The sequence below is a fragment of the Pseudomonas sp. NPDC087804 genome (genome assembly GCF_044742965.1).
GTDB classification, from domain to species: Bacteria; Pseudomonadota; Gammaproteobacteria; order Pseudomonadales; family Pseudomonadaceae; genus Aquipseudomonas; species Aquipseudomonas rustica.
This window is the reverse complement of the sequence record NZ_JBIUVN010000001.1, coordinates 54599-111808: the sequence shown is the minus strand read 5'-3', so window position 1 is coordinate 111808 and position 57210 is coordinate 54599. Positions and strand designations below refer to the sequence as shown.

The window sequence follows — 57210 nt, the reverse complement described above, 5'->3', positions numbered from 1 at the left end:
ACAGTGTTTTTTCAAGCAATGGATCTATTGGGTGACGCAACGAGTGGTGGTGATGTGGCGAGTCACCTGCTCGTCGATGTACATGTCACCGACCACCTCGGTGCTTTCCTGAATCTGACAAGTGCGTTCCGGCGGCGGAGGCGGCGCCACGGGCGGAGGCGGCGGAGGACTGGCACAACCGGCCAACACACCAAAAATAACCAACGGCAACACGCGTTTCCCAAGACTGTTCATAGGACGACCCGCGAAAAATGAGCGACAAACTCCCGCGACCCAACCGACCACGAGAGACCTGACCACTCATTCTTTATAGCCGAGGTGAGTGCAAGCGCCAGTGAAATGGCTGGATTGGGGGAATGGGGCTGTCGATTTTGAGGTGGGGATCGCGATTGGATTGCCTGAGAGAGCGCCATCGCGAGCAGGCTCAGCTTCTACAACAGCAAAATCAAAAGATCGCAGCCTTCGGCAGCTCCTACACAGAATGAGCGCAAGGTTGGCTGCCGCGTATATTCTGAAAGCCCCTCACTGTAGAGACCGGTACATCCTTTACAAATTAGACCGGGGACATCGTTTACACCTTTACAGGCTTGAAACGCGTTTGGCGCCCCTTTCAAGCCTGCCTAAACAGTGGCTGCAAAGGTACAGTTCCCAAGCATCATCAGCCACCTCCTTCAGCGCGATGTCCTCTCCAATCAGAGCCTCTCCTAGAAAAATCAGCTGTCCTTTCCATTTAATTTCCCCATTTGACCGAACCTTGCGCACTTCAACATCGGAACCATATTCAAGCGCAGGCAAGTAACCGGGATAAGCGCGTATCGACGGGCTATAGACAGATGCCGGTGGTTTCATGCCCAGCGCGGTATGCGGTCGGTGGTGGTTGAAGTCTTGGATGAAATCCTGAAAAGCCAGCTGCTGGCGCACCAGGTTTTCCGCCGGTGGCACTGCTGCCTTTAACGTTCGATGCATCCGTTCATGTCGACCATTTTGGTCGGGACGGCCTGGCGTAATCGTTTCAACATGGATTCCAAGCCTGACAAACCAAACCGATAACTTCGAAAGTCGCGCCAGACCTGTCGATGCGAAAGGAGCGCCATTGTCAGTGCGGATAACATCCGGCAGCCCATATTCTCGAAAAGCCCACTCGAAGCCTTCCCGCGTCGGCGCTCCGTGCGTACTGGGCAAAGCGCGACAGACGAATAAAAAGCGGCTCATCTGATCGGTTATGGTCAGCGGATAGCACCAATTACCGTCCTGCATTTTGAACTGCCCTTTGTAATCAGCACACCAAGTCTGGTTGGGCGCGTCGACCGGACGCAAATGTGTTGGAGCACGGGGACGCGGGGGATAGGGCCGTCGCGCCACCACCAAACCAGCTTTCTTCAGCCACTCCCCGGCGGTACTCGCCGCCGGCCATTGGATATGCGAATCGGAAACGCGCAGGCGATCATTGATCTGTTTGGGTCCCCGATCGGGATGTTCGTTTTTCTTGGCCAGCAACTTGGCGATGATTTCGTCGGGCGTTTGATGAGGACAGTTCAACGGCTTGCGCGATTGCTCTTTCAAGCCATCTACGCCCAACGCTGCGTATCGTTCCAGCCACTTGTCGATGGTTGGACGGCTGACGCCATAGCGCCGGCTTAATTGGCTCTTGGTGTAACTGCCGCCAAGCCAGTCGCTGACTAACTTCACTCGTTGATCCATTGGGGACTCTTGATTCCAGGGCATGGTCAGCACCTCCTGACCATGATTGATACCTGTAAACCATGTCCCCGGTCTCAAACGTAAAGGATGTACCCGGTCTTTACCCACCCTAACCCTCTCCCGGAGGGAGAGGGGACTGACCGAGGTGTTTGGGCAAGTTACGCCGACGTGAAATACCGCGCCGAACACAGATCATGAAAACCAAAAAAATCGGCCCCCTCTCCCTCGGGAGAGGGCTGGGGTGAGGGGCAAAAACACCACAAATGCAAAGCCACATACGCCAGCTCTTCACCACTCAATAGGCCGAGTGTCAGCTCGCCTGCTTTTGATCTTAGAGCCCGTCGGGAGGCTGAGTGGAGGGATTCATACGGGGAAAGCATCGAGAGGAGGTGCAGCGAAGCAAACCGTAGGCGATGCCCCCGGATGAACCCGGAGCGAAGGAACCCGAGCCTTAGCGAGGGCCGGACGTCAGGGCACAGACCTTTGGTTCCTTTGGGGCGTTTGCCAAAGGGACTCGCCGTAAGGGCGAAACCATTAGCAGCCGTAACCGCAGCAACGGATATGTACCCCAAAGCCAAATAATCAAAAGATCGCAGCCTTCGGCAGCTCCTACACGGGCTCAGGCCAAGTCGGGATCTCGAGACGAGCGCAAAGAATTACTCTCCAACTCATAACGCAATTCTTCAATCAACCCCGCCACCGACTCCGCCGTGCGCAACACATCCAGTTTCAACCCACTGACAACCAGATCCACCTGCCCAGACACCGGGTGATAAAGCTTCACCGTAAGCGAATGATCACCATCCACCAGACACTCACACGCCAGCGGCGAAAAACTCTGCTCAAGCTGAGCGCGCAACTGCGCAAGATTCATCATTGAGGCTGTTCCTTTAGCTACTTCGAAGGGACACGGTCACGCCAAAAAAGACACGCACCGCACCCCACCAGACTAAGAACCACCCGCCCCCACCAGAACCTCAATTTGCACCGGATCAACTAGTGCATTTGCACCCTAACGCTGCCCGCGCCATTCCCCCGAAAACAACCCGCGCTCGCGCGCCCAGACAATCGCCTCACTGCGACTATGAACATCCAGCTTCGAATACACCGTCGCCACATGATTGCGCACGGTATTCGGCGCCAGCTTCAGCCGCGCGGCGATCTCCTTGTCCGCCAAACCCTCACAAATCAGCCCCAACACATCCCGCTCCCGCGCGGTCAGATCGGTAAACGACACACTCGGCAATTGCGGCGAATTAACCTTCTTCACATTCGCCAGCTTCTCGATCAGCGTACGACTGAACCACGAAGCATCCTTCATCACCTCTTCAATCGCCGCCACCAGCTCAAGCTCGGTGCGCTTGCGCTCGGTGATGTCCATCAGCACCAGCAAATAGCACGGCACATCATGAATATTCACCGTGTCGGCCGACAGCGCACACTCGAGCAAATCGGCATCCTTGGTGCGCACTCGTACGTCCACCCGATCCACCCGGCCGTTGTTCTCAAGCGCCGCGAGCAGACGAGACCGCGCACCGTTGTCATCGATAAAACCAATCTGCGTCACGGTTTTACCGAGCACATCGTCCCCGTCAAAAGCCAGGGTATCGAGAAACGCCTGATTGACGTCGAGCACCCGCTGCTCCTCCGCTGTGCAGATCAGAATCGGCACCGGCGTCAGGCGAAACGCCTTGGCAAACCGCTCCTCACTCTGACGCAGCGCCACCTCGGCCTTGTGCCGCAGCTCCATGTCGACAAAGGAAAACAGCATGCAATCTTCGTCGTTGAGCACCAGCGGTTGCCCGGCGACGATCACCTGCTTGCTGCTGCCATCGGGCAAGCGCAATTCAGCCTGCATCTGCGGAATGGTCTCGACATCGCGCAGGCGTTGAATGGCCAGATCGCGCTTTTCTGCCTGCTCGAAGATGTCGATTTCATAAGCTGAGGTGCCGATGACTTGCTCGCGGGTATAGCCGGTCATCTCCAGAAACCCCGGATTGACCTTGATATAGCGCAAGTCGCTGATTCGGCAGATCACCGCCGGCGCCGGGTTGGCATTGAAGGTTTTTTCGAAACGCTGCTCGGCGTTGGCCCAGTCGGTGACGTCGCTCATGATCAACACCAGCGACTCGGGCTGCCCCTCGCGATCGGTAAGGATCATGCTGCGCACGCTGTGTACCCAGACGCGTTCCGGGTCATCCGCCGCATTCACTTCAATCAGCACATCATTGAACGCCTCGCAGCGCGCCACGCGGCTGATCGGATAATTCTCGGGCGCCAGCGTGTGGTTGTTGCGATAACGCAGGTTGAAACGCTGCGCGTACTCGGCGGCGTTGTGGCCCAGCTCACCGATCCGGCTGACGCCATGCATGGCCAGCGCGGCCTCGTTGGCCCAGAGGATGCTCTGATCCCGCTCCAGCAGAATCACCCCGTCGGACAAACCGGCGATGATTTGCTGCAACTGGCGGCGATTGGTTTCGGTGGTCAGGACTTCCTGGCTCATTGGATCTCCACAAGTGATGCGCCATGTGAAGAGTACGACCGCAGCCACACGTGATCGTGCACCTCTATTCACACACGACACATCCCCCTGTAGGAGCTGCCGAAGGCTGCGATCTTTTGATCCTGTTTTTTAAAAGCAAGATCAAAAGATCGCAGCCTTCGGCAGCTCCTACAGGGGTTGGGGGTTGCCGTTGAGTTCGCGGAGGGTATCGAGGAAGAGTTTCAGGACGGGGGAGGCATCATCCGCGCGGTACGTCGCGTACAACGGCACTTCCGGCAATGCCGGGGTCAGGCGTCGAAACACCAGCCCCGCCGGCGCCAACTGTTCAATCGACGCCGGCAACAGCGCCACGCCAAACCCGGCTCGCACGAGACTCAATAGCGTCTGCACCTCAATCACCTGCTGGCGTATCTGCGGGGTAAACCCGGCCTGAATGCAGCACTGATAGAGAAAATTAGCGAACCGCGACTGCTTCAACTCCAGCGCCACAAACGGCTCTTGCGCCAGATCCGCCGGGGCCAGCACCTCGCGCTGCGCCAGCGGATGATCCGCCGGCATCACCACATGAATCGGTTCATAAATCAGCAGTTCATTGCGCAACAACGGATCGTCATAACCCACGCGAAACACGCAGGCATCAATGCGTTTCTCCTTCAACGCCTTGACCTGCGCCGCCGGGGTCATTTCGTGCAGGCGCCAGTTGACCTGCGGATAACGCTCGCGAAACAGGTGCAAAGCCTTGGGCAGCACGCCGACCATCACCGAACTGATCATGCCTATTTCCAGTTCACCGAGCTGGCCGCGTCCGGTCTGCCGGGTCAGATCCAGCGCCCGCTCAAGCTGCTCGAACACCAGCGGTGCCTGCTCCTTGAGCATCTGCCCCGCCGCCGTCAGTTCGACCCGATGATGGCTGCGCTCGAACAGCGGCGTGCCCAGTTCCTCTTCCAGCAAACGAATCTGCTGACTCAGTGGCGGCTGGCAGATGTGCAGGCGTTCGGCGGCGCGACCGAAATGCAACTCATCGGCCAACGCCATGAAGTACCGCAGCAAGCGCAAGTCCATGGCGATTTATCCCAGGCTCAGTGGCGTCGAACGCTGGCGCACGCCGGTCAGCGCGAACAACGCATTGGCGATGGCCGGCACCACCGAAGGACTGCCCAACTCGCCGACGCCACCGGGTTTGTTCGGCTCACCGTCGAGCACGAGGATGTCGGTGGCCGGCATGTCGGACATGCGCGTGACGCGATAGTCGTGGAAGTTGCTCTGCACCACCCTGCCCTGTTTGATGTCGAGCCGATCGAACAAGGCGTGACCGAAGCCCCACATCAGGCCGCCGTAGATTTGCTCTTCAACACCGCCCGGCGACACTGCCAAACCGCAATCGACCACGCAGGTGAGCTTCTCGACTTTTGGCTTGCCATCGACCGTCGCCACCCTTGCGACCACCGCGATGAAACTGGTGTAACCCTGATTGGTCGCGATGCCCAGCGCGGTTCCCGGTGGCAACGGCTGCCCCCAACCGGCGCGCTCGGCTGCCTGCTTGAGCACGGTCACATGCCGAGGTCGTTCCTGCATATTGGCCAGGCGGAACGCCAGTGGATCTGCACCGGCCGCGTGGGCCAGTTCATCCATGAAACTTTCCACAGCAAACACGTTGGGAATAAAACTTACCGAGCGATACCAGCCGCTCGGCACGTCGCTTTCGTGCTTGACCCAGTTCAATTCCAGATGCGGTGGACGGTAGGCGAAGTCCCACGCGGTGATCGCTTCGGTGGTGCTGTAATCCATCTTGTCCGGGCGTTCGAAATAACCCGGTTCCCACTGTTCCGGCGAGGCTGGCGACACCGCGTGCAGTTGCAGCGCACTGAGTCTGCCTTGAGCATCCAGCGCACCTTTGACCCGATGCAAGGTTGCCGGATGATTGAACAGCGCGTGCAGTTCATCTTCACGGCTGTTGAGCAGTTTCACCGGCACGCCGGTTTTCTGCGCCAGATACGCGACTTCAAACAACCAGTATTTGGCTTCCCGCGCACCGAAGCTGCCGCCCGAGACCAACTCATGAATGGTGACGTTGGCCTTGTCGATCCCGCACACAGTTTGCGCCGCTTCCAGTGCCGACGACGGCACCTGCACGCCGCCCCAATAGGTGATTGCCTTGTCCTTGACCTGCGCGGTGATGCAGATCGGTTCCAGCGGGTTTTGCACCTTGTAGGGCATGGTGTAATCGGCTTCGATCAGCTTCGCCGCGCCCGCCCATTGCCCGGCGACATCACCTTGGGTCATGGCTCTGACGGTTTGCGCTTGCGGATCGCCGATGGCTTTGGCTTGAGCGCTGAACAACTGCTCGCTGTCGAACCCGGCCAGCGCTGAATCGCTCCACTTGATCTCCAGTACTTTGCGGCCCTGCTGCGCGGCCCAGAACGTATCCGCCAACACGGCGACGCCTTCCAGATTGCCGCCGAGCACATCCGGACGCCCCGGAATCGCCAGCACCTTGCGCACGCCCGGCACTTGCAGAGCCGCCGCTGAATCGACGCTGACGACCTTCGCGCCGACCACCGGCGCACGCTGAATCACCGCCACCAGCATGTCCGGCAATTGCACGTCGATGCTGTACTTGAACCGCCCGCACACCTTGGCTGCGGCATCGCGTTTGTGCCGCAGCTTGCCGATGTATTTGAACTGCGCCGGGTCTTTCAGCGTGACGTGGGTCGGCGCTGACAGATTCGCCGCGACCCCGACCAGTTCGCCATAACCGAGGCTACGCTTACTCGACGTGTGAACGACGCGACCTTCCTCGGTGGTGCAACTGTCGGGGCTGACTTTCCACTGTTTCGCCGCTGCTGTAATCAACAGCGCCCGCGCCGTGGCACCGGCCATGCGCAAGCGATCGTATTCGAGGGAAACACTGGTGCTGCCGCCCGTGGAGAAGACTTTCCAGACCGGATGAATGTAGGTTTCGAAAAACGGATCTTCCGGGGTAATCACCTGCACGGTCATCGGGTTGACGTCCAGCTCTTCCGCCACACACGCGGCCAATGCCGTTTGCGTACCGGTGCCTGAGTCATGCTTGTGCACCACCAGTTTCACCGTGCCGTCGGGAAAGATCCGCACCCAGGCATTCGGCTCAAATTCGTTGGCCGGCGCCATGGCTTTTGGATCGGTGGCTGCGATGCCGCCGGGCATATACAGGGCAATCGCCAGTCCGGAAGCGACGGTCGCCGCTTGCTTGAGAAAAACCCGGCGCGGCAGTTCGATGCGGGTGTCGTCGATAAGGCTCATCAGGCCTCCTTCGGCGCATTCGCCGCACGTTTGATCGCTTTGTTGATGCGCCCGTAAGTGCCGCAGCGGCAGATATTTCCGGACATGGCGTTGCGGATCGAATCGTCGGTCACCGCCGCACCGGTGTTGAGCAGCGCGGCGGCGGACATGATCTGCCCGGATTGACAGTAGCCGCATTGCGGCACATCTTCGGCGACCCAGGCCAGTTGCAGCGGATGGTTTTCCGTCGGCGACAAACCTTCGATGGTGGTGATGCTGTGGCCCGCGACGGCGGCCGCCGGCAATTGGCAGGAACGCACCGCGACGCCGTCCAGGTGCACGGTGCAGGCACCGCACAGACCCATGCCGCAGCCGAACTTGGTGCCGGTGAGTTCCAGTTGATCACGCAAGACCCATAACAAGGGCATGGAAGAGGACGCTTCATCCAGCTCGCGTCGTTCGCCGTTCACCGTGAATGCAATCATTGTCAGGCTCCAAAAGAGCGGCCCGTCTTTGTGCAGGCCTGGTCACCGATTATTGGAACCCTGAGCAACACGCGGCCAGCGACGATTTCTGCCAACCGCTGTAAGCAGGACTAACAACATGTACAAGCGATACCCGTCGGTGCAGTCCATGAGCGCGTTTATCCACGCCGCGCGCAGCGGCAGTTTCTCCAGTGCTGCGCGCAAACTGGATCTGACCCACAGTGCGATCAGCCAGCAGATTCGTGCGCTGGAGGATTTCATCGGCCAGCCGCTGTTCGTGCGTGAAGGCGGCGGCAGCAACCTGACCGACGCCGGGCAGTTGTTTGCCAGTGTGTTGTCGGACGGTCTGGCGCAGATTGACCGGGCGATCTCGTCGGTGAAAAACCGCAGCGTCGCGCAACGGTTGACGCTTGATGTCGACAGCGAACTGGCGCAGAGCTGGCTCAATCCGCGCCTGCCGCAGTTGCTCGATGGGCTGCCGGATTACGAGGTGACGTTGCTGTCGATGCCGCGCAGTGATCGCAGCACGTTTGAGCGGGTCGATCTGGCGTTGCGCTATGGCTATGGCGATTGGGACGACTGCGAGATGACGCAGATTTGTGGCGATCGGGTGTTGGCGGTGGCTTCGCCAGATTTGCTGGAACGGTATGGGTTGCAGGTGCCGTTGACCCCGGCGCAGATTTTGGAGTTGCCGTTGTTGGGCTATACGCGAAGGTCGTGGATTCCGTGGCTGGATGCGGCGGGAATGACGCCGACTGAACCGCCGGCACGGGTGATTTTTGATAATGCGGCCAACCTGATCGCCGCTGCCGAAGCGGGCGTTGGTGCGGGGTTGGTGCGTGGATTGCTCGCGGCTGATGCGTTGCGCAGTGGGCGGTTGGTGGCGTTGAACGAGGCGCAGATTGCGGCGCATTACAACCTTTACGCGGTGTGGCCGCATGGGCAGGCGGAGCGTGTGGCGCCGGTGGTTGAGGCGATCAAACTGTTGGCTTTGCGTACACAATTTTGACGCTATCGCGAGCAGGCTCACTCCTACAATTGGAATGCGCTCCCCTGTGGGAGCGAGCCTGCTCGCGAAGAGGCGAGCACAATTACCGAAGATCAAAAGATCGCAGCCTGCGGCAGCTCCTACACCGATCCCCGTAGGAGCTGCCGAAGGCTGCGATCTTTTGATTTTGCTACAAGGCCCATATCGAACGCATATCACCACCCCGCCCAATTAATATTGTACGAACCCCTCCCCCCTTTCCAATACTCGCCCTCAGCAGCCACCCACCCGGGCCGGATGCGAACAGGCGAGGGAATGCGCGAGTCTTGCGCATAGAAACGGCCGATTGCCCGGGACGTGGATGCCGAGAGCCGCAAGGCTCCCTTCCCCGCTATCAGGAGATCGACTGCAATGATCATCGATATCAGCTGCTATCCCACCGATCTGGTGGACCTCGCCTGGAGGCATGACGGTGACCCGTTCACCGGCGAGCGTCTGCTGGAGATGATGGATGGCCCGTACATGGTCAACGGCAAGCCTCGCCGCATTGACAAAGCCTTCATCCAGCCGCCGCAAGGCAACACGATTTACACCTGGACCGACGGCGACCTGACCGGCCGCGAATCCATCGACGCCTACATGGCCTACACCCTGAAAATGGTGCAGACCTACCCGGATCGTTTCATCGGTTGCTTCGTCTATAACCCGCGCTGCGGCGTTGAAAACGGCGTCGAAGCGATCGAGCGCTACGTCAAGGAACACGGTTTCGGCATGGTGCAGATGCAGGCCAACATGCACGCCTACCGTCCTGACCGCGCACTCGACTGGGTGCGCCCATGCTTCGAGAAGTGCGCCGAGCTGGGCATTCCGGTCAAGCTGCACACCGGCGACGGCCCTTACAGCATCCCGTCGGAATGGGTGCCGATGATCAAGGAATTCCCCAACGTCAATTTCATCATGGCCCACTTCGGTGTGCAGACCGGTGGCGTCTACGTGTTTGAACCGATGCAATGGGCGATGGAATTGCCCAACGTCTACTGCGAATCCGGCTGGTGCCTGCAATCGCGGATCGTCGAATTCGCCAAGGTCTTGCCGACGCACAAGATCCTCTTCGGCACCGACACGCCACCGAACGAACCGGGCATGTGGCTGCGCCTGCTCGAAGTGCTCTGCCACGAACCGCCGCAAGGCCTGAACCTCGACGAGGACACTCTCGAAGACTACTTGGGCAACAACACCGCGCGGATGATCGGCCTTGAGCCAACCCCGCCACCCCGTTCCGTTTCCGAAGCAGAGGCGCAACTCAAGCGCCCCGTCACCACTCAACTGGCCAGGAGCTGAACCGATGATCATCGACACCCATCTGCACCCCACCAACCTGGTCGACGAGGCCTGGCGCCACACCGGCGAACCGTTCACCGGCGAGCGCATGCTCAAACTGATGGACGGCCCGTACATGATCAACGGCAAACCACGCCGCATCGACATGGGTTTCATCCAGCCGCCACCGGGCAACACCGGTTATCGCGACGGCAACCGCCGGGGCCGCGAAGGCGTGCGCGACTACATGTCGTACATCGCCGAACTGTGCATGAAGTACCCGGATCGCTTCATCGGCAACTTCAACTTCAACCCGCGCTGGGGACCGGAAAACGGTGCAGCGGAGCTGGAATTCCACATCAAGGAATACGGCTTCAAGATGCTCAAGCTGCACGCCAACATGCACGGCTATCGCCCGGATCGCGCACTCGACTGGCTGCGTCCGGCGATGAAGGTCTGCGCCAAGTACAACATCGTCGTGCTGATCCACACCGGCGACGGCCCGTACACGATTCCGACGATGTTCTACCCGATCATCCGCGAGTTCCCGATGGTCAATTTCATCATCGGCCACTTCGGTATCCAGACCGGCGGCAACTACTCGTTCGAAGCGTTCTGGATGGCGATGGACACGCCAAATGTGTACTGCGAATCGGGCTGGTGCTTCCAGTCGCGGATCGTCGAATTCGCCAAGGAACTGCCGCGCAACAAGATCGTGTTCGGCACCGATTCGCCTCCGAATGAGCCGGGGATGTGGCTGCGGGAACTGGAAGTGTTGTGCTCGCCGGCACCGCAAGGCTTGGGGATTGATGAGGATCATCTCGAAGACTACCTGGGCAACAACATCGCAAGGTTGTGCGGGATCGAACCGACGCCACCGCCGAAGGATCTGGCCGAGGCCGACATTCGCCTGACCACCACGTACCTCTAGATAACGCAGATCCTTGGGGTAACAAGGAAACCCTGTGGCGAGGGGATTTATCCCCGCTCGGCTGCGCAGCAGTCGCAAAACCTGTGAATGAGGTTTTCCTGACACAGCGCAATTGCGGGATTTGGGGCCGCTTCGCAGCCCAACGGGGATGAATCCCCTCGCCACAAAGGCCCTCGCCACAAGGGATCTGTACACAGAGCACACAGCGACTTTACAGGCACGAAGATGACCCGGCGTTCGTTCGACCGGCAGGCCAACGGCTGGCCGCGCGAACGCCCTCTCACCCCTGCGTGCCTGCTTTTTACGAGGTGACACCATGACCTGTTCGACGCTCGGCGATTCTCAGGACTTTCACGTGTTCATCGACGCCTATCGCCGTGAGTACCCGGACGATGTGCTGACCGTCACTCAACCGATTTCTGCCGATCAGGACGTCACCGCCCTGGTCGATGCCCTCGCCGCCCAAGGCCGCGATCCACTGCTGATCTGCGAAAACGTCGGCCACCTCGGCGTGCCGGTGGCGACTAATTTGTTCGCCTCCCGAACCCGCATCGCCCGGCTGTTCGGCGTAACGCCTGCGCAACTGCACGAAACTTTTCAAACCCGCGCCAACCAAGCCATCGCCCCGCGTTACGTAGAAAACGGCGCGATTCTCGATGAAGTCTTCGAAGGCGAAGCGCTGGATCTGGCGCTGCTGCCGATGCTCAAGCATTTCGACAGCGATCGCGGCCCGTACGTCACCAACGCCATCATCGTTGCCGAAGACCCGCTGACCGGCATCGCCAACATGAGCTATCACCGCTCGATGCGCCACGCCCGCCAGGCCCTCGCCACCAGCCTGCACTCACGTGGCCACCTGTGGCGGATGCTGCAAACCGCGCGCGAACGTGGTGAAGAATTGCGCGTAGCGATGGTGGTCGGAGCGCACCCACTGTTCATGCTCGCCGCCGCTGCGCGTTTGCCGTATGGCACCGATGAACGCGCCGTCGCCGGCGGGCTGTTTGGTGCGCCGCTGGAACTGGTGAAAACTCCACGCTACGGCATCGGTGTGCCAGCGTACGCCGAGTTTGTTCTGGAAGGCGCGATCGACCCGGCGGCCTATGCCGAGGAAGGCCCGTTCGGTGAATTCAGCGGTTATTCCTCGGATCGCTCGACCAACAATGTGCTGCGCGTCGACACCCTGTTAAAGCGCAAAGATGCCTGGCTGGTCGATGTGATGGGCGGCCGCTACGCCGAGCATTTGACCCTCGCACGCCTGCCGCGCGAAGCGGAGATGAGCGAAAAACTCAAGGCACGTTTCCCCGCTGTCACCGCTGTGCATTACCCGAATTCCGGCACGCATTTTCACTGCTACGTCGCGCTGGATCAGAGCCGCGACGGCGAGGCGCGGCAGATCATGCTGGCGTTGCTCGGCTGGGATCCGTACCTGAAAACCGTGATCGCGGTGGACAGCGATATCGACATCAGCGATGACAGCCAGGTGCTGTGGGCGCTGGCCACGCACTTCCAGCCGCATCTGGATATTTTCACCATCGATGGTTTGCCCGGTAGTCCGCTCGATCCATCGTCGTCGGTCAACGGCACCACTTCGCGGATGGGCCTGGATGCGACTCGCGGTTCCGGGTTTGACGGGATCAAGGCGCAGCTGGATCAGGATGTACTCGAACGCGCGCGGGTTTTGCTCAAAGGACTGGAATCGTGAACCGGCAACGGATGGTCGTCGGCATCAGCGGCGCGTCCGGCTTCATCTACGGCGTGCGCTTGCTGCAATTGCTCGCTGAACTGGACATCGAAAGCCACCTGATCATCAGCCGCGCGGCGCTGCTGACCATGGCTCACGAAACCGATTACAAACTCGCCGACGTCACTGCATTGGCCAGTCATTACCACCGCGCCGATGACGTCGCCGCCGGGATTGCCAGCGGTTCGTTTCGCTGCCTCGGCATGGTGGTGGCGCCGTGCTCGATGAGGACGCTGGCCGAGATTGCCACCGGCACTTCATCGGGGCTGATCGGTCGCGCCGCCGACGTCACGCTCAAGGAGCGCCGCACGCTGGTGTTGATTGCCCGCGAAACCCCGCTGACCCTCGCCCACCTGCGCAACATGACCGCCGTCACCGAGATGGGCGGAATCATCGCTCCACCGGTGCCCGCGTTCTACGCCCGCCCGGAAAACCTCGCACAAATGGTCGACCACAGCCTCGGCCGCGTGCTCGACCTTTTCGGCCTCGATGCCGGCGTTGCACGACGCTGGCAAGAACACCCGGATCCAACTGTGGAAATCAATAACTGTGGCGAGGGGATTTATCCCCGCTCGGCTGCGAAGCAGTCGTAAAACCGGCAACCGCGGTCTGCCTGATACAGCGCGGTGGCAGGATTTGGGGCCGCTTCGCGACCCATCGGGGATAAATCCCCTCACCACAAGGGTTAAACATCAAAAATTTCATCACCCCGAATTCAGTGTGCACCGGTCAATCAAAGGAGCCTCACCATGAACACCCCATTCAACGCCCCAACCCGCAACACCAAAATCCCCGTGACCATCCTCACCGGTTTCCTCGGTGCCGGTAAAACCACCCTGCTCAATTACATCCTCAAAGAAAACCACGGTCGCAAAATCGCCGTGATCGAAAACGAATTCGGTGAAGTCGGCATCGACGGCGACCTCGTCCTCAGTTCCGAGACCGAAGAAATCTACGAGATGGTCAACGGCTGCGTGTGCTGCACCGCCGAAGTTCGCGAGGACTTGGTGCGCATTGTCCGCGAACTGGTCGCGCGGCCGGTGCGGCTTGACCACATCCTTATCGAGACCAGCGGCCTGGCCGATCCGTACCCGGTGGCGCAGAGCTTTTTCATCAATGACCCGATCGCCGATGAAGTCGAACTCGACGCCATCGTGACCATGGTCGACGCCAAGCACATCGCCCAGCACCTGGAGGATCTGCAACTCGACGGCGTCGACAATCAGGCAGTGGATCAGATCGTTTGCGCCGACCGGATCGTCATCAACAAGGTCGATCTGGTCAGCGCTGAAGAAGTGGAAACCTTGCGCGGCAAGATCCGTGGCTTGAATGCCACGGCAGATCTGGTGACCTCGACCCACGCGCAAATCGATCTGACGAAGATCCTCGGCATCGGCGCGTTTGAATGCACGCAGAAGCTCATGGAAATCGGCGCGGATCAGCACGATCACGATCATCACGACCATGAGCATCACGCTGAGCAGTCTATTGAAGAGCAGGATCACCAGCACGACCCAAGCGTGTCATCGGTGGGCATCGCTGTGGACGGCGCGGTCAACCTGATGGCGTTCCACCGCTGGATCAGCGAGCTGCGCTCCTCCCAGGCCGACAACCTCTATCGCATGAAAGGCGTGCTCGCCGTGGCCAATGAAGACCAGCGCTACGTGCTGCAAGGCGTGCACAGCCTGGTGGAATTCCGCGCCTCGACCGCGTGGGGCACGGAGCCCCGCTCGAGCAAGATCGTGTTCATCGGCCGCGACCTGGATCGCGCGGCCCTGAACCAAGGCTTCGCCGCCTGCCTGGCAGGCTGAAACAAGGCATCGGAGCCGGTGGATGGCGGCTTCGGGCACATGTGTACGAATGACTGATGCCACAAAACCTGTAGGAGTGAGCCTGCTCGCGATAGCGGTGTGTCATTGAGCAATGATGGTGACTGATTCACCGCTATCGCGAGCAGGCTCACTCCTACAGGGGACCTGCAGCAGGCATCAGACGAATACCCCTCTCTACCGCATAAAAACAGCCAGAGGTGTTTCCCCATGTCGTCAGCCACATCCCCATCAAAAACCGCATCCACCGTGCACCCCGTCGACCGCGTTTTGCCGGTACGACAGATGCTCACCCTCGGCCTGCAACACATGGCCGTCTCGTACATCGGCGCCATCGCCGTGCCGTTGATTGTCGCCAGTGCCCTAAAAATGTCCCACGCCGACACGGTGGTGCTGATCAGTACCACGCTGTTCTGTTCCGGCATTGCCACCCTCCTGCAAACCGTCGGCTTCTGGAAATTCGGCGTGCGCCTGCCGATTCTACAAGGCGTGGCGTTCAGCAGCGTTGGCCCGGTGATCGCCATCGGCAGCAACCCGGAGGTGGGGTTCGCCGGGGTCTGCGGGGCGGTGATCGGCGCGGGGATTTTCACCATGCTGATGGCGCCCTTCGTCGGTCGATTACGGCGGTTTTTTCCGCCCGTGGTCACCGGTTGCATCGTCACCGTGATCGGTTTGCAGCTGTTCCCGATTGCCTATGAATGGGTTGGCGGCGGGCGCAACGCGAGCAACTTCGGCGCGCCGGCGTTCCTCGGTGTGGCCGTGGTGGTGTTGCTGACGATTCTACTGGTCAACCGCTATGGCAGCCCGATGCTGCGCAACATGGCGGTGTTGATCGGGATGCTGGTTGGCGCCGGTCTGGCCTACGGTCTGGGCATGGGCAGTTTTCACAGCGTCGAAGAAGCGCCGTGGCTGACCGTGCCCTACCCGTTCTACTTCGGCCTGCCAACCTTCAGCCTGATCCCCATCGCGACCATGGTGGTGGTGATGATCGTGCAGATGGTCGAGTCGATGGGGCTGTTCGTGGCCATCGGCGACATTGTCGAAAAACCGGTCGAGGACAAACAGGTCATCAACGGTCTGCGCGCCAATGGCCTGGCCAGCACCATCGCCGGGATGTTCGCCGCGTTTCCCTTTATCGCCTTCATGGAAAACGTCGGCCTGGTGATCCTCACCGGCGTGCGCAGCCGTTGGGTGGTCGCGGTCAGCGGTTTGCTGATGTGCTCGATTGCCTTGGTGCCAAAGGCCGGCGCGATCATCGCTTCGATGCCGACCGCCGCTCTCGGTGGCGCTGGCATTGCAATGTTCGGCGTGGTTGCGGCGGCGGGCATTCAGACCCTCGCCAAAGTCGATTACGAGCGCAATCGCTACAACGTCTTGATCGTCGGTTTCACCATCGCCGCCGCGCTGGTGCCGGTGCTCGCACCCACCTTGTTCAAACAACTCCCCGAGTGGTCGCAGCCGTTCCTGCACAGCAGCGTGGTTATCGCTTGCCTGGTGTCGGTGCTGCTCAACGCTGCGCTGAATGGCGTCAGCGTGCCGGAAACCACCGCCAGCAAATCCGCCTCGCACATCCTTTAGTTTGGAGCTGCCCATGACTCAACTTCAGAACATCCTGATCAAAAACCCGGTCGCGGTGATGACCGGCCTGCGCGGCCCTCGCGCGCGGGCCGGCGCCGTGGACATCCGCGTGGTCAACGGTCGCATCGCCGAAATGGCCGCGAACCTCGAAGCGCAACCCGGCGAACGGCTGATCGACGCGCGCAACTGCGTGGTCTATCCCGGCTGGATCAACACCCACCATCACCTGTTCCAGAACCTGCTCAAAGCCGTGCCCGCAGGGCTGAATCAGGATCTGCAAGGCTGGCTGGCGAGCGTGCCCTACCCGCGCCTCAACCGCTTTACCCCGCAACTGGCGCGGATTGCTGCACGACTGGGCATGGTCGAATTGCTGCTGTCCGGCGTCACCACCTGCGCCGATCACCATTACCTCTACCACGCTCACGGCAGCACCGAGACCGGCGACTTGCTGTTCGACATGGCCGATGAGTTTGGCCTGCGCTTTGTGCTGTGCCGTGGCGGCGCGCTGGAATCGGCGAGCGCACATCCGGGCTTCTCGAAAACCGCGCTGCAACCGGAAAGCCTTGAGCAAATGGTCGGCGACATCGAACGGCTGAAATCGTTGTATCACCAGGACACTCCAGACGCGATGCGCCGCGTGGTTGTCGCGCCAACCACGCCAACGTTCTCGCTGCCGCCGACGCTGCTGCGTGAACTCGCCCACACCGCACGCGGCCTTGGTTTGCGTCTGCATACGCACCTGTCGGAAACGCAGAACTACGTGAATTTCTGCCGCGAAAAATACAACTGCCTGCCAGTGGAATTCGTCGCCGAACACGAATGGCTCGGCCCCGACGTCTGGTTCGCCCACGCCGTACACCTGCAACCGGGCGAAATCAGCATGCTCGCGCAGACCGGCACCGGCATCTCCCACTGCCCGGTGAGCAATGCGCGACTGGGCAGCGGCGTCGCGCCAGTGCCGCAGATGTACGAGGCAGGTGTGCCGATTTCCCTGGGCGTGGATGGCGTAGCGTCGAATGAATCCGGAAGCATGGTCGGTGAGGCCAACACCGCGTGGCTGATCCACCGCGCCGAACAAGGCGCCTCGGCGACCACCGCTGAAGACGTCATTCACTGGGGCACGGCGGGTGGCGCACAGGTGTTGGGGCTCGGCGCGGTTGGCGCTTTGGAAGTCGGGCAAGCGGCGGATTTGGTGGTCTACAGCCTCGATCACCCACGGTTCTACGGCTTCCACGACAGCGCCGTCGCGCCGGTGGTTGCGGGCGAACCGATCACGGTGAAATACAGCCTGGTCGGCGGCCGGATTGTGGTCGACAACGGCGTAATCCCCGGCCTGGACATCGAACGCATGCGCGCCGAAGCGTGGGAAGGCGTGCAACAACTGATGAACGTAGAAGACTGACCCTCGAACCCGTGTAGGAGCTGCCGAAGGCTGCGATCTTTTGATCTTGTCTTTTAAAAAACCAAGTCAAAAGATCGCAGCCTTCGGCAGCTCCTACACGGGATCGTCGTATTCGCGACTTCCGGGTTTGTCGTCTAACGTTACTCCCTCATCGGACTGAGCCCCTGGGCTCTTGATCAAGGAGAGACTGATGACGTCGCGTCGCACGATCGAACAGACCTACCGCACCTGGTCCAGCCCCATTCTGCTGGAGCTGAAAAAGCGCGAACACCAAATGGCGCCGTTCGAGCGTCAGGCGCTGGAGAATGTGTTGGTGGAGAGGCGGTTGCTGGATATCGGTAATCCGCAGGGCAATGACCGCCGAACAAAAAACCTCACCCTGGATTAATCGCGTAACCCAACTGCACGCATGAATGACTTGTAGGAGTGAGCCTGCTCGCGATGGCGGTACATCAGACAATATTGCAGTGTCTGACAGCCCGTTATCGCGAGCAGGCTCACTCCTACAAATTCCATATGCGTTTTCAGGATTTGCTACAGGGGGCCACTGAAAGGCTCAGCTTCAGAAGTTCTTTGCGTAACATCGATGGCTCGACAACAGCCATTCCAGAGCACCATCCAAACTGCATCAGCCTATTCAGCTTTTGTTGACTGAGTTCGGGTTCGACCAGCAAGCAACTTTTCCGGTCGCGGATGCTGATGACATTCAGCATCCAGTCATCGCCCTGCTCCGCCATCCATTGGCTGATCGCTGGCCGATGCTTTTGCAGCAACGCATCGGCATCCCACACGGTCATTTGTGCGAAGACTTGCGGCAGATTACTTTCGGGTTTCAGCCGTTTCAGGTCGGCTGCCAAGGCATTGGCAAGGTCTGATTCGATGCTGGCCTGGCATTCGAGGAAGTATTTCTCGGGCCAGTCGGTCGCGAGTTTCGCCCGAAACGCGAGTTCGGCGTAGGCGTCGATGTCCGCTGCGGTGGTCATCTGGCTGGTGAAGTTCAGGGTGTTGTCGAGGATCGCGGTGGCCAACAGTGCGGCACTTTGTTCGCTGATTTTTGCTAGCAAGTCTGAGGTCTGCCAACGCTGAAAGACTTGAGTTGCCGCAGCGCCGATCGGGCGGATGTCGGCGGCTGAACCGAGTTTCTTTGCCCAGTAATCTTCGTAACCTGGATGATGGTCGATGACTTCCACGACCTGATCGAGCACGACCAGTGGATCGAAATGGTGATAGTCGGATACGTCAACCAAGATGAATTCGTCAGTCAGCAATGGTTCATGCGTTTGAAAGGCGCGACCCCAATCAAGCACGGTTTTCGAGACGCTGGCGTTGGGTTTTGCGCTGCTGACGGCGCGGGCGGGAATGCCTTGCAGATTGAGTAATTCGGCGTAGGCGATGCAGCAGGCGTAGGCGTCGATGTCCAGATAGGACGCGCCGGAGGTGATGATTTTCATGGGCGGCAACGTCGCACATTTTCATGACATTTGCGTGTCAGCAAAAGATCGCAGCCTGCGGCAGCTCCTACACAGGGCTGCGATCTGTTGATGTTTATGCGGCGGCTTTACCGGCTGCCACCGCCGCCGAAGCCGCGAGCATCGCCCGCAACAACACCGCGCACCCGGCCGCCAGATCATCCGGCGCGGCGTTTTCGATTTCGTTGTGGCTGATCCCGCCTTCGCATGGCACAAAAATCATCCCCGCAGGCCCAAGTTCGGCGAGGAAGATTGCGTCGTGGCCGGCGCCGCTGACGATGTCCATGTGCGACAGGCCCAAGCCCTTGGCCGCGCCGCGTACCGCTTCCACGCAACCTTTTTCGAAGTACAGCGGCGGGAAGTCGGCGGTCGGGGTCAGTTCATAAGTCAGGCCATGTTCCTCACAAGTCGCTTCGATGACCTGCTTCACCTCAGCAATCATCGAATTCAGTCGCGCCGGTTCCAGATGACGGAAATCGAGGGTCATGCGCACTTCGCCGGGAATGACGTTGCGCGAGCCGGGATAGGCTTGCAGGCAGCCGACCGTGCCGCAGGCGTGCGGTTGATGGCCGAGGGCGGCGCGGTTGACGGCGCCGACGATGACCGAGGCGCCGACCAGTGCATCTTTGCGCAGGTGCATCGGTGTTGGGCCGGCGTGGGCCTCGACGCCGCGCAGTTTCAGATCGAACCACTTCTGCCCCAGCGCACCGAGCACCACGCCGATGGTTTTCTGTTCGTCTTCAAGGATCGGGCCTTGTTCGATGTGTGCTTCAAAATAGGCGCCGACTTTATGGCCGCTGACTTTGCGCGGGCCGGCGTAACCGATCGCATTGAGTGCTTCGCCGACCGTGATGCCCTCGGCATCGACCTTGGCCAGCGTTTCTTCGAGGGTGAATTTTTCGGCGAACACGCCGGAGCCCATCATGCATGGCGCGAAGCGTGAGCCTTCTTCGTTGGTCCAGACCACCACTTCCAGCGGCGCTTCGGTTTCCACGCCGAGGTCGTTGAGTGTGCGCAGAACCTCGACGCCAGCGAGCACACCGAAGCAGCCGTCGAACTTGCCACCGGTGGGTTGCGTGTCGATGTGGCTGCCGGTCATCACTGGCGGCAGGTCGGGATTGCGCCCCGGCCGGCGGGCAAAGATGTTGCCGACGGCATCGACCGTGACGCTGCACCCGGCGTCCTTGCACCATTGCACGAACAGGTCGCGGGCCTGGCGGTCGAGGTCGGTCAGGGCCAGGCGACAGACCCCACCCTTGACCGTGGCGCCGAGCTTGGCCAGCTCCATGAGCGAGGCCCAGAGGCGATCGCGGTTGATGTGCTGATGGGTCGATTGCAGAACGTCTACGGCTGCGTTCATGGGGATCTCCTCAGTGTTGATGCCGATAGTTCCCACGCTCTGCGTGGGAACTCATCCATGGACGCTCTGCGTCCGCTGTTGGGACGCAGAGCGTCCCGGGCTGCATTCCCACGCAGAGCGTGGGAATGATCATGACTTACACCGCTGTTTTCACGGCAGAAGGCTGCGCCCGCATCACGCACAACCCGTAATAAATAATCCCGCCCAACGCCGAGCCGGTGAACCAGCCATAGCTGTAAAACCAGCTGAACGCATCGCTACCCAGCGACAACAAGGTCAGCACCACCGGCACACCAAACGCGAGAAACCCGGCCCGGTTCCACGCCGGATACACGTCATCGCGGTACAACCCGGCCAGGTCCAGTTGCTGTTTCTTGATCAGGAAATAGTCCACCACCATGATCCCGGCAATCGGCCCGAGCAGGCTCGAATAACCCAGCAACCAGTTGGAATACACGGTCTCCAGGCTCACATCGGAAACGATCAAACCGAGCTTTTTCAGCAGCTCATGTCCCATCAGCAACAGGCCGACCAACCCGGTCAGCAACACCGCTTTGGTGCGGTTGATCACCTTGGGCGCGATGTTCTGAAAATCATTGGTCGGCGAGACAATGTTCGCGGCGGTGTTGGTCGACAGCGTGGCGATGATGATCAGCGCCATGGCCACCGCGACCCACACCGGGCTCTGGATATGGCCGATCAAAGTCACCGGATCAGACACCGTCACGCCGACCAGTTTCACCGACGCCGCGGTCATGATCACGCCCAGCGAGGCGAACAAAAACATGGTCAGCGGCAGGCCGAAAATCTGCCCGAGGATTTGATCTTTCTGGCTCTTGGCGTAACGACTGAAGTCCGGAATGTTCAACGACAACGTCGCCCAGAAACCCACCATTGCCGTCAGCCCGGCGGCGAAGTAACTCACCACACTGGCGCCTTCCGGACGCTTCGGCGGGATCGCCAGCAGTTCCGTCATCGAGACATTGGGCATCGCCCATACCAGCAAGCCGATGCCGACCGCCACCAGCAACGGCGCGGACAAGGTTTCCAGCCACTTGATCGACTCGGCGCCGCGAATCACCACCCACAGGTTCAGCGCCCAGAACACCATGAAGCCGATCACCTCCCCCGTTCCGCCAAGGGATTTCCAGCCGTCGAAAATCGAGCCAAGAAACAGGTGAATCGCCAAACCGCCAAACATTGTCTGAATGCCGAACCAGCCGCACGCCACCAGCGCGCGAATCAAACAGGGCACGTTGGAGCCGAGAATGCCGAACGACGAGCGCAGTAACACGGGAAACGGAATGCCGTATTTGGTCCCGGGAAAGGCGTTCAGCGTCAGCGGAATCAACACGATGATATTGGCGAACAGAATCGCCAGCAGCGCTTCGCCCACACTCAAGCCGAAGTACGCCGTCAGCACGCCGCCGAGGGTGTAGGTCGGCACGCAGATCGACATGCCGACCCACAGCGCGGTGATGTGCCATTTGTTCCAGGTTCGTTCGCGCACCTTGGTCGGTGCCATATCGTGGTTGTAACGGGGACTGTCGAGGACGTCGCTGCCGGCTTCGAGTTCGAACAAGCCGTCGCGTTCGGTCACTTGCGATCTGTTCTGTTGCATGGCCGCTCCACTGTTCTTCTGATTATTTTTTTGCTCATCAGGCGGCTTGCACACAAGGCGCGAGCCGGACGATGGCCGGAGGAACTGACAACTTTCGTGCACCGGCCATGGTGTCAGCGGCGGCATCAATAAACGTGCCGGGTGAACCGCTTGGCGCTAGGGCCGTGCTTCAAACGCATTGCAACTTTCTGATATTTATCAGTTTTAATTATTCACCTGATGAGTTCGCGGAAACTTGTCTGGGTGCTCAGGCTAAACACTTGGCAAGTTGTCCGAACAGACAGGACTCAAACTGGTGCACTGCATTTATTTTCATTGTGAACGTGCAACCGCAGCTCAACTTCAAGCGGCTGATTTCACATAGGAAATCTTGCTCATATTTCCATCCTGTCAAGTGCGTCAAAATGGGGAGCCGCCTCACCATTTTGGTGATTTGTACTTTTTATCGTTATTTTTCATAGAGTTAAAACATACATAAGCTTATAAAAAATATTCTTGCTCTATTGCAAATTCACGACTAGTTTCTATTCCTGACAGCGCTGACAGGAATACACCCTGAACTGCTGTACATCAATAAAACATTTAGAACCGGCACAAGTCGGTCATGCCTGCGAGGAACTCGGAATGTCTCTGTTGATCCGTGGCGCCACCGTTGTTACCCATGATGAAAGTTATCGCGCCGACGTCTATTGCGCCGACGGCGTGATCAAAGCCATCGGTGAAAACCTTGATATTCCCGCCGGCGCCGAAGTGCTCGACGGCAGCGGCCAATACCTGATGCCCGGCGGCATCGATCCGCATACGCACATGCAACTGCCGTTTATGGGCACCGTGGCCAGCGAGGATTTCTACAGCGGCACGGCGGCGGGTCTGGCCGGTGGCACCACGTCGATCATCGACTTCGTCATTCCCAATCCGCAGCAATCATTGATGGAAGCGTTTCATCAGTGGCGCGGCTGGGCGGAGAAGTCCGCCTCCGACTATGGCTTCCACGTCGCGATCACTTGGTGGAGCGAGCAGGTGCGTGAGGAAATGGCCGAGCTGGTCAGCCATCACGGCATCAACAGCTTCAAGCATTTCATGGCCTACAAGAACGCGATCATGGCTGCCGACGACACGCTGGTGGCGAGTTTCGAGCGTTGTCTGGAGCTCGGTGCGGTACCAACCGTGCACGCGGAAAACGGCGAGCTGGTCTATCACCTGCAACGCAAGTTGATGGCCCAAGGCATCACCGGGCCGGAAGCGCATCCGCTGTCGCGGCCTTCGCAGGTTGAAGGGGAAGCGGCGAGCCGGGCGATTCGTATCGCTGAAACCATTGGCACGCCGTTGTATCTGGTGCACGTCTCGACCAAGGAAGCCCTCGACGAAATCACCTATGCACGGAGCAAAGGCCAGCCCGTGTACGGCGAAGTGCTCGCTGGGCATTTGCTGCTCGACGACAGCGTCTACCAACACCCGGACTGGCAGACTGCTGCGGGTTACGTGATGAGCCCGCCGTTCCGTCCGCGCGGTCATCAAGAGGCGCTGTGGCACGGACTGCAGAACGGTAATCTGCACACCACTGCGACGGATCATTGCTGCTTCTGCGCCGAGCAAAAAGCGGCGGGTCGTGATGACTTCAGCAAGATCCCCAACGGCACGGCGGGTATCGAAGATCGCATGGCGGTGCTTTGGGATGAGGGCGTTAATTCCGGTCGTTTATCGATGCAGGATTTCGTTGCGCTCACCTCAACCAACACCGCGAAAATCTTCAATCTTTATCCGCGTAAAGGTGCGATTCGCGTCGGTGCCGATGCCGACCTGGTGCTGTGGGATCCGCAAGGCACGCGCACCATTTCCGCCAAGACCCACCATCAGCAGGTGGATTTCAACATCTTCGAAGGCAAGACCGTGCGCGGCGTGCCGAGCCATACCGTCAGCCAGGGCCGATTGGTCTGGGCCGATGGCGACCTGCGCGCCGAGCGCGGCGCCGGACGGTACATCGAACGGCCGGCGTATCCGGCGGTGTTTGATTTGCTGAGTAAGCGGGCTGAGCAACATAAGCCAGTTGCTGTGAAACGCTGATATCGAGGCCTTCGGCCTTCGCGAGCAAGCCCGCTCCCACATTTGAAATGCATTCCCCTGTAGGAGCTGCCGAAGGCTGCGATCTTTTGATCTTGTTTTTTAAGATCAAGATCAACAAATCGCAGCCTTCGGCAGCGCCTACACGGGGATTTGGCCAATGCCCGATAGAGGCAGTTACCGTGAGGCACACAACCGTGATCGAGACCCTGAACCATCTCCCCCACCCGCACGAAAGCGCGGCCGCCCTCGCCGGGCATTTCACTGATCTGGCGCCGCCGCTCAACGCTCGGCAGGCACATCTGGAAGCCTCGCGCTGCCTGTATTGCTACGACGCGCCGTGCGTGAATGCGTGCCCGAGCGAGATCGATATCCCCTCGTTCATCCGCAATATCCATCAAGACAACGTCCCCGGTGCCGCGCAGAAAATTCTCTCGGCGAACATCCTCGGCGGCAGTTGCGCACGCGTTTGCCCGACTGAAATCCTCTGCCAGCAAGCCTGCGTGCGCAACAACGCCCACGAATGCGCGCCGGTGCTGATCGGCCTGCTGCAACGCTACGCCGTCGACAACGCACACTTTACTGAGCACCCGTTCCAGCGCGCGGCAGCCACCGGTAAACGCATCGCCGTGGTGGGTGCCGGGCCGGCCGGTTTGTCCTGCGCGCATCGCAGCGCCATGCACGGTCATGACGTGGTGATTTTCGAAGCGCGGGAGAAGGCTGGCGGGCTCAACGAGTACGGTATCGCCAAGTACAAACTGGTCGACGATTACGCGCAAAAGGAGCTGGATTTCCTCCTGCAAATCGGCGGCATCGAAATTCGCCACGGGCAGAAACTCGGTGAGAATCTGACCCTCAGCGAACTGCATCACCAATTCGACGCGGTGTTCCTCGGCCTCGGTCTCAACGCCAGCAAGCAGCTCGGCCTGGCCCACGAAGACGCCCCGGGCCTGCTCGCCGCCACCGATTACATCCGCGAACTGCGTCAGGCCGATGACCTCACGCAACTGCCACTGGCCGAACGCTGCATCGTCCTCGGCGCCGGTAATACCGCGATCGACATGGCCGTGCAAATGGCTCGCCTCGGCGCTCGCGATGTCAATCTGGTGTATCGCCGTGGCGCGGCGGACATGGGCGCCACTGGCCATGAACAAGACATCGCCAAGGCCAATCAGGTGCGTCTGCTGACTTGGGCACAACCGGAAGAAGTGCTGCTCGACGATCAAGGCAACGTGCGCGGCATGCGTTTCGCTCGCACCGATCTGGTCGAAGGACGCCTGCAAACCACCGGTGAAACCTTCGAACTGGCCGCCGACGCAATCTTCAAAGCCATCGGCCAGTCCTTCGACAGCAGCGCCCTCGCCGACCCGCTCGCCCGTGAACTCAAGCGCCAGGGTGAACGCATTCAGGTCGATGCAAACCTGCGCACCAGCATTCCCGGCGTGTATGCCGGCGGCGACTGCACCAGCCTCGATCAAGACCTCACCGTGCAAGCCGTGCAGCACGGCAAACTCGCCGCCGAGGCGATCAACGCTCAACTGATGCTCAACGTGGAGGCTGCGTAAATGGCCGATCTCTCGATAGTCTTCGCCGGCATCAAAGCACCGAACCCGTTCTGGCTGGCCTCCGCGCCACCGACCGACAAAGCCTACAACGTGGTGCGCGCGTTTGAAGCAGGCTGGGGTGGCGTGGTCTGGAAAACCCTTGGCGAGGATCCGGCGGCGGTCAACGTTTCGTCGCGTTACTCGGCGCACTACGGCAACAACCGTGAAGTGCTCGGTATCAACAACATCGAGCTGATCACCGACCGCTCGCTGGAAATCAACCTGCGCGAAATCACTCAGGTGAAGAAGGACTGGCCGGATCGCGCAATCATCGTCTCGCTGATGGTGCCGTGCGTTGAAGAGTCGTGGAAACACATTCTGCCGCTGGTTGAGGCCACGGGCGCTGACGGCATCGAACTGAATTTCGGTTGCCCGCACGGCATGCCAGAGCGCGGTATGGGCGCAGCGGTCGGTCAGGTGCCGGAGTACGTCGAGCAGGTGACGCGCTGGTGCAAGACTTATTGCTCGCTGCCGGTGATCGTCAAACTGACGCCGAACATCACCGACATCCGCGTCGCCGCCCGCGCCGCCCATCGCGGTGGCGCCGATGCGGTGTCGCTGATCAATACGATCAACTCGATCACCAGCGTCGATCTGGAGCACATGGTCGCCCTGCCCACCGTCGGCAGCAAAAGCACCCACGGCGGTTATTGCGGTTCGGCGGTGAAGCCGATCGCGCTGAACATGGTCGCGGAAATTGCCCGTGATCCTGAGACGCAGGGCTTGCCGATCTGCGGGATTGGCGGCATCGGCAGTTGGCGTGATGCCGCAGAATTCATGGCGCTGGGCAGCGGCGCGGTGCAGGTGTGCACGGCGGCGATGCTGCATGGTTTCCGCATTGTTGAGGAGATGAAGGACGGCTTGTCGCGGTGGATGGACAGTCAGGGCTACGCCAGCATTTCCGAGTTTTCCGGGCGCGCGGTGGGCAATATCACGGACTGGAAATACCTCGATATCAACTATCAGGTGATCGCCAGGATTGACCAGGAAGCGTGCATTGGTTGCGGGCGTTGCCACATTGCCTGCGAGGACACTTCACATCAGGCGATTGGCAGCCTGCGCCAGGCGGACGGGACGCATAAATATGAAGTGATTGATGATGAGTGTGTGGGCTGCAATTTGTGCCAGATCACTTGTCCGGTGGCGGGTTGCATCGAGATGGTGCCGATGGATTCAGGCAAGCCGTTTCTGGACTGGAATCATGATCCGCGCAATCCGTATCACGTTGCGGTTTGACTGATCGTTCCCACGCTCTGCGTGGGAATGCAGCCCGGGACGCTCTGCGTCCCATTGGAACGCGGAGCGTCCCTAGAGGCATTCCCACGCAGAGCGTGGGAACGATCATGTAGGAGCTGCCGAAGGCTGCGATCTTTTGACTTATGGTTCCAACCCAATCCCGCGCAAGATCACACTCGTCACCGTCTGCACCGCCCGCTCAAACTGCATGTCCGACAACGGCTGGTGATCATTCAAAATATTCACCTGATGATCAAAGTCGGCATAGTGCTGCGTCGACGCCCAGATCATGTACAACAACCCCGACGGCTCCACCGGCAAAATCCGCTTGTCCTCGACCCACTGCCGAATCTTCGCTTCCTTCATTTTCGCCCAGTCATACAGGCTGACATCCAGCGCCTCGCCCAGCGTCGGCGCGCCATGGATGATTTCATTCGCCCAAACCTTCGAACCGTACGGCCGGCTGCGCGAGTGGTTCATCTTCGCGCGAATATAACTGCTGAGCACCACGCGCGGATCGTCGAACATCTCGAAGCACAGCGCGTCCTGCTTCCACACTTCCAGCAGATCAAACAGCACCGCGCTGTACAGCTCGCTCTTGGTGCTGAAGTAATAATGCAGATTGGAACGCGGCAGTTGCACTTCGGCGGCGATGTCCGCCATCGCGGTGCTGCCGAAACCTTTTTCGGCGAAGACTTTTTCCGCCGCCAGCAGGATTTTCTCGACGTTATTGCGGCGAATTTCGATCTTGTGATTGCCCATGTGGGCTCCCTGACAACAGCGTTGTTGAAGACTAGCATCCGCTCAGGCACGCGGGCGACAGATGAAAACGAAACTTCGTACAGACGCGCCCGGACGCGGTTGAGTAAACTGGCCGTTCTTCGATTCTGCCTCAGAGGTATCCGCGATGCTGTTCAAGAATGTCCTGACCACCACTGCCCTGCTCGCCTCGCTGTTCGCTGCGTCTTCGGTATTTGCCCACGCCCATTTGAAAAGCCAGACCCCGGCCGCTGACAGCACCGTCGCTGCCCCTGCCGATCTGCGCCTGACCTTTTCCGAAGGTGTCGAAGCCACGTTCACCAAAGTCACCGTGACCAAGGACGGCACACCGGTTGCGGTCAAACCGCTGACCACCGAAGGCGACAAGAAAACCCTGATCATCACCCCGGCTGCGCCGCTGACCGCCGGTGAATACAAAGTCGAATGGCACGCAGTGTCGGTCGACACGCACAAAAGCGAAGGCGCCTATCAGTTCAAGGTTGGCCAGTAATTCATGAGCGAAGCGCTGGTGCTGTGCCGCTTTCTGCATTTCACCGTGGTGTTGATGCTGTTCGGCGCCTGGCTATTCCGGCCGTTGCTGCTCAAGGGTGAAGCGCTGGAACTGGATCGGCACCTGACGCGACTCGCCCGTTGGCTGGCCGCGGTTGCGCTGGTCAGCGGGATTGCCTGGGCGTTGCTGATTACCGCGAGCATGGCCGGTTCGGCTGCGGCGGCGTTTGATCCAGACACGATTGCGCTGGTGCTGGGCAATACGTTTTTTGGTCAGGTGTGGCGCTGGCACCTGCTGATCAACGCGGTGCTGCTGGCGTTGCTGTTCACTCCGTGGCGTTCAAGCATGCCGTTGCGCTTAGGTTTGAGCGGGTTGTTGCTGGCGACGCTGGCACCGGTCGGACACGGCGCGATGCTCGATGGTCTGAGCGGGCAGCTGCTGATTCTCAATCAGATCGTTCATCTGACCTGTGTGGCCGCGTGGCTGGGTGGGTTGTTGCTGCTGGTGATGATCCTGCGTCAGCCGAGTGAGCTTCGTGGTGTTTTGCAGCGTTTCAGCGGCGTCGGTTATTGGCTGGTGGCGGGGTTGCTGATCACCGGATTGATCAACGTCCGCGTGCTGACCGGCCAGTGGTGGCCGACGCCATTGTTCAGCGGGTTTGCGCTGATTCTGTTGATCAAGGCGATGATTGTGCTGGGCATGCTCGGGTTGGCGTTGTTTAACCGCTTGCGCATCGATGACTGCGAACAACGAATGGGCACCCTGCGACGCAGCGTGATGCTCGAATGGCTGCTCGGCATTGGCGCGGTCGCCGCCGTCTCGCTACTCGGCACCCTGCCCCCGATGATCACGGCTTGAAACACGATCTCTGTAGGAGCCGAGCTTGCTCGCGAAGGCGTCATCACAGTCGCCATCTCAATTGTCTGAACCACCGCTTTCGCGAGCAAGCTCAGCTCCTACAAGGGTTGTGTCAATGGGGTTGGGTGTTGCCGGCGGCGGTATCGATACTAACCACCACCGACATCCCCGGCCTTAGCCGTTCCTCTTCCTGCTGATCCGGATCAATCGTGATCCGCACCGGCACCCGCTGGGCAATCTTCACAAAATTACCCGTCGCATTGTCCGCTTGCAGCAAGGCGAATTCAGACCCCGTGCCCGGCGAAATATGCTGCACATGCCCGGTGAATTTACGGTGGTTCAGCGCATCGACGGTGAAACGCACCGGTTGCCCGACCCGCACGTTGTCCATCTGGGTTTCTTTCATGTTGGCGATCACCCATTTCTGGTTCGGCACCAACGCCATCAATTGCGCCCCGGAGTTGACGTAAGCGCCGAGACGCACGCCAATCTGCCCCAACTGCCCGTCACGCGGCGCGACGATGCGCGTGTTCGACAAATCGATCCGCGCCAGTTGCACCGCCGCTTCCGCGCTGGCCACCGACGCCTCCAACGAACCACGATTGACGATCACCGTCTGCAAATCTTGACGAGCGATTTCGACATTGGCCTTGGCCTGCGCCACCGCGGCAATGCTTTGCGCATTGGCTGCGAGCGCCACGTCCATCTCACGTTTCGACACCGAACCGTCGCTCACCAGTTCCTTGTTACGCCGCAGATCCGCCTCGCTTTTGCGCAACTGCGCTTCGCTGTCGGCCTGCACCGCTTGGCGCAACTTGATCGTCGCCTCGGCGCTGTTGCGTTGCTGCACGACGTTGGCCAACGCGGCTTTCTGCACCGCCAGTTGCGCCAGCGATTGATCGAGACGCTGCTGATAGATGCGATCATCCAGACGCACCAGCAAATCACCGGCCTTCACATACTGAAAATCCTGCACCGGCACTTCATAGACATAACCGGCGAGCTGCGGGCCGATGATCGTCACCTGCCCGCGAATCAGCGCATTTTCAGTGGTCTCGACCGCGCTGCTGAACGGCGGCAATTGCCAGGCATACAACACGATCAACACGCCGACGATGGCGATCGCGGCAAAGCCCATTGAAGAGATGATCCGCACCCGCAACGAACGTGGCTCAGTATTTGGCGATGACGGCGGCGCCACGCCTTCGGGCGTGGCGGCAATGGCGTTAGTGGTTGTGGTGGTCGGTTCGGTCATGAAGAAATGGCACCGCTCGAAGGTGTGGATGGCGCAGGGGCGACGGCTTTGGTGGTGCTCATCAGCCACAGCGCACGAATGGACAGCCAGATCATGGTCAGCACCGCGATCACGGCGATCAGCATGAACACGTCGTTGTAGGCCAGCACGTTGGCCTCTCGGGTCGCGGCGTTGGCCAGGCTACGAATACCCGCAAGGTTGCGCAGGCTCGGGTCGGCCAATAGCGAGCCATACGCCGAGCCGCCACTCTGCACGCGCGCGGCCACCAAAGGGTCAGACAGCGTCAGGTGCTCAACGATGTGACTGGAATGAAATTTTTCCCGGACGATCTGAAAGGTGCCCAGAAGCGCCGCGCCGATTAAACCGCCGAGGTTATTACAGATCCCGAACAGCACGGAAAAACTCACCAGGTTGCGCGGATTGGTCAACACGTTGCGCGTGCCGAGCACCATGGTCGGGCCGAGGAAAAACGTGCTGCCGAAGGCCAACAGGAACTGGCTGAAATAGAGGTTTTCCGGGCGGGTCAGGTTGTTGGAAGAACTGTCCATCACCGCTCCGGTGGCCATCAGACCCAGCGAGATGATCAGCGGCATCAGCAGGTGTTTGGGGTCGATCGTCAGTGCGCTGGTCAACAACCCCGCGACGCTGCCAATCAGCATTACCACGTACAGGCTGTGCAACTGCTCATAGCCCATGTTCAGGTTCTGCATGAAACCCACCGCACCGGTGGACTGCTCGGAGGTGACCATACGAATTAGGGTCACCGCCAGCGCGAGACGAATCATCGTCCCGCTGCCGAGCCAACGGGTCATCAGCATCGGGTTGCTGCGGTTATGTTCGATGGCCAGACCGGTGATGATCAGCGCAATCGACGACGCGAGAGCGACGCCGATCCAGTCGGCCTCCAGCCACCAGTCGATCCGCCCCAACGACAGCACCGCGCACAACAATGCCACGCCACTGGCGAGAATGGCGAAGGTCAGGAAATCGAGTTTTTCGAAAGTTTTGAAGCGGTCGCCGGGCGGCAACTTGAGCATCAATACGCAGCCCAGCGACAGCAACGCCATGCCCAATTCGAATAGGTACAAGCCGCGCCATTCGGCAATTTGCAGCAAGTCTTCAGAGAATAATCGTGCCAGCGGCAAGGCTAACTGCGACGTGCCGAGGCCGAGCACCAACGCCTTCATCCGCCACTTCGCCGGGAACGCCTGCACCATGTAATACAGGCCCAGAGAGCTCAGCGCCGCGCCGACCATGCCGTGCGCCGCCCGCACCGCGACTGCGGAATTGAGATCGTTGACGAACAAGTGGCCGAAGGTCACCAGCGCGTACAACACGAGGAATACTTCGGTGAACGCGCGCAAACCGAACTGCTGGCGAAACTTCACCAGCAACAGGTTCATCGACACGTTGGTCATTACATACGCGGCCGGCAGCCAGGCCATTTCCGCCGTGGTGGCGCCAAGTGCGCCTTGCAGATAAGGCAGGTTGGCAACCACCAGCGAGTTGCCCAAACCACCGGTCAGCGCCACCAGCAAACCGACCAGCGCATAGGCCAGGCGCTTGGGGTTGGAGTGCAGCGGCGTCGAAGGGGAACCGGGCAGACTGGGCTTCTCGTGCGGCTGCCAGTGGCGCGGGGCGTATTGATCCATTGAAAAGCCTTGTGCTGAAGGTGGATGAAGTTTGCCGCAAATTCACCGGCAACACACATCTCATGGACAACACAGATCCCTGTAGGAGCTGTCGAGTGAAACGAGGCTGCGATCTTTTGATTCTTTTTTCCAAAGCCAGATAAAAAGATCGCAGCGTGCCGCAGCTCCTACAAGTGATCAGAGTGCTGCCGATAGTCATCGTATAACTTGCTGTTGACATTCCCGCAAAACATAGGAAATATCCGCAACAATGTTGTACGACGACGTATGACTAATAATAAAAACAACAATGAAACAGGGAGCGTCACAGTGAGCACACTTGTCCGCAATTCCGTCCGCCCTTCCCGCTTTTCCGTTATTCGCCCGCGATCTACTCTGAGCCTGATAGGTTGCAGCAGCCTCGCCTTCGCCATGCCCATGAGCGCCGACGCTGAAGGCTTTCTGGAAGACAGCAAAGCCACGCTGAACCTGCGTAACGCCTACTTCAACCGCAATTTCGTTAACCCGGCCAACCCACAAGGCAAGGCTGAAGAGTGGACGCAAAGCTTCATCCTCGACGCCAAATCCGGTTTCACCCAAGGCACCGTCGGTTTCGGCCTCGACGTGCTCGGGTTGTACTCTCAGAAGCTTGATGGCGGCAAAGGCACCGGTGGCACGCAACTGTTGCCGATCCACGATGACGGGCGTCCGGCGGACAACTTCGGCCGGCTCGGCGTGGCGATGAAAGCCAAGGTGTCGAAGACCGAATTGAAGGTCGGTGAATGGATGCCGGTCCTGCCGATCCTGCGCTCCGACGATGGCCGCTCCCTGCCGCAAACGTTTCGTGGCGGGCAGATCACGTCCACCGAGATCAACGGCCTGACCGTCTACGGCGGCCAGTTCCGCGGCAACAGCCCACGCAACGACGCAAGCATGGAAGACATGTCGATGAACGGCCGGGGCGCTTTCACCTCCGATCGTTTCAACTTCGGCGGTGGCGAATACAGCTTCAATGACAAGCGAACCCTGGTCGGCGTGTGGTACGCCGAACTCAGCGACATCTACCAGCAGCAGTACTTCAACCTCAGCCACAGCCAGCCCGTGGGCGACTGGACGCTCGGCGCCAACCTCGGCTTCTTCACGGGCAAGGAAGACGGCAGCGCCCAGGCGGGCGAACTCGACAACAAGACCGCGTTCGCCATGCTCTCGGCCAGATACGGCGGCAGCACCTTTTATGTCGGCCTGCAGAAACTCGGCGGCGACGATGCGTGGATGCGGGTCAACGGCACCAGCGGCGGCACCCTGGCCAACGACAGTTACAACGCCAGTTACGACAATGCCAAGGAACGCTCGTGGCAGTTGCGCCATGACTACAACTTTGTCGTTCTGGGCATCCCCGGCCTGACCATGATGAACCGCTATATCAGCGGCGATAACGTCCACACCGGCTTGATCACTGACGGCAAGGAATGGGGCCGCGAGTCGGAACTGGCCTACACCGTACAGAGCGGCCCGCTGAAAAACCTCAACGTGAGATGGCGCAACGCGACCATTCGCAGGGACTTCAGCACCAATGAGTTCGATGAGAACCGGGTGTTTATCAGTTATCCGATTTCGTTGTTGTAAGCCAGTCGCCACACCGAGTCTCCCTGTGGGAGCGAGCCTGCTCGCGAAGGCGTTCTGTCAGTCGATGCAAAAGTGCGGCACCGGCCCCATCGCTGGCAAGTCAGCGATGGCCGCGGCAGATCCAACATTGATGTTGATTGACACACCGCTATCGCGAGCAGGCTCACTCCTACAGGGGAATGCATTGCAGAGCAGCCATTGGGCGATCGAAATGCCAATTGGCCCATCCGTCATCTACACCAAAAGTCGCGTTGACAAGATCCGGAAACCCTACCGATACTCCAACGCAGTCATACGACAACCTACAACAAACCAATAACAATTTGTAAGGGAATGCCATGACGACTACCACCCCTTCCCGCGCCCCGTTCAACCGGCTGCTGCTGACTGGTGCTGCCGGTGGCCTGGGCAAAGTCCTGCGCGAACGCTTGCGCCCCTACGCCAACGTGCTGCGACTGTCCGACATCGCCGCGCTCACGCCCGCTGTCGATGATCGCGAAGAAATCGTGCTCTGCGATCTCGCCGACAAACAGGCCGTGCATCAACTGGTCGAAGGCGTCGACGCGATCCTGCATTTCGGCGGTGTGTCCGTGGAGCGGCCGTTTGAGGAAATCCTCGGCGCCAACATTTGCGGGGTCTTTCACATTTACGAAGCGGCGCGCCGGCATGGCGTCAAACGAGTGATTTTCGCCAGTTCCAATCACGTCATCGGTTTCTATAAACAGGACGAGCAACTCGACGCCAGCTCTGCGCGCCGCCCTGATGGCTACTACGGTTTGTCCAAGTCCTACGGCGAAGACATGGCCAGTTTCTACTTCGACCGCTATGGCATCGAGACCGTCAGCATCCGCATCGGCTCCTCGTTCCCCGAGCCGCAAAACCGTCGAATGATGCACACCTGGCTGAGCTTCGACGACCTCACGCAACTGCTCGAGCACTCGCTGTACACGGCCAATGTCGGTCACACCGTGGTCTACGGCATGTCCGATAACAAAGACGTCTGGTGGGACAACCGATTCGCCAGCCACCTCGGTTTCGAAGCCCGGGACAGCTCCGAAGTATTCCGCGAGAAAGTCGAGGCGCAACCGATGCCGGCCGCCGATGACCCGGCGCGGATTTATCAGGGTGGCGCCTTCGTCGCGGCGGGCCCCTTCGGCGACTGACCGACTCACTTGATCCCCCCCAATCAAAACCAAGGGAATGAGAATGCAAGCCGAATTGATCGTCGACGCCCGCAACGCCGTGGGCGAAAGCCCGGTCTGGGTGGCGCAGGAAAATGCGCTGTACTGGGTCGATATCCCCAACGGCGCGCTGCAACGCTGGAGCGCCGATACCGGCCAGGTGCGTGCCTGGAAAGCCCCGGAAATGCTCGCCTGCATCGCGCGGCACCAGCGTGGCGGCTGGATCGCCGGCATGGAGAGCGGCTTCTTTCATTTGCACCCGCACACCGACGGCAGCCTCGACGCCGAGCGGCTCGCCAGCGTTGAACACGCACGCCCGGACATGCGCCTCAACGATGGTCGCTGCGACCGTCAGGGGCGTTTCTGGGCGGGCAGCATGGTGTTGAACATGGGCCTGAATGCGCCCGAAGGACGGCTCTATCGCTACGGCGCCGGCGCAACCGGGACGATCGAAGCGCAACTTGATGGCTTCGTCGTCCCCAATGGCCTCGGCTTCAGTCCCGACGGTAAAACTCTGTACTTGTCCGACTCACACCCGAATGTGCAGTTGATCTGGGCTTTCGACTACGACACCGACAGCGGCACGCCATCGAATCGCCGTGTCTTCGTCGACATGAACAACCACTGCGGACGCCCCGACGGCGCGGCAGTGGACGCCGATGGCTGCTACTGGATCTGCGCCAACGACGCCGGTCTCGTGCATCGCTTCACACCCGACGGGCGCCTCGATTACTCACTGCCTGTACCGGTGAAGAAACCGACCATGTGTGCGTTCGGCGGCAGCCAGATGGACACCTTGTTCGTCGCCTCGATCCGCCCCGGTGACGACCACGATCCGCAATCTCTGGCCGGCGGCGTGTTCGCCCTGAACCCCGGCGTCAAGGGCCTGCCGGAACCACTGTTCAACGACTTGCTGTAACCCGCCTCTGCTGCACCGCTGTGCCTTGAACACAAAAATAACAAGACTGGAGACACCCCTCATGGACTTCAAACGCACGTTGCTCGTCGCTGCACTCCCTTTCGCGTTCACCCTCAGCAGCGCCGTTCAGGCACTGGAAATCAAATTCGCCGACATCCATCCGGCCGGCTATCCGACGGTGGTGGCTGAAGAGCAACTGGGCAAAACACTGGTCGCCGACAGCGACGGCAAACTGACTTTCAAGATGTTTGCCGGCGGCGTGCTGGGCTCGGAAAAAGAAGTGGTCGAACAGGCGCAAGTCGGCGCGATTCAAATGGCTCGCGTCAGCCTCGGCATCGTCGGCCCGGTGGTGCCTGACGTGAACGTGTTCAACATGCCTTTCGTGTTTCGCGACCAAGCGCACATGCGTAAAGTCATCGACGGCGAAATCGGCGATGAAATCCTCGACAAGATCACCCAGTCGGAATTCAACCTCGTAGCCCTCGCCTGGATGGACGGCGGCACAAGGAATATCTACACCAAGAAACCGGTGCGCACACTCGAAGATCTCAAAGGCATGAAGATCCGCGTGCAAGGCAACCCGATGTTCATCGAAACCATCAACGCAATGGGCGGCAACGGCATCGCCATGGACACCGGCGAGATCTTCAGCGCCCTGCAGACCGGAGTGATCGACGGCGCGGAAAACAACCCGCCAACCCTGCTCGAACATAATCACTACCAGAACGCGAAGTTCTACAGCCTGACCGGACACCTGATCCTGCCAGAGCCCATCGTGATGTCGAAAATCACTTGGGAAAAACTCACCCCCGATCAGCAGACCCTGGTGAAAAAAGCCGCGAAAGCCGCCCAAGCACAAGAGCGCACTTTGTGGGATGCCAAGTCGGCCAGCAGCGAAGAAAAACTCAAAGCGGCCGGCGTCGAGTTCATCACCGTCGACAAGAAACCGTTCTATGAGGCCACCGCATCGATACGCGAGAAGTACGGCGCACCTTACGTCGATCTGATCAAACGCATCGAAGCCGTGCAGTAACCCTCCCAGCCCTCAACGAAAGGCCCGGCTACGCTGACCTCGCCGAAGGTCAGCGGCTGCCCGGTTACGGTGGAACCCGATGAAGAATTTGCTGCTGCGCATCAACGACCGGATCTACATGACCTGCATCTGGGTCGCCGGTCTGTCGGTGCTGACCATTTCCCTGATCATCCCTTGGGGCGTCTTCGCCCGTTACGTCCTCGGCACCGGCTCCAGCTGGCCGGAACCCACCGCCATTCTGCTGATGATGGTCTTCACCTTCATCGGCGCCGCCGCCAGTTATCGCGCCGGCGCACACATGGCCGTCGCGATGATTACCGATCGCCTGGCGCCCGACATGCGCAGAACCATGAGCATTGTCTCGCAGGTATTGATGGCGACCATTTGCCTGTTCATGACCATCTGGGGCAGCAAACTCTGCCTGTCGACCTGGAACCAGTTCATGAGCGCCCTGCCCACTCTGCGGGTGGGCATTACCTACATGCCGATCCCGGTCGGCGGCGCGTTGACGCTGATTTTTGTGCTGGAAAAACTCTTTCTCGGCGACCAGAGCAATCGCCGCGTGGTGCGCTTTGACCTGGTTGAAGAAAACGAAGGGGCTGCCTGATGGACGCATTGATTCTGCTGGGCAGTTTTATCGCCTTGATCCTGATCGGCATGCCGGTCGCTTACGCCCTAGGGCTGTCGGCGTTGATCGGCGCGTGGTGGATCGATATTCCGTTTCAGGCGCTGATGATTCAGGTCGCTGGCGGCGTAAACAAATTTTCCCTGCTGGCGATTCCGTTCTTTGTGCTCGCCGGGGCGATCATGGCCGAGGGCGGCATGTCGCGCAGGCTGGTGGCGTTCGCCGGGGTGCTGGTGGGGTTCGTCCGTGGCGGTCTGTCGCTGGTCAACATCATGGCCTCGACATTCTTCGGCGCGATCTCCGGCTCCTCAGTGGCGGACACCGCGTCGGTGGGCTCGGTACTGATTCCGGAAATGGAGCGCAAAGGCTATCCGCGCGATTTCTCCACGGCGGTGACGGTCAGCGGTTCGGTGCAAGCCTTGCTGACACCCCCGAGCCACAATTCGGTGCTTTATTCGTTGGCGGCCGGCGGCACGGTGTCCATCGCTTCGCTGTTCATGGCCGGCGTGGTGCCGGGCCTGTTGATGAGCGCGTGCCTGATGGTGCTGTGCCTGATTTTCGCGCGTAAACGCAACTACCCGAAAGGCGAAGTCATTCCGCTGCGCCAGGCGCTGAAAATCTGCGGTGAAGCGCTGTGGGGCCTGATGGCGATGGTGATCATTCTCGGCGGGATTCTATCCGGGATTTTCACCGCAACCGAATCAGCGGCCATCGCTGTGCTCTGGTCATTTTTCGTGACCATGTTCATCTACCGCGACTACAAATGGAGTGAGTTGCCGAAGCTGATGCACCGCACAGTGCGGACGATTTCGATCGTGATGATCCTGATCGGTTTCGCGGCGAGCTTCGGCTACATCATGACCCTGATGCAGATCCCGGCGAAGATCACCACGATGTTCCTGACCCTGTCAGACAACCGCTACGTGATCCTGATGTGCATCAACGTCATGCTGCTGTTGCTCGGCACCGTGATGGACATGGCCCCGCTGATTCTGATCCTCACACCGATTCTGATGCCGGTGATTCTGGGCATTGGCGTAGATCCGGTGCAGTTCGGCATGATCATGCTGGTGAACCTGGGGATCGGATTGATAACACCGCCGGTAGGTGCGGTGCTGTTTGTCGGGTCGGCGGTGGGCAAGGTCAGTATCGAAAGCACGGTAAAAGCACTGCTGCCGTTCTACGCGGTGCTGTTTCTGGTGTTGATGCTGGTCACCTACATTCCCGCCATTTCCCTGTGGCTACCGCACTTGGTGTTGTAACAACCTGAAAGATCGCAGCCTTCGGCAGCTCCTACAGAAATCGCATTCCATGTAGGAGCTGGCGAGTGAAACGAGGCTGCGATCTTTTGATCTTCAAATACTCAAGCACGTAACAACATATATCCCGCCACCACCAGACACACACTGGCAAACCCCACCTGCAACGCCCGCGCCGGCACTCGCGCGCAGAGCTTGCGGCCGATGATCATGCCGACAATGCTGGCGACGATAAACGCCGCGCCCTGCCCGTCAATCCGCACCCCGGCGTGAAACGATCCGATCACCCCGATCGCCGAAATCAGGCTGATCACCATCAACGACGTCGCGACTATCCCGCGCATTTGCACGTCGGTCAGTTGCTTGAACGCCGGCACAATCAAAAACCCGCCGCCAACGCCAAGCAACCCGGACACCACGCCCGTAACCGCGCCCAACGCCGCAAGGGTTGCGGTGCATTTGGCCGTCCAGTCGAAGCGCCCGGTTTCTTCATCGAGCATGCAGTTCTTCTGACCCCAACTGCCATGCCCGTGATCGCTCGGCCCTTCTTCCTGACGCTCGCGCCGCAACATGCGCCAAGCAACCATGACCATCAGCAGGCTAAAAAGGATCATCAGAATCTTCTCCGGCAATTGATGCGCGAAGTAGATCCCCAGCGGCGAAAACACCGCGCCGAGCGCCGCAATCAACAGTGCCGCGCGATAACGCACCAGCCCATGGCGCAATCCATCGATAGCTCCAACCGCCGCCGCACTGCCCACCGCGAATAACGCGACCGGCGCCGCTTGCGTCATCGTCCAGCCGAGCCCGAGCACCAGCGCCGGCACCGCCAGAATGCCGCCGCCAGCCCCGGTCAAACCGAGCACCAACCCCATTACCACGCCAAACAGACTTGCCAGCAACATAGGGTTTTCTCAGTCGACCTTGGACAGACTAGTCAGCCATTCGCGGCCCTTGAGCATGCCGTTCCAGTAGAACCACGGCAGCAACGTCGCCTTGAGCAACCACGCAGAACGCCGCGCCACGGTCGGATCAAGAGGAAACGTCGGCAGCAACTTACCGGCGTAGCCGAACTCGGCGAGGATCACCTTGCCCTTCTCCACCGTCAGCGGGCACGAGCCGTAGCCGTCGTACTTCAACGGCAGCGGTTGTTGCTTGCGCTGGGCCAGCAGGTTTTGCGCGACGACCACGACTTGCTTGCGCACTGCTGCTGCGGTTTTCGCGTTGCTGGTGCCGCAGATATCGCCGAGTGCAAACACCTCGTGATAACGCGGATGCTGCAGGCTGTGTTGATTGACTTCGCACCAGCCGGCGGCGTCGGCCAACGGACTGTTCGCGATGAAATCCGGCGAGACCTGCGGCGGTACAACGTGCAGCAGATCGAAGGTTTTCGCCTCGCGAGTGACGTTGCCGTCAGCATCCTTGATCTCGAACCATGCGGTTTTCGCCGGGCCGTCGACCTTGACCAGATTGGAGTTGAACGCCAGTTGCGCGTTGTATTTTTCGATGTACTTCATCAGTGGCGGCACGAACGTCGCCACCCCGAACAACGCGGCGCCGGCGAGATTGAATTCGACATTGATGTTGCTCAGCACGCCGCTTTTAAGCCAGTGATCGCAGGACAGATACAGCGCCTTTTGCGGCGCGCCGGCGCATTTGATCGGCATCGCCGGTTGCGTGAACAGCGCTTTGCCGCCGCGCAGTTTTTGCACCTGATCCCAGGTGTATTGCGCGTGCTGGTAGCTGTAATTGGAAGTGACGCCGTGCTGACCGAGGCTTTCCTGCAAGCCTTCGATTTTCTCCCAGGCCAAGCGCAGGCCAGGGCAGACGATCAGGTTTTGATAGCTGACCGTGCGTTGATCATTGAGGGTGAGTTGGCGCTTGTCGGGATCAATGCCGGAGACGGCGGCTTGCAGCCAGTTGACCTGACGCGGCATCACCTTGGCCATGGGTCTGGCGGTGTCTTTTGCGTCGTAAGCACCGCCGCCGACCAGCGTCCACGCCGGCTGGTAATAGTGCTGCGAGCTCGGCTCGATCACGGTGATTTTCAGGTCAGGATCACGCTTGAGCAGGCTGGCGACGAAGCCGATGCCCGCCGTGCCGCCGCCGATAACCACGATGTCTGCACTGATGGATGGGCCCCAGTGTTGATCGTTCATTGCTTGTTCCTTTTGCTGCACGCAAGGATTTCGTCAGCCATCACACAGATCCATTGTAGGAGTGAGCCTGCTCGCGATCGCGGTGGGTCAGCCAACATGTTTATCGACTGATACACCGCTATCGCGAGCAGGCTCACTCCTACAGGGGATTGGTGCGATGGCTGGCATTTATGGGTGTTCCCAGCTTTTTAGGACGGCCCCGCAATAAAGCCCCGACAGGGTCTTCATCACCTGAATCACTTCCGGGCTGGCGAGCCCATAAAAAATGTATTTACCTTCGCGGCGAGTGGCGACCATGCCTTCGTCGCGCAAAATGCCCAATTGCTGGGACAGTGTCGGCTGGCGTACGCCGGTCATGGTTTCCAGCTCGCCAACGTTGCGTTCGCCCTGGGTCAATTGACAGAGGATCAACAACCGATCTTCATTGGCCAACGCCTTGAGCAACGCACAGGCCTTGGTGGCCGAGGCGCGTAATTGGGCGACTTCACATTCGGTCAGACTGGATTGCATTTGCACGATGCCTTCAACGTCACTTAAGCTGCGAACATTATGTTTTTACATAAAGTGTTGCAACCCCGAATGACTTTTCGCCCACTCGTACAGGTTTGTGTCCATGCCCGCGCTGATTGAAGCTTTCCTCGACCCCGCCTCCTCGACCTACAGTTACGTGGTCTATGAAGCCGACGGTGGGCACTGCGCAATCGTCGATCCGGTGCTCGACTACGACGGCGCCGCCGGCCGCACCTGCACCGCACAAGCCGACAAAATCATTGCCTTCGTCCGCCAACACAACTTGCAAGTGCAGTGGCTGCTGGAAACCCACGCCCACGCCGATCACCTGTCCGCCGCGCCCTACCTGCGCCGGGAACTGGGCGGCAAGATCGCCATCGGCGAGTCGATCAGCAAAGTGCAGAACGTGTTCAAGGCGCTGTTCAATCTGGAGCCGGAGTTCTGCGTCGACGGCTCTCAGTTCGATCACCTGTTCGCGCCGAACGAGTCATTCAGCATCGGCAATCTCAAAGCTACGGCGCTGCATGTTCCCGGCCACACACCGGCGGACATGGCTTACCTGATTGATGGCGAGCAGATTCTGGTCGGCGACACCTTGTTCATGCCTGACGTCGGCACGGCGCGCTGCGACTTCCCCGGCGGCAACGCCAATCAACTGTTCACCTCGATCCACACACTGCTGGCCTTCCCGGCGAGCGTGAAGCTTTACGTTTGCCACGACTACCCGCCCGAGGGTCGCGAGTCGCAGTGCCAGACCACGGTGGGCGAGCAGCGCAAAAGCAACATTCATGTGCATGACGGGGTGGATGAGGCGGCGTTTGTCGAGATGCGCACGAAGCGTGATGCCGGATTGGGCATGCCGACGCTGTTGCTGCCGGCGATTCAGGTGAATGTGCGGGCGGGGAATTTGCCGGCGGCTGAGGACAATGGTGTGGTTTATCTGAAGATTCCGCTTAACAAGCTTTAACGTCAAAAGATCGCAGCCTGCGGCAGCTCCTACACGGAATTGATCGTTCCCAGGCGGCGTGTGGGCACGATCATGCATTTTTCCGTGTAGGAGCTGCCGCAGGCTGCGATCTTTTGATCTTCACGCCCCCAACGTCAACCCATTCGCCGGCAGCGGCAGCGCCGTCTTATACCGCACCTGCTTCAACGCAAAACTCGAGCGGATATTCGCCACCCCCGGCACCTTGGTCAGAAAGTCCATCATGAAGCGCTCCAACGACTGAATCGTCGGCACCAGCACCCGGATCAGATAATCCGGGTCGCCGGCCATCAAATAGCACTCCATCACTTCGGGGCGATCAGAAATCGCTTCTTCGAAATGCTGCAACGCCAACTCCACCTGTTTCTCCAGGCTGACGTGAATAAACACGTTCACGTGCAGCCCCAGCAGATCGGCGTCCAGCAGCGTCACCTGCTCGCGAATCAGGCCTAATTCTTCCATCGCTTTGACCCGATTGAAGCACGGCGTCGGCGACAGATTCACCGAGCGTGCAAGGTCGGCGTTGGTGATGCGCGCGTTCTCTTGAAGGCTGTTGAGAATGCCGATGTCAGTACGATCCAGTTTGCGCATGAGACAAAACCACCTGTTTTTTATGTTTATGCAGAATTTCTATCTGCAAATCGTCTCCAGCGCAACGAAACAGAGATAAATATTCTTCTTGGCCCGGCCTATGATTGTTGTAGGACAAGATTTCTTCTACCGAAGGATGACTGCCAGCTCACTACAAGAAATTCACAAGATCGAGCGTAGAAGCCATGACCCAAGCGTATGAACCGCTGCGTCTGCACGTCCCTGAACCCTCGGGCCGTCCAGGCTGCAAAACCGATTTTTCCTACCTGCATCTGACCGATGCCGGTACGGTGCGCAAACCTTCCATCGACGTCGAACCTGCCGACACCGCCGACCTGGCGCGTGGGCTGATTCGCGTGCTCGACGATCAAGGCAACGCCCTCGGCCCTTGGGCTGAAAACGTGCCGGTCGAGATCCTGCGTAAAGGCATGCGCGCCATGCTCAAGACGCGCATCTACGACAACCGCATGGTCGTCGCCCAGCGTCAGAAAAAGATGTCGTTCTACATGCAAAGCCTTGGCGAAGAAGCCATTGGCAGTGCTCAGGCGTTGGCCCTGAACATCGACGACATGTGCTTTCCGACCTACCGTCAGCAAAGCATTCTGATGGCCCGCGAAGTGCCACTGGTCGACCTGATCTGCCAACTGCTGTCCAACGAGCGCGATCCGCTCAAGGGCCGCCAGTTGCCGATCATGTACTCGGTTAAGGAAGCAGGTTTCTTCACCATTTCCGGCAACCTCGCGACCCAGTTCATTCAAGCAGTCGGCTGGGGCATGGCTTCGGCGATCAAGGGCGACACCAAAATCGCCTCGGCGTGGATCGGTGACGGCGCGACAGCCGAATCGGATTTCCACACCGCCCTCACCTTCGCTCACGTTTATCGCGCGCCGGTGATCCTCAACGTGGTCAACAACCAGTGGGCGATTTCGACCTTCCAGGCCATCGCCGGTGGTGAAGCCACTACTTTCGCCGGACGCGGCGTCGGTTGCGGCATCGCTTCTTTGCGCGTCGATGGCAACGACTTCTACGCGGTCTACGCCGCTTCTGCCTGGGCCGCCGAACGCGCCCGCCGCAACCTCGGCCCGACCATGATCGAATGGGTCACCTACCGCGCCGGCCCGCACTCGACCTCCGACGACCCATCGAAATACCGTCCTGCCGATGACTGGAGCCACTTCCCGCTCGGCGACCCGATTGCCCGCCTCAAACAGCACCTGATCAAGGTCGGCCACTGGTCGGACGAAGAGCACGCCGCCGTCAGCGCCGAGCTCGAAGCCGAAGTGATTGCCGCGCAGAAACAGGCCGAACAGTACGGCACCCTCGCCGGCGGCCAGATTCCAAGCGCCGCGCCCATGTTCGAAGACGTCTACAAAGAGATGCCGGAGCACTTGAAGCGCCAGCGTCAGCAGTTGGGGATCTGACATGAACGATCACAACTACTATATTCTGCTGGAAACCGCAATGACCACGACCACCTGGACCATGATCCAGGCCCTGCGCTCGGCCATGGATGTGATGCTTGAGCGTGACGACAACGTGGTGGTATTCGGTCAGGACGTCGGCTATTTCGGCGGCGTGTTCCGTTGCACCGAAGGCCTGCAAACCAAGTACGGCGCGTCGCGTGTGTTCGATGCGCCGATTTCTGAAAGCGGTATCGTCGGCGTTGCCGTGGGCATGGGCGCTTACGGTCTGCGTCCGGTTGCCGAGATTCAGTTCGCTGATTACGTCTACCCGGCGTCCGACCAGATTATTTCCGAAGCGGCGCGCCTGCGTTATCGCTCGGCTGGCGAGTTCACCGCACCGATGACCCTGCGCATGCCCTGCGGCGGCGGCATCTACGGCGGCCAGACGCACAGCCAGAGCATCGAGGCGATGTTCACTCAGGTCTGCGGCTTGCGCACCGTGATGCCATCCAACCCGTATGACGCCAAAGGCTTGCTGATCGCCTCCATCGAAAACGATGACCCGGTGATCTTCCTCGAGCCAAAACGCCTGTACAACGGCCCGTTCGACGGCCACCACGACCGCCCGGTAACGCCGTGGTCGAAACACCCGCAAGCGCAGGTTCCGGACGGTTACTACACCGTGCCGCTGGACGTTTCCGCCATCACTCGTCCGGGCAAGGACGTGACCGTGCTGACCTACGGCACCACCGTGTATGTCTCGCAAGTCGCTGCCGAAGAATCTGGTGTCGATGCCGAAGTCATCGACCTGCGCAGCCTGTGGCCGCTGGATCTGGAAACCATCGTCAAGTCGGTGAAGAAAACCGGCCGTTGCGTGGTGGTTCACGAAGCCACGCGCACCTGCGGTTTCGGCGCCGAACTGGTGTCGCTGGTGCAAGAGCATTGCTTTCATCACCTGGAAGCGCCGATCGAACGCGTCACCGGTTGGGACACCCCCTACCCGCACGCGCAGGAGTGGGCGTATTTCCCAGGGCCGTCCCGAGTGGGCGCGGCGTTGAAACGGGTTATGGAGGTCTGAATGGGCACGCACGTTATCAAGATGCCGGACATCGGCGAAGGCATCGCAGAAGTAGAACTGTCGCAGTGGCACGTCAAGGTTGGCGATCTGGTCGTTGAAGATCAGGTGCTGGCGGACGTGATGACTGACAAGGCGATGGTCGATATTCCGTCGCCGGTGCATGGCAAGGTGATTGCCCTCGGCGGTCAGCCGGGTGAAGTGATGGCGGTTGGCAGTGTGCTGATCAGCATCGAGGTTGAGGGTGCCGGCAACCTGAAAGAATCCGCCGCGCCTGCGCCTGTTAAAGAAGCACCCGTTGCGCCGAAAGTTGAGGCCGTTGTTGAGAGCAAACCTGCTCCAGCCGCCCCGCGTCCGGCTGCGGTTTGCCAAGGCCCGATGGTTGCTCGCGAAGCAGACGAACGTCCTCTCGCCTCCCCGGCCGTGCGCAAACATGCGCTGGATCTGGGCATTCAATTGCGTCTGGTGCGCGGTTCGGGCCCGGCCGGTCGTGTGTTGCACGAAGACCTTGAAGCCTACTTGGCGCAAGGTCAGTCAAACGCCTCGGCGCCGATGGCCGCTGCTTACGCCCAGCGTAATGACGAAGAACAGATTCAAGTGATCGGCATGCGCCGCAAGATCGCCCAGCGTATGCAGGACGCCACTCAACGTGCCGCACACTTCAGTTATGTCGAAGAAATCGACGTTACTGCCATCGAAGAACTGCGCGCGCATTTGAATGAAAAACACGGCGCCAGCCGTGGCAAGTTGACCTTGCTGCCGTTCCTCGTCCGCGCCTTGGTCGTTGCCCTGCGCGACTTCCCGCAAATGAACGCCCGCTACGACGACGAAGCCCAGGTCATCACCCGCCTCGGTGCGGTGCATGTCGGCGTCGCCACGCAAAGCGATGTCGGCCTGATGGTGCCGGTGGTTCGCCACGCCGAAGCACGCAGCCTGTGGGACAGCGCCACGGAAATATCGCGTCTGGCCAACGCCGCGCGCAATGGCAAGGCCAGTCGCGATGAGTTGTCCGGTTCGACCATCACCCTCACCAGCCTCGGTGCGCTGGGCGGTATCGTCAGCACCCCGGTGTTGAACCTGCCGGAAGTGGCCATCGTCGGCGTCAACAAAATCGTCGAACGGCCGATGGTCGTCAAAGGCCAAGTGGTGATCCGCAAGATGATGAACCTCTCCAGCTCGTTCGATCACCGCGTGGTCGACGGCATGGACGCGGCACTCTTCATCCAGGCCATTCGTGGCCTGATCGAACAACCTGCCACTTTGTTTGTGGAGTAAGGCGCGCATGCAATCTCTGAACACCACGCTGCTGATCATCGGCGGCGGTCCTGGCGGTTATGTAACCGCGATTCGCGCCGGGCAACTGGGCATTCCGACGATTCTGGTCGAAGGCCTATCGCTGGGCGGCACGTGCCTGAACATCGGCTGCATCCCGTCGAAAGCGTTGATTCATGTGGCTGAGCAGTTTCACCAGACCCGGCATCACAGTCAGCATTCGGCGCTGGGCATCAGCGTTGCCGCGCCGACGCTCGACATCAGCAAAAGTGTCGAGTGGAAGGACGGCATCGTTGATCGCCTGACCACTGGCGTTGCGGCTCTGCTGAAGAAGAACAAGGTTCAGGTCATCAATGGCTGGGCCAAGGTCATCGACGGCAAGACTGTTGAAGTCGGCGACACGCGCATTCTATGCGAGCATCTGGTGCTGGCCACCGGTTCGACCAGCGTCAATCTGCCGATCCTGCCGATTGGCGGGCCGATCATTTCCTCCACCGAAGCGCTGGCGCCGACATCCGTGCCGAAACGTCTGGTCGTGGTGGGTGGGGGTTACATCGGTCTGGAATTGGGCATCGCTTATCGCAAGCTCGGCGCCGACGTCAGTGTGGTCGAGGCACAGGATCGCATCCTGCCGGCCTACGACGCCGAACTGACACAACCGGTGCATGACGCGCTGAAGCAACTCGGCGTGAAGCTGTTCTTGAAACACAGCGTGCTGGGTTTCGACGGCACGTTGCAGGTGCGTGATCCTGATGGCGAAACCCTCAATCTGGAAACCGATCAGGTGCTGGTCGCCGTCGGTCGTAAACCGAATACCCAGGGCTGGAACCTTGAAGCGCTAAATCTGGACATGAACGGCTCGGCGATCAAGATCGACAGCCGCTGCCAGACCAGCATGCGCAACGTCTACGCCATCGGTGATTTGAGCGGCGAACCGATGCTCGCTCACCGCGCCATGGCGCAGGGCGAGATGGTTGCCGAGTTGATCAGCGGCAAAACCCGCGAATTCAGCCCGACGGCGATTGCTGCGGTGTGCTTTACCGATCCGGAATTGGTGGTGGTCGGCAAGACGCCGGACGAGGCTAAAGCTGCGGGGCTGGACTGCATTGTGTCGAGTTTCCCGTTCGCGGCGAATGGCCGGGCGATGACGCTGGAGTCGAAAAGCGGCTTCGTGCGCGTGGTCGCTCGTCGGGACAATCATCTGATTGTCGGCTGGCAGGCGGTGGGCGTTGGCGTGTCCGAGTTGTCGACAGCGTTTGCGCAAAGCCTGGAAATGGGCGCGCGGCTGGAGGACATCGGCGGCACCATCCATGCGCATCCGACCTTGGGAGAAGCGGTGCAGGAAGCGGCGTTGCGTGCCCTCGGGCATGCGTTGCACCTGTAAGTGGTGGTGGCAACACCGGCCCCTTCGCGAGCAGGCTCGCTCCCACATTTGAAATGCGTTCCACCTGTGGGAGCGAGCCTGCTCGCGAATTCTTAAGGGCAACGCGATTTATCTGTCTGTCATCCGATAGTCCGGGCTGCGAAACCGCTCAAGAATGAAGTATTGTTGTGCCCATCCAAAAAACGTCAGAAGCCTTGAACCGTTTCGACGGTTGTTCAGTGATAGAGGGTGTCATGGGTAACGAAAGCATCAATTGGGACAAGCTGGGTTTTGACTACATCAAGACCGACAAGCGCTATCTGTCGTACTTTCGCGATGGCGAGTGGGACAAAGGCACCCTGACCGAAGACAACGTGCTGCACATCAGCGAAGGCTCGACGGCCCTTCACTATGGTCAGCAGTGCTTCGAAGGCATGAAGGCCTATCGTTGCAAGGACGGCTCGATCAACCTGTTCCGCCCGGATCAGAACGCCCTGCGTATGCAACGCAGCTGCGCGCGTCTGCTGATGCCGACCGTTGATACCGAGCAGTTCATCGAAGCCTGTAAGGAAGTGGTTCGTGCCAACGAGCGCTTCATTCCGCCTTATGGCACCGGCGGCGCGCTGTACCTGCGCCCGTTTGTGATTGGCGTGGGTGACAACATCGGCGTGCGCACTGCCCCCGAGTTCATCTTCTCGATCTTCTGCATCCCGGTCGGCGCCTACTTCAAGGGCGGCCTGACCCCGCATAACTTCCAGATCTCCAGCTACGACCGCGCCGCCCCACAAGGCACCGGCGCAGCCAAAGTCGGCGGCAACTACGCGGCCAGCCTGATGCCGGGCTCGAAAGCCAAGAAAGCCAACTTCGCTGACGCGATCTATCTGGATCCGATGACCCACACCAAGATCGAAGAAGTCGGTTCGGCCAACTTCTTCGGGATCACCCACGACAACAAGTTCATCACCCCGAACTCGCCGTCGGTTCTGCCAGGCATCACCCGCCTGTCGCTGATCGAACTGGCGAAATCGCGTCTGGGCCTGGAAGTGGTTGAAGGCGACGTGCTGATCGACAAACTGTCGGACTTCAAAGAAGCCGGCGCTTGCGGTACAGCGGCAGTGATCACGCCGATCGGTGGCATCAGCTACAACGATCATCTGCATGTGTTCCACAGCGAGACAGAAGTCGGCCCTGTGACCCAGAAGCTTTATAAAGAGCTGACCGGTGTACAGACCGGCGACATCGAAGCGCCAGCGGGTTGGATCGTTAAGGTTTGATTTGACGGCTCTGGATGTATAAAAGCCCTCCACCGAGTGATTGGTGGGGGGCTTTTTTGTTGTGGTGATAAAGATCAAAAGATCGCAGCCTTCGGCAGCTCCTACATGATCGCCTGATCTTTTGATCTTCTATTTCAAGGCAATCCTTTTTCCGGCACGACTGGCGATCCCACTCGCCTGCCCGTTCTGCTGCTTCCCCATCCGCGCCTGCGTAATCAGTCCAGGAATCAATTCGCCCTCCGGCAGATTCTTCCAGAACCGCACCGGCAAATGTCCCTGCATGACCTTCGGATTCAACCGCGCCGGATTGAAGATGTGGCTGTAATACGTCAACCACAGATCACCATGCGGATCATCGACGTTCTGCGCCAGTTGCTGCCATTCCACGGGGCATTGACGCTGGTGAATCAGTTGCTCGCCATCGTAATAAACCCCGTCACGCGGCGTCGCGATCAGCCAGCGATGGCGGCCCATGCGCCCGATGAAATGTTCGCTGGCACTGTGCAGGATGTCGTGGGCCGGTTCGTGCCACGCCACGTATTGCGGGCCAGCGCTGGCTGACGGGCGTTCGATGAAACGCACAAACGCATGCAGGTGATGGGCTTCGCGGCGCACCTGTTTGATACGCCGCTGTAGCTCGCTGCCAAGCTTGTCTCCGGCGAGCATGGCCGTGCGATCGCCATGGCTGACCCGCCACAGCACTTCATACAAAAGGCTCCAGCGTTGATCGCCGCGGTATTGCGCCGCTTGTTCCAGCGTATCGAGCAATGCACGCGGAATCCGCGCCATAAACGGCCCCTGACCTTCTGGAACTGGAGCATCACTGGCGAACAGGTCTCCCACCCCTTCCGACGCCCAGCTCACCAGACTTGGATCGATTTCATGGCTCAGCAGCCAACGCGCTTGCTGACGCCACGTCTCGAACAGATCGTCGCAATCAAGATTGATCATCCCCATAACCCCATCTGTTGCGGCATCGGCCGGTCGCGCAATTGCTGATAGAGCAAATGGCTGGTGACTTCGGCCTGCTGTGGGTGGTAATCGCTGGTGATGATGAACGGCTTGGCCTTGGCCAGCACGCAGCGCATGCGCGCGACGTCTTCGTAGCGGATTCGGCGCTGACGACGCAGCTCGACCAGGCGTTCGGTGGTGCGCAGGCCGATGCCGGGGATGCGTGAGATCAGAGACGCTTCGGCACGGTTCAGATCCAGCGGGAACACTTCACGATTCTGCAGTGCCCACGCCAGTTTCGGATCGATGTCCAAGGCCAGATTGCCCGGGCCCTTGAGCAGTTCGTCAGCGCTGTAACCGTAGCTGCGCAGGAGGAAATCGGCTTGGTACAAACGGTGTTCACGCATCAGTGGCGGCGCGGCGAGGGGCACGCTTTTCGGGCTGTCGGGGATCGGGCTGAATGCCGAATAGTAAACGCGGCGCAAACGGAAGTTGCCGTACAGCGACTGCGCACTGTGCAAAATTGTGCTGTCGTCGGTGTCGTCGGCGCCGACGATCATTTGCGTGCTCTGCCCAGCGGGCGCGAACTTCGCTGATCGGGGTTCATTGAGAACGGTTTGCACACCGGTGTAGATGGTGTTCATGGCCTGTTTGATCGAGCCGATATCTTTCTCCGGCGCCAACGTCTGCAGGCTGGCGTCGGTGGGCAGTTCGATATTGACGCTCAAACGATCGGCGTAACGCCCCGCTTCTTCGATTAGCGCAGGATCGGCTTCGGGGATGGTTTTAAGGTGGATGTAACCGCGAAATTCATGTTCTTCGCGCAGCAGCTTCGCGACGCGCACCAGTTGCTCCATGGTGTAGTCCGCCGAGCGGATGATTCCGGAGCTGAGAAACAAGCCGCTGACGCAGTTGCGCCGGTAGAAATCCATGGTCAGCGCCACCACCTCTTCCGGCGTGAAACGTGCCCGGGGGACGTCACTGGAACGGCGATTGACGCAGTATTGGCAATCGTAAAGGCAAAAATTGGTCAGCAAAATCTTCAACAACGACACGCAGCGCCCGTCCGGCGTATAGCTGTGGCAAATGCCCATGCCATCGGTCGAGCCCAGACCACTCTTGCCCTCGGAGCTGCGTTTGGGCGCACCGCTGCTCGCACATGACGCGTCGTACTTGGCGGCGTCGGCGAGAATGCTCAGCTTGTCGATGATTTGCATGGCGCGGGCTCTTTACTGTTTGGATATACAGTATAGCGTCGCGAGCTTGCGCACAAGGTTGGGCACGACCCCTCGTCGGCTTGGAGCGAAGATGAAAAGATCGCAGCGTTCCGCAGCTCCTACGTAGATTCGGGATCGGGGTTCATCGGGTGTACACACGCTCTGTAGGAGCTGCCGAAGGCTGCGATCTTTTGATCTGGCCTTTATCAATCGCCACCTCAACACCAAACCGCACACTGATTTCCTTGCGCCCTACGGCCGTCAACGCCAACGCCCGACTGTCCAGATCCTGCGTCACCCACTTACGCCTCAACGCCGCTTGCAACAACGCCGCCCCTAACGAGCCACCCAGATGCGGCCGACGCATGCTCCAGTCCAGACAAGGACAAGCAAACTTGCGGCGCAACGTGCTCAAATCCTGAACCTCGATACCCAGACCTTCAAACAGCGCCGCGCCACTGTCACTCAAGCGATACGCCTGCTCGTCCGTCTCCACCAGCCATCCGGCCTCGATAAAACGGTCATGCAGCCACACCGCCAGTGTCCCCGCCATATGGTCATAGCAAGTCCGGGCGAATTGCAGACGATCCGGCGTGTGCGGCTTGAACGTCGGCGCGGCGCTTTGGCCAATCACCATCAAGGCTTCCAACGCCTGGGCGACGCGCTGATCGGCGAGGCTGTAATAACGATGACGGCCCTGCACATGCAGACGCACCAGCGCGAGATCCTTGAGTTTGGCCAGGTGCGCACTGGCCGTGGAGGCGCTGACCTCGGCGATGGCTGCCAGCTCCGTAGGGGTGCGGGCGTGGCCGTCCATCAGCGAGCAGAGCATTTTCGTACGCGCCGGTTCCGCGATGGCGGCGGCCACTTGAGAAACGCCGATGTCTTGATGTTCTGCGTGCATATTTCGCTCCCGGACGAATCGTCGCCGCTGAGGACTGACGATACTCGCATCACTTTCCTGACGACAAGGCTGCGAACCATGGATCCGATCAACGCTGCGACTCATACCGATCCCTATCCTTATTACGCATCGCTGCGTGCTCAAGGAGGCTTGGTGTTTCATCAGGAACTGAAATTGTGGCTCGCCAGCAGCGCCCGTGCAGTGTGCGCGGTGTTGGCGCATGCCGATTGCCGCGTGCGTCCCGCACAGGAACCGGTGCCGAAAGCGATTGCCGATGGCATGGCCGGCAAGGTGTTCGGCCAGTTGATGCGGATGAATGATGGCGAGCGTCAGCGTTGCCCGCGTTCGGCAATCGAGCCTGCGCTTGAGCTGATCAATAAAGCCGAGGTTCGCGCATTGGTGGCTGCACGGTTAATAAACGTGGACGCCGACGGCTTATATAAAGCCATGTTTCGCGGGCCTGTTTGCGTGGTCGCGGCGCTGCTTGGTTTTACCCCGGCGCAGGGCCGGGCGATCAGTGCGCTGACGGCGGATTTCGTCGCCTGTCTCTCGCCGTTGAGCAATGACCTGCAATTGGCGGCGGCGCATGCGGCGGCTGAGCAGTTGCGCGGGTATTTCATCGAGTTGCTGGCTGAGGCGGACAGCGCTTTGCTGACGGAAATTCAGCGGCGGTTTGAAGGCGATGAAGAAGCGCTGATCGCCAATTTGATCGGGCTGTGTTCACAGACTTATGAAGCCACTGCCGGGTTGATTGGCAATGCTTTGGTGGCGCTAAAGAGTCGGCCCGATTTGCGTGAGGCGTCGATGGAAGCGGTGTTGGCGGAAGTGCAGCGTTTTGATCCGTCAGTGCAGAACACGCGACGGTTTGTGGCGCAGTCCTGCGAGATTGATGGGGTGCGGGTTGAGGCTGGAGATGTGATTCTGCTGTTGTTGGCCTCGGCCAATCGGGATCCGGCGTTGAACGAGCATCCTGACCAGTTTTTGCCGGATCGCCCGAACCGGCGCAGTTTCAGTTTCGGCAGCGGACGGCATCAGTGTCCCGGGCAAGCGCTGGCGATGGAAATTGCCGGTGCGACTGTCAGAGAAATCCTCGATCACGGTGTGAATCTGGAGCGACTGGCCTGGCATTACCGGCCTTCGCTGAATGGACGGATGCCGATGTTCAGTTTCTTGAGTGACTGATAGACCGCCTTCGCGAGCAAGCTCGGCTCCTACAAGGATTTGCGCGTCGCCGATCAACTGTAGGAGCAAAGCTTGCTCGCGAAAGGCCCGGAAAAACGCAGCATCATTTCGGCATCATCCACAAGGCTACAGCGCCTTGCGCCTTTGCCTACAACTACGCCAGAATCCGCCGGCTTGTGCGGTTTGGGGGCTGCCGGTAACTTGGTTCGCGTCACTGAATGTTCAGTGATCGGGTTTAGTCGCTCGGTAATCCACTCAATCTGTACAACGTTCCAGACAGTAGGTATTTCGATACCTCACTCAATGGTAGCTGTGCGCAGGGCGCCTTCGGGTGCGCCGGTTTGGGTGGGTATTCCGGTCGACTAACCTGCGTATAGCTGCCACCTCTCGTTTAGTCGCGAGGTGGTGTCAGCATCACTTTGGAAACCTCCGCAATGTTCAAAGTAACGCCGAATCCACCAGAAACAGATGCCATACCCGAATCGGATCCAACCTCCCCCTACTCCGCCCCCAATTCCAGAAAACTCCACGAGGCCGCCGAACGCGCCCTCGACCATTACCTCAAACCGCACATCCCGTCCGAACGAAAACCCAGCACCATGTTCATCGTCGCGCCGGACATGGAAACCGAATCCCTGTTAGCCCACGCCTGCGAATCCATGGCCTCGGCCAGCATCATGCTCAGCGACTTCGCCGGCCTGCTCGAAACGCCCTACCGCAACACCCTGCTCGGCATCCAGCAAGTCGTCATGCTCGGCGAACTCGCCGTCAACCGCGCCCTCGACAACCTCGAACCGCCCACCCGAAACTGAGACTGAAAACTTTGGCGAGGGAGCTTGTCGAATCGTCGCACCGTCCCGCTCGGCTGCGAAACAGTCGCAAAACCGGTATCTGCGGTGTATCTGAATTACCCGGATCGAATGGTTTTAGGGTCGCTACGCAACCCAGCGGGAGCAAGTTCCCTCGCCACAAAAAAGCAGGCCGTCTGAAACCAAGGAAACAGGCTATGAACCCATGAAGGATCATCCAGACCACAATCAATGCTTTTCAAGTATTTGGGATGCACTGGAAGACACCCCGCAGCACGCAGCCGATATGCGTCGGCGAGCCAAACTGATGCGTACGCTTTGCGAGACCATTCGCGCCTGGGAGCTTCCTCAGAAGGACGCAGCGAAACGGTTGGGCATCACTCAGCCACGCCTCAATGATGTACTCAACGGTAAAATCGACAAGTTCTCGCTGGATGCATTGGTCAATCTGTCCGCCGCTGCGAAATTAGAAGTAGATATCTGCTTTCCCTTGGCTCCGCCACTGCAATGGGCCTGATATCAGCTATCGCCTAAAGGCACTTCAACCCAACCACCGCTAGAAGTCCGCAAAGTTAGAATGCGCAGGCTTTTTGGATAACCTCAACATCATCCAGTGAGGGCAACGCTTCGCTGGATGATAGAGGCGCATTCCTTGTGTTCACGGCTCAAATAAAAACACCTAAGCCACCCACCTCAATCCTCCCGCGTCAAAACCTCCAGCAACTCAATCTCAAACACCAGATTCGAATTCGGCGGAATCTTGCCCATCGTCCGCTCGCCATAACCCAAATGCGCCGGCACCAGCAATTTACGCTTGCCGCCCACCTGCATCCCCATCAGCCCTTGATCCCAGCCCTTAATCACACGACCGGTGCCAATCACGCACTGAAAAGGTTTGCCACGGCTGTAGGAAGAATCGAACTCGCTGCCGTCTTCCAGCCAGCCTGTGTATTGGGTGGTGATCAGCGCGCCTTTGACTGCGGCTTTGCCCTCGCCTACCTGAAGATCGATTACCTGCAGTTCATCATTCATAACATTCGCTCTATTGTTCAGCAGGCCGCCGTTTTCCCAGAATTGCTGGCTGTTGGCAACCCGAACACGCAGATCAACGCTGTATCCGAATCGAGTGATGACGCATTAAGATAGCCAACCGCCACTACTTCACGGATCGATTCGCCATGCCGGCAGCGCCCCAATGACCCAGCTCTGGATCGGCCTCGCCGTTGGCGTGATTTTGCTGGCCGTGATTGCCGTGCTGTTCTGGCGCGAACGTGAATTGCGTCGGCAACTCGCCGAGTACCGAGAGCTGCTGACCCGCGCAGCCGATGGCCAGTACATTCATCAAGACGGCGATGCCGAGCGCTTTAAACGTAGCCAATATTTCGCGCGCATTGGCACTTGGGATTGGGAGGTCGATACCGATCGGTTGTACTGGTCGGACGCCATCTACGGCATGTTCGGTTTCAAGATCGGTGACATCACCCCGTCCTACGCCCTCTTCTGCTCCTGCGTACACCCGGATGACCGCGTGCGGGTGCGCGACGGTGAGTTGCGTTGCCTGGAAACCGGGGAAAACCATGACGAGGAATACCGCGTAGTCTGGCCCGACGGCACGATTCGCTGGCTGCGTGAGACCGGCAATATAGTGCGCAACGACCATGATGCGGTGATCAAAATGATGGGCGTGGTGCGCGACATCACTGAAGAAAAGGCCTCGGCCAGTTACCTCCAGCACCTCGCCCACTTCGATCCGCTGACCGGTTTGCCCAATCGTCTGGTGCTGGAGCAACGGCTGTCCGAAGCACTGGATCAGGCGCGACAAACTGAAACCCGCGTCGCGCTGGTGTTCGTCGACCTCAACGGTTTCAAAAATATCAACGACCACTACGGCCATGCCGCCGGCGACCGCGTTTTGATCACCACCGCCACCCGCCTGAAACGCATCCTGCGCAGCACCGACACCGTCGCGCGGATTGGTGGCGACGAATTCGTGGTCATCCTGCAGGGCTTGTCACCGAGCCTCAACCTGCAGGACGAAGCCCGCAGCATCTGTCAGAAAATTTTCATCGAACTGTCGCCACCGATCAGCATCGGCAACGACCAGCGCCACATCGGCACCAGCCTTGGGGTGGCAGTGTTTCCGGATCACGCGACGGCGATGGATCGGCTGCTGCACATTGCCGATCTGGCGATGTATGAGGCTAAGCGCAGTGGGAATAATCAGTATCGGTTGGGCGGGGAAAGCCCTGCGCGAGTGCATGCGCAGGGCTTTTGAATCTCAACTTAACGCGGAACCGGTTTCATCTCGACAATCGTCCCGTTGGTAATCATCACCATGACGTACTGGTCATTGATCTGCACCCATTGCGCCTGTTCAACCGGTTTTTTCAGGCCTTTGGCTTTCCAGTCAATGGCTTTCTCGCTGCGTTGATAGATATCCGGGGCGCGGTCGTTGACCTTCAATTCGCGGTCGCTGACCGGGGATTGAACGGAGGGATCGCTTGAGGTTTGCGCCGCTTGAACAAGTGGACTGATCCCGGCAATGCCGGCGACGAGGGCCAGGCTGGCGATTAGGGTTTTGCTGTTCATCGGTGAACCTCTATTGATGTGTGATACCTGAACTCCGACTGCGGGGCGCGGGAATCATTCCGTGTTTTTGCTATGGCTGGCCGGGAAATTGTAGTCGCCGGTCATGCCGCCTTCGCTGGCAAGCCAGGCTCCCACAGGAGTGATGTTTTTGCGCTACCATGCCGCGCAATTTCCCGCCG

At 59.6% G+C, this 57210-nt stretch carries 52 protein-coding genes; 30 read left to right on the top strand and 22 right to left on the bottom strand.

Translation table 11 applies throughout. The annotated features are described in order from the left end of the window. Positions 1-24: 24 nt before the first annotated feature. The 7 genes from ACIOMO_RS00550 to ACIOMO_RS00520 form a co-directional block, all read right to left on the bottom strand. Positions 25-234: a hypothetical protein gene (locus tag ACIOMO_RS00550; protein WP_053121366.1), complete on the bottom strand. Its 210-nt coding sequence runs from the start codon at positions 232-234 to the stop codon at positions 25-27. Positions 235-579: 345 nt separating this feature from the next. Further along, entirely contained in the window at positions 580-1725 is a 1146-nt protein-coding gene (locus ACIOMO_RS00545; RefSeq protein ID WP_401237457.1) for an integrase core domain-containing protein, read from the bottom strand. Between the two features lie 595 nt (positions 1726-2320). Continuing rightward, positions 2321-2578, bottom strand: a complete 258-nt coding sequence (locus tag ACIOMO_RS00540; RefSeq protein ID WP_053121368.1) for a DUF1652 domain-containing protein — start codon at positions 2576-2578, stop codon at positions 2321-2323. Positions 2579-2713: 135 nt separating this feature from the next. Beyond that, positions 2714-4204 carry a helix-turn-helix transcriptional regulator gene (locus ACIOMO_RS00535; protein WP_401237455.1) on the bottom strand — a complete coding sequence of 497 codons (1491 nt, stop codon included), beginning with the start codon at positions 4202-4204 and terminating at the stop codon, positions 2714-2716. A gap of 168 nt (positions 4205-4372) precedes the next feature. Beyond that, positions 4373-5266, bottom strand: coding sequence for a LysR substrate-binding domain-containing protein (locus ACIOMO_RS00530; protein WP_053121372.1), 894 nt, complete (start codon positions 5264-5266; stop codon positions 4373-4375). A 6-nt stretch (positions 5267-5272) separates the two neighbouring features. Further along, the gene (locus ACIOMO_RS00525) at positions 5273-7486 is read right to left on the bottom strand and encodes a molybdopterin cofactor-binding domain-containing protein (RefSeq protein WP_401237453.1); all 2214 of its coding nucleotides are present in this window, start codon (positions 7484-7486) and stop codon (positions 5273-5275) included. Further along, the gene (locus ACIOMO_RS00520) at positions 7486-7950 is read right to left on the bottom strand and encodes a (2Fe-2S)-binding protein (protein ID WP_401237451.1); all 465 of its coding nucleotides are present in this window, start codon (positions 7948-7950) and stop codon (positions 7486-7488) included. Before ACIOMO_RS00520 ends, ACIOMO_RS00525 begins: the two co-directional genes overlap by 1 nt. A 118-nt stretch (positions 7951-8068) precedes the next feature. On the opposite strand from ACIOMO_RS00520, the gene ACIOMO_RS00515 reads away from it, so the two are divergent. The 9 genes from ACIOMO_RS00515 to ACIOMO_RS00475 all read left to right on the top strand — a co-directional run bounded on the left by ACIOMO_RS00515 (position 8069) and on the right by ACIOMO_RS00475 (position 18127). Next, positions 8069-8959: a LysR substrate-binding domain-containing protein gene (locus ACIOMO_RS00515; protein ID WP_400647331.1), complete on the top strand. Its 891-nt coding sequence runs from the start codon at positions 8069-8071 to the stop codon at positions 8957-8959. A 390-nt stretch (positions 8960-9349) separates the two neighbouring features. Continuing rightward, positions 9350-10279, top strand: a complete 930-nt coding sequence (locus tag ACIOMO_RS00510) for an amidohydrolase family protein (RefSeq protein ID WP_008081962.1) — start codon at positions 9350-9352, stop codon at positions 10277-10279. Between the two features lie 4 nt (positions 10280-10283). Continuing rightward, positions 10284-11189, top strand: a complete 906-nt coding sequence (locus ACIOMO_RS00505; RefSeq protein WP_008081961.1) for an amidohydrolase family protein — start codon at positions 10284-10286, stop codon at positions 11187-11189. A 316-nt stretch (positions 11190-11505) separates the two neighbouring features. Then, positions 11506-12891, top strand: a complete 1386-nt coding sequence (locus ACIOMO_RS00500; RefSeq protein ID WP_401237449.1) for a UbiD family decarboxylase — start codon at positions 11506-11508, stop codon at positions 12889-12891. Positions 12892-12902: 11 nt separating this feature from the next. Further along, on the top strand, positions 12903-13523 hold the full coding sequence (locus ACIOMO_RS00495) for a UbiX family flavin prenyltransferase (RefSeq protein ID WP_401239369.1): 621 nt from the start codon (positions 12903-12905) through the stop codon (positions 13521-13523). 156 nt (positions 13524-13679) lie between these two features. Further along, entirely contained in the window at positions 13680-14741 is a 1062-nt protein-coding gene (locus tag ACIOMO_RS00490) for a GTP-binding protein (RefSeq protein WP_212544619.1), read from the top strand. A 228-nt stretch (positions 14742-14969) separates the two neighbouring features. Beyond that, entirely contained in the window at positions 14970-16337 is a 1368-nt protein-coding gene (locus ACIOMO_RS00485; RefSeq protein WP_401237447.1) for a nucleobase:cation symporter-2 family protein, read from the top strand. 13 nt (positions 16338-16350) lie between these two features. Then, positions 16351-17739 (top strand): amidohydrolase family protein, encoded by a 1389-nt coding sequence (locus ACIOMO_RS00480; protein ID WP_401237445.1) that lies wholly within the window; start codon positions 16351-16353, stop codon positions 17737-17739. Positions 17740-17929: 190 nt separating this feature from the next. Continuing rightward, positions 17930-18127, top strand: a complete 198-nt coding sequence (locus ACIOMO_RS00475; protein WP_053121391.1) for a hypothetical protein — start codon at positions 17930-17932, stop codon at positions 18125-18127. A 136-nt stretch (positions 18128-18263) separates the two neighbouring features. Here ACIOMO_RS00475 and ACIOMO_RS00470 read toward each other — a convergent pair whose 3' ends face one another. The 3 genes from ACIOMO_RS00470 to ACIOMO_RS00460 form a co-directional block, all read right to left on the bottom strand. Then, a complete protein-coding gene (locus ACIOMO_RS00470) occupies positions 18264-19190 on the bottom strand; it encodes a DHH family protein (protein WP_401237443.1) in 927 nt (308 codons plus the stop codon). Positions 19191-19284: 94 nt separating this feature from the next. Next, complete coding sequence (locus tag ACIOMO_RS00465; RefSeq protein WP_159814674.1) at positions 19285-20568, bottom strand: Zn-dependent hydrolase; 1284 nt, start codon at positions 20566-20568, stop codon at positions 19285-19287. A 136-nt stretch (positions 20569-20704) separates the two neighbouring features. Then, a complete protein-coding gene (locus tag ACIOMO_RS00460; protein WP_159814675.1) occupies positions 20705-22189 on the bottom strand; it encodes an NCS1 family nucleobase:cation symporter-1 in 1485 nt (494 codons plus the stop codon). A gap of 624 nt (positions 22190-22813) precedes the next feature. Between ACIOMO_RS00460 and hydA the strand changes: the two genes are divergently transcribed. The 3 genes from hydA to preA all read left to right on the top strand — a co-directional run bounded on the left by hydA (position 22814) and on the right by preA (position 27090). Then, positions 22814-24253 (top strand): dihydropyrimidinase, encoded by a 1440-nt coding sequence (gene hydA / locus ACIOMO_RS00455; RefSeq protein ID WP_102899263.1) that lies wholly within the window; start codon positions 22814-22816, stop codon positions 24251-24253. Positions 24254-24447: 194 nt separating this feature from the next. Next, complete coding sequence (locus tag ACIOMO_RS00450) at positions 24448-25815, top strand: NAD(P)-dependent oxidoreductase (protein WP_401237441.1); 1368 nt, start codon at positions 24448-24450, stop codon at positions 25813-25815. Then, complete coding sequence (gene preA / locus ACIOMO_RS00445; protein ID WP_401237439.1) at positions 25816-27090, top strand: NAD-dependent dihydropyrimidine dehydrogenase subunit PreA; 1275 nt, start codon at positions 25816-25818, stop codon at positions 27088-27090. A 141-nt stretch (positions 27091-27231) separates the two neighbouring features. Here the strand turns inward: preA and ACIOMO_RS00440 are convergent, their stop codons facing one another. After that, positions 27232-27852: a TetR/AcrR family transcriptional regulator gene (locus tag ACIOMO_RS00440; protein ID WP_212544627.1), complete on the bottom strand. Its 621-nt coding sequence runs from the start codon at positions 27850-27852 to the stop codon at positions 27232-27234. 145 nt (positions 27853-27997) lie between these two features. On the opposite strand from ACIOMO_RS00440, the gene copC reads away from it, so the two are divergent. Together copC and copD are read left to right on the top strand one after the other, a co-directional pair. Beyond that, positions 27998-28360, top strand: a complete 363-nt coding sequence (gene copC / locus ACIOMO_RS00435; protein WP_401237437.1) for a copper homeostasis periplasmic binding protein CopC — start codon at positions 27998-28000, stop codon at positions 28358-28360. Positions 28361-28363: 3 nt separating this feature from the next. After that, positions 28364-29218, top strand: coding sequence for a copper homeostasis membrane protein CopD (copD, locus tag ACIOMO_RS00430; protein WP_401237436.1), 855 nt, complete (start codon positions 28364-28366; stop codon positions 29216-29218). 112 nt (positions 29219-29330) lie between these two features. Here the strand turns inward: copD and ACIOMO_RS00425 are convergent, their stop codons facing one another. Both ACIOMO_RS00425 and ACIOMO_RS00420 read right to left on the bottom strand, forming a co-directional pair. Further along, a complete protein-coding gene (locus tag ACIOMO_RS00425; RefSeq protein ID WP_159814679.1) occupies positions 29331-30473 on the bottom strand; it encodes an HlyD family secretion protein in 1143 nt (380 codons plus the stop codon). Beyond that, on the bottom strand, positions 30470-32125 hold the full coding sequence (locus ACIOMO_RS00420) for an MFS transporter (protein ID WP_159814680.1): 1656 nt from the start codon (positions 32123-32125) through the stop codon (positions 30470-30472). The genes ACIOMO_RS00425 and ACIOMO_RS00420 overlap by 4 nt, the downstream gene beginning before the upstream one ends. A gap of 309 nt (positions 32126-32434) precedes the next feature. On the opposite strand from ACIOMO_RS00420, the gene ACIOMO_RS00415 reads away from it, so the two are divergent. The 6 genes from ACIOMO_RS00415 (at position 32435) to ACIOMO_RS00390 (ending at position 38750) form a co-directional block, all read left to right on the top strand. After that, complete coding sequence (locus ACIOMO_RS00415; protein WP_401237433.1) at positions 32435-33730, top strand: OprD family porin; 1296 nt, start codon at positions 32435-32437, stop codon at positions 33728-33730. Positions 33731-34068: 338 nt separating this feature from the next. Then, positions 34069-34893 (top strand): NAD-dependent epimerase/dehydratase family protein, encoded by an 825-nt coding sequence (locus ACIOMO_RS00410; protein WP_401237431.1) that lies wholly within the window; start codon positions 34069-34071, stop codon positions 34891-34893. Between the two features lie 43 nt (positions 34894-34936). Further along, positions 34937-35830: an SMP-30/gluconolactonase/LRE family protein gene (locus ACIOMO_RS00405; RefSeq protein WP_401237429.1), complete on the top strand. Its 894-nt coding sequence runs from the start codon at positions 34937-34939 to the stop codon at positions 35828-35830. A 61-nt stretch (positions 35831-35891) separates the two neighbouring features. Next, positions 35892-36863, top strand: a complete 972-nt coding sequence (locus tag ACIOMO_RS00400) for a TRAP transporter substrate-binding protein (RefSeq protein ID WP_053121423.1) — start codon at positions 35892-35894, stop codon at positions 36861-36863. A 79-nt stretch (positions 36864-36942) separates the two neighbouring features. Then, the gene (locus ACIOMO_RS00395; RefSeq protein ID WP_053121425.1) at positions 36943-37470 is read left to right on the top strand and encodes a TRAP transporter small permease; all 528 of its coding nucleotides are present in this window, start codon (positions 36943-36945) and stop codon (positions 37468-37470) included. Then, complete coding sequence (locus tag ACIOMO_RS00390) at positions 37470-38750, top strand: TRAP transporter large permease (RefSeq protein ID WP_053121428.1); 1281 nt, start codon at positions 37470-37472, stop codon at positions 38748-38750. Before ACIOMO_RS00395 ends, ACIOMO_RS00390 begins: the two co-directional genes overlap by 1 nt. Positions 38751-38851: 101 nt before the next feature. On the opposite strand, the gene ACIOMO_RS00385 is transcribed toward ACIOMO_RS00390, so the two are convergent. The 3 genes from ACIOMO_RS00385 to ACIOMO_RS00375 form a co-directional block, all read right to left on the bottom strand. Continuing rightward, complete coding sequence (locus tag ACIOMO_RS00385) at positions 38852-39652, bottom strand: sulfite exporter TauE/SafE family protein (protein ID WP_053121429.1); 801 nt, start codon at positions 39650-39652, stop codon at positions 38852-38854. 9 nt (positions 39653-39661) lie between these two features. Continuing rightward, the gene (locus ACIOMO_RS00380; RefSeq protein ID WP_401237427.1) at positions 39662-40906 is read right to left on the bottom strand and encodes an FAD-dependent oxidoreductase; all 1245 of its coding nucleotides are present in this window, start codon (positions 40904-40906) and stop codon (positions 39662-39664) included. 168 nt (positions 40907-41074) lie between these two features. Further along, a complete protein-coding gene (locus ACIOMO_RS00375) occupies positions 41075-41416 on the bottom strand; it encodes a helix-turn-helix transcriptional regulator (protein ID WP_053121433.1) in 342 nt (113 codons plus the stop codon). A 103-nt stretch (positions 41417-41519) separates the two neighbouring features. On the opposite strand from ACIOMO_RS00375, the gene ACIOMO_RS00370 reads away from it, so the two are divergent. Next, entirely contained in the window at positions 41520-42383 is an 864-nt protein-coding gene (locus ACIOMO_RS00370; protein ID WP_401237425.1) for an MBL fold metallo-hydrolase, read from the top strand. A gap of 120 nt (positions 42384-42503) precedes the next feature. Here the strand turns inward: ACIOMO_RS00370 and bkdR are convergent, their stop codons facing one another. Next, positions 42504-42992, bottom strand: coding sequence for a Bkd operon transcriptional regulator BkdR (gene bkdR, locus ACIOMO_RS00365; RefSeq protein ID WP_008086971.1), 489 nt, complete (start codon positions 42990-42992; stop codon positions 42504-42506). 185 nt (positions 42993-43177) lie between these two features. On the opposite strand from bkdR, the gene ACIOMO_RS00360 reads away from it, so the two are divergent. The 5 genes from ACIOMO_RS00360 to ACIOMO_RS00340 all read left to right on the top strand — a co-directional run bounded on the left by ACIOMO_RS00360 (position 43178) and on the right by ACIOMO_RS00340 (position 49379). Next, entirely contained in the window at positions 43178-44413 is a 1236-nt protein-coding gene (locus ACIOMO_RS00360) for a 3-methyl-2-oxobutanoate dehydrogenase (2-methylpropanoyl-transferring) subunit alpha (RefSeq protein WP_401237423.1), read from the top strand. Between the two features lies 1 nt (position 44414). After that, positions 44415-45473, top strand: a complete 1059-nt coding sequence (locus ACIOMO_RS00355) for an alpha-ketoacid dehydrogenase subunit beta (protein ID WP_401237422.1) — start codon at positions 44415-44417, stop codon at positions 45471-45473. Next, positions 45474-46745: a dihydrolipoamide acetyltransferase family protein gene (locus tag ACIOMO_RS00350; RefSeq protein ID WP_401237420.1), complete on the top strand. Its 1272-nt coding sequence runs from the start codon at positions 45474-45476 to the stop codon at positions 46743-46745. A gap of 7 nt (positions 46746-46752) precedes the next feature. Further along, positions 46753-48126, top strand: coding sequence for a dihydrolipoyl dehydrogenase (gene lpdA, locus ACIOMO_RS00345; RefSeq protein WP_401237418.1), 1374 nt, complete (start codon positions 46753-46755; stop codon positions 48124-48126). Positions 48127-48359: 233 nt separating this feature from the next. Beyond that, on the top strand, positions 48360-49379 hold the full coding sequence (locus ACIOMO_RS00340; protein ID WP_053121443.1) for a branched-chain amino acid aminotransferase: 1020 nt from the start codon (positions 48360-48362) through the stop codon (positions 49377-49379). 129 nt (positions 49380-49508) lie between these two features. Here ACIOMO_RS00340 and ACIOMO_RS00335 read toward each other — a convergent pair whose 3' ends face one another. The 3 genes from ACIOMO_RS00335 to ACIOMO_RS00325 all read right to left on the bottom strand — a co-directional run bounded on the left by ACIOMO_RS00335 (position 49509) and on the right by ACIOMO_RS00325 (position 52451). Beyond that, on the bottom strand, positions 49509-50330 hold the full coding sequence (locus ACIOMO_RS00335; RefSeq protein ID WP_053121444.1) for a TIGR03915 family putative DNA repair protein: 822 nt from the start codon (positions 50328-50330) through the stop codon (positions 49509-49511). Then, positions 50327-51547 carry a putative DNA modification/repair radical SAM protein gene (locus ACIOMO_RS00330; RefSeq protein ID WP_212551534.1) on the bottom strand — a complete coding sequence of 407 codons (1221 nt, stop codon included), beginning with the start codon at positions 51545-51547 and terminating at the stop codon, positions 50327-50329. Before ACIOMO_RS00330 ends, ACIOMO_RS00335 begins: the two co-directional genes overlap by 4 nt. Before the next feature lie 142 nt (positions 51548-51689). After that, positions 51690-52451 (bottom strand): helix-turn-helix transcriptional regulator, encoded by a 762-nt coding sequence (locus tag ACIOMO_RS00325; RefSeq protein WP_212551533.1) that lies wholly within the window; start codon positions 52449-52451, stop codon positions 51690-51692. A gap of 78 nt (positions 52452-52529) precedes the next feature. Between ACIOMO_RS00325 and ACIOMO_RS00320 the strand changes: the two genes are divergently transcribed. From ACIOMO_RS00320 to ACIOMO_RS00310, 3 genes are all read left to right on the top strand, one after another. Continuing rightward, positions 52530-53633, top strand: a complete 1104-nt coding sequence (locus tag ACIOMO_RS00320; protein WP_401237415.1) for a cytochrome P450 — start codon at positions 52530-52532, stop codon at positions 53631-53633. A gap of 434 nt (positions 53634-54067) precedes the next feature. Beyond that, on the top strand, positions 54068-54445 hold the full coding sequence (locus ACIOMO_RS00315) for a DUF6124 family protein (protein ID WP_282356558.1): 378 nt from the start codon (positions 54068-54070) through the stop codon (positions 54443-54445). Positions 54446-54647: 202 nt separating this feature from the next. Further along, on the top strand, positions 54648-54959 hold the full coding sequence (locus ACIOMO_RS00310; protein WP_282356559.1) for a helix-turn-helix domain-containing protein: 312 nt from the start codon (positions 54648-54650) through the stop codon (positions 54957-54959). A gap of 176 nt (positions 54960-55135) precedes the next feature. Here ACIOMO_RS00310 and ACIOMO_RS00305 read toward each other — a convergent pair whose 3' ends face one another. Continuing rightward, positions 55136-55474: an FKBP-type peptidyl-prolyl cis-trans isomerase gene (locus tag ACIOMO_RS00305; protein WP_053121462.1), complete on the bottom strand. Its 339-nt coding sequence runs from the start codon at positions 55472-55474 to the stop codon at positions 55136-55138. 163 nt (positions 55475-55637) lie between these two features. Between ACIOMO_RS00305 and ACIOMO_RS00300 the strand changes: the two genes are divergently transcribed. Continuing rightward, entirely contained in the window at positions 55638-56717 is a 1080-nt protein-coding gene (locus tag ACIOMO_RS00300; protein WP_401237413.1) for a diguanylate cyclase domain-containing protein, read from the top strand. An 8-nt stretch (positions 56718-56725) separates the two neighbouring features. On the opposite strand, the gene ACIOMO_RS00295 is transcribed toward ACIOMO_RS00300, so the two are convergent. Beyond that, a complete protein-coding gene (locus ACIOMO_RS00295; protein WP_053121466.1) occupies positions 56726-57031 on the bottom strand; it encodes an RcnB family protein in 306 nt (101 codons plus the stop codon). Between the last annotated feature and the right edge of the window lie 179 nt (positions 57032-57210).

Bases quoted from the DNA above. Each gene is read 5' to 3' on its own strand.
- ACIOMO_RS00550 (WP_053121366.1), bottom strand. From the start codon at position 234: ATGAACAGTCTTGGGAAACGCGTGTTGCCGTTGGTTATTTTTGGTGTG.
- ACIOMO_RS00545 (WP_401237457.1), bottom strand. From the start codon at position 1,725: ATGCCCTGGAATCAAGAGTCCCCAATGGATCAACGAGTGAAGTTAGTC.
- ACIOMO_RS00540 (WP_053121368.1), bottom strand. From the start codon at position 2,578: ATGATGAATCTTGCGCAGTTGCGCGCTCAGCTTGAGCAGAGTTTTTCG.
- ACIOMO_RS00535 (WP_401237455.1), bottom strand. From the start codon at position 4,204: ATGAGCCAGGAAGTCCTGACCACCGAAACCAATCGCCGCCAGTTGCAG.
- ACIOMO_RS00530 (WP_053121372.1), bottom strand. From the start codon at position 5,266: ATGGACTTGCGCTTGCTGCGGTACTTCATGGCGTTGGCCGATGAGTTG.
- ACIOMO_RS00525 (WP_401237453.1), bottom strand. From the start codon at position 7,486: ATGAGCCTTATCGACGACACCCGCATCGAACTGCCGCGCCGGGTTTTT.
- ACIOMO_RS00520 (WP_401237451.1), bottom strand. From the start codon at position 7,950: ATGATTGCATTCACGGTGAACGGCGAACGACGCGAGCTGGATGAAGCG.
- ACIOMO_RS00515 (WP_400647331.1), top strand. From the start codon at position 8,069: ATGTACAAGCGATACCCGTCGGTGCAGTCCATGAGCGCGTTTATCCAC.
- ACIOMO_RS00510 (WP_008081962.1), top strand. From the start codon at position 9,350: ATGATCATCGATATCAGCTGCTATCCCACCGATCTGGTGGACCTCGCC.
- ACIOMO_RS00505 (WP_008081961.1), top strand. From the start codon at position 10,284: ATGATCATCGACACCCATCTGCACCCCACCAACCTGGTCGACGAGGCC.
- ACIOMO_RS00500 (WP_401237449.1), top strand. From the start codon at position 11,506: ATGACCTGTTCGACGCTCGGCGATTCTCAGGACTTTCACGTGTTCATC.
- ACIOMO_RS00495 (WP_401239369.1), top strand. From the start codon at position 12,903: ATGGTCGTCGGCATCAGCGGCGCGTCCGGCTTCATCTACGGCGTGCGC.
- ACIOMO_RS00490 (WP_212544619.1), top strand. From the start codon at position 13,680: ATGAACACCCCATTCAACGCCCCAACCCGCAACACCAAAATCCCCGTG.
- ACIOMO_RS00485 (WP_401237447.1), top strand. From the start codon at position 14,970: ATGTCGTCAGCCACATCCCCATCAAAAACCGCATCCACCGTGCACCCC.
- ACIOMO_RS00480 (WP_401237445.1), top strand. From the start codon at position 16,351: ATGACTCAACTTCAGAACATCCTGATCAAAAACCCGGTCGCGGTGATG.
- ACIOMO_RS00475 (WP_053121391.1), top strand. From the start codon at position 17,930: ATGACGTCGCGTCGCACGATCGAACAGACCTACCGCACCTGGTCCAGC.
- ACIOMO_RS00470 (WP_401237443.1), bottom strand. From the start codon at position 19,190: ATGAAAATCATCACCTCCGGCGCGTCCTATCTGGACATCGACGCCTAC.
- ACIOMO_RS00465 (WP_159814674.1), bottom strand. From the start codon at position 20,568: ATGAACGCAGCCGTAGACGTTCTGCAATCGACCCATCAGCACATCAAC.
- ACIOMO_RS00460 (WP_159814675.1), bottom strand. From the start codon at position 22,189: ATGCAACAGAACAGATCGCAAGTGACCGAACGCGACGGCTTGTTCGAA.
- hydA (WP_102899263.1), top strand. From the start codon at position 22,814: ATGTCTCTGTTGATCCGTGGCGCCACCGTTGTTACCCATGATGAAAGT.
- preA (WP_401237439.1), top strand. From the start codon at position 25,816: ATGGCCGATCTCTCGATAGTCTTCGCCGGCATCAAAGCACCGAACCCG.
- ACIOMO_RS00440 (WP_212544627.1), bottom strand. From the start codon at position 27,852: ATGGGCAATCACAAGATCGAAATTCGCCGCAATAACGTCGAGAAAATC.
- copC (WP_401237437.1), top strand. From the start codon at position 27,998: ATGCTGTTCAAGAATGTCCTGACCACCACTGCCCTGCTCGCCTCGCTG.
- copD (WP_401237436.1), top strand. From the start codon at position 28,364: ATGAGCGAAGCGCTGGTGCTGTGCCGCTTTCTGCATTTCACCGTGGTG.
- ACIOMO_RS00425 (WP_159814679.1), bottom strand. From the start codon at position 30,473: ATGACCGAACCGACCACCACAACCACTAACGCCATTGCCGCCACGCCC.
- ACIOMO_RS00420 (WP_159814680.1), bottom strand. From the start codon at position 32,125: ATGGATCAATACGCCCCGCGCCACTGGCAGCCGCACGAGAAGCCCAGT.
- ACIOMO_RS00410 (WP_401237431.1), top strand. From the start codon at position 34,069: ATGACGACTACCACCCCTTCCCGCGCCCCGTTCAACCGGCTGCTGCTG.
- ACIOMO_RS00405 (WP_401237429.1), top strand. From the start codon at position 34,937: ATGCAAGCCGAATTGATCGTCGACGCCCGCAACGCCGTGGGCGAAAGC.
- ACIOMO_RS00400 (WP_053121423.1), top strand. From the start codon at position 35,892: ATGGACTTCAAACGCACGTTGCTCGTCGCTGCACTCCCTTTCGCGTTC.
- ACIOMO_RS00395 (WP_053121425.1), top strand. From the start codon at position 36,943: ATGAAGAATTTGCTGCTGCGCATCAACGACCGGATCTACATGACCTGC.
- ACIOMO_RS00390 (WP_053121428.1), top strand. From the start codon at position 37,470: ATGGACGCATTGATTCTGCTGGGCAGTTTTATCGCCTTGATCCTGATC.
- ACIOMO_RS00385 (WP_053121429.1), bottom strand. From the start codon at position 39,652: ATGTTGCTGGCAAGTCTGTTTGGCGTGGTAATGGGGTTGGTGCTCGGT.
- ACIOMO_RS00380 (WP_401237427.1), bottom strand. From the start codon at position 40,906: ATGAACGATCAACACTGGGGCCCATCCATCAGTGCAGACATCGTGGTT.
- ACIOMO_RS00375 (WP_053121433.1), bottom strand. From the start codon at position 41,416: ATGCAATCCAGTCTGACCGAATGTGAAGTCGCCCAATTACGCGCCTCG.
- ACIOMO_RS00370 (WP_401237425.1), top strand. From the start codon at position 41,520: ATGCCCGCGCTGATTGAAGCTTTCCTCGACCCCGCCTCCTCGACCTAC.
- bkdR (WP_008086971.1), bottom strand. From the start codon at position 42,992: ATGCGCAAACTGGATCGTACTGACATCGGCATTCTCAACAGCCTTCAA.
- ACIOMO_RS00360 (WP_401237423.1), top strand. From the start codon at position 43,178: ATGACCCAAGCGTATGAACCGCTGCGTCTGCACGTCCCTGAACCCTCG.
- ACIOMO_RS00355 (WP_401237422.1), top strand. From the start codon at position 44,415: ATGAACGATCACAACTACTATATTCTGCTGGAAACCGCAATGACCACG.
- ACIOMO_RS00350 (WP_401237420.1), top strand. From the start codon at position 45,474: ATGGGCACGCACGTTATCAAGATGCCGGACATCGGCGAAGGCATCGCA.
- lpdA (WP_401237418.1), top strand. From the start codon at position 46,753: ATGCAATCTCTGAACACCACGCTGCTGATCATCGGCGGCGGTCCTGGC.
- ACIOMO_RS00340 (WP_053121443.1), top strand. From the start codon at position 48,360: ATGGGTAACGAAAGCATCAATTGGGACAAGCTGGGTTTTGACTACATC.
- ACIOMO_RS00335 (WP_053121444.1), bottom strand. From the start codon at position 50,330: ATGATCAATCTTGATTGCGACGATCTGTTCGAGACGTGGCGTCAGCAA.
- ACIOMO_RS00330 (WP_212551534.1), bottom strand. From the start codon at position 51,547: ATGCAAATCATCGACAAGCTGAGCATTCTCGCCGACGCCGCCAAGTAC.
- ACIOMO_RS00325 (WP_212551533.1), bottom strand. From the start codon at position 52,451: ATGCACGCAGAACATCAAGACATCGGCGTTTCTCAAGTGGCCGCCGCC.
- ACIOMO_RS00320 (WP_401237415.1), top strand. From the start codon at position 52,530: ATGGATCCGATCAACGCTGCGACTCATACCGATCCCTATCCTTATTAC.
- ACIOMO_RS00315 (WP_282356558.1), top strand. From the start codon at position 54,068: ATGTTCAAAGTAACGCCGAATCCACCAGAAACAGATGCCATACCCGAA.
- ACIOMO_RS00310 (WP_282356559.1), top strand. From the start codon at position 54,648: ATGAAGGATCATCCAGACCACAATCAATGCTTTTCAAGTATTTGGGAT.
- ACIOMO_RS00305 (WP_053121462.1), bottom strand. From the start codon at position 55,474: ATGAATGATGAACTGCAGGTAATCGATCTTCAGGTAGGCGAGGGCAAA.
- ACIOMO_RS00300 (WP_401237413.1), top strand. From the start codon at position 55,638: ATGACCCAGCTCTGGATCGGCCTCGCCGTTGGCGTGATTTTGCTGGCC.
- ACIOMO_RS00295 (WP_053121466.1), bottom strand. From the start codon at position 57,031: ATGAACAGCAAAACCCTAATCGCCAGCCTGGCCCTCGTCGCCGGCATT.